Below are 48,176 nucleotides of genomic sequence, written 5' to 3' on the forward strand. Positions count from 1 at the left end.
TCGCTTTCCTTTACCCGTAGCTCTTCTGCATCCCGAATGATTGTGGTTCCTTGAGCAAAAACTGCCGCTACTGCTAAAATGGGAATTTCGTCAATCAACCTGGGTATGATATCTCCGGCAATAGTGCAACTTTGTATTTGACTGGAACGTACCCGGATATCAGCTACAGGTTCTCCAGCAACTTCGCGCTGATTTTCCAGTTCAATATCTGCCCCCATCATCTTGAGCGCTTCTAAAACACCAGTGCGGGTAGGATTAACCCCCACATTTTCCACCATCAACTCAGAATCTGGTACAATTGCCCCAGCCACTAGCCAAAAGGCGGCTGAACTGATATCCCCAGGTACGACTACCGATTGTCCAGTCAGTTGAGCAGGACCAGTAATTGTGACAGTATTAGTTTCTGGATCTGTATCCACTTGCGCCCCAAAAGCCCTGAGCATCCTTTCGCTATGATCGCGGGAAAGCGCAGGCTCAGTGACAATAGTTTTACCTTCAACTGATAAACCCGCAAGGAGAATGCAAGATTTAACTTGAGCAGAAGCAATCGGGGAATTATAATGAATTGGTTTGAGGGACTGTCCTTGAACTGCCAAGGGTGCAAGAGTTCCGTTATTGCGTCCCCAAATTTGTGCGCCCATTTGTTGTAAAGGTCTAACTACACGAGACATAGGACGCGATCGCAACGAACCATCACCTGTGATTGTAAAAAATCGCCCAGCATGAGATGATAGAAGACCTAGCATTAGTCGTATAGTGGTACCAGAGTTACCAGCATTTAAAACATCCATTGGTTCAACTAAATTCCCCAAACCAATACCTTTAACCCGCACAAATTCTGTATTCAAATCCGAAATTTCTGCTCCCATAGCTTGGAAACAGCTAGCTGTGCTGCGCGGATCTTCTCCCAAGAGTAGTCCTTGAATCTGGGTTTCACCTTGGGCTATGGCTCCCAACATCAAAGCTCTGTGGGAAATAGATTTATCCCCAGGAACCCGAATACGCCCTTGTAAAGATACGCCAGAAGCAGGTTTAGTAATGATTAAGTTGTTTGAAATGTTTTCTTTGGATTGTACGGTTATAACAGAAGCTGACATTAGGATAAACTGACGTGTAACTGCGCACTTGATCCTACCGCTTTCCTTGACCCAGTAGCTTTACTGATATTTGTTGATTTTATTCCATAGCTTCGCTCCCATGCTAACTCATCACCGCAAACCTGTTTCTCTCTCCCTGGTTTCCACCGATCTACCAATTTGGTCTGTACTCGAAACCGCCGCAACACTGTATCAAAAAGACAGTGACAGATTTCATTTACTACTGACTGCACCACCCGTTAAAAGTTCCGAAGCAACCAAACCAACTCCAAAAGATCATATACTTGCCAAACAGCCATTTTCTAGACTTCCAGGGCAACCCAAAATATCACAAGCCACTAGTCCGAGAATTTTATGGCTAGAAATTTCTCCTTACCGCGTAACAATGACTATGCAAGGTAATGCTCAGTTGAGTTACCGTCACTTCTGGGAACGTGGTATTTATGGCATTAGTCGCTATTGGTTGCCAACAGAATCAATGCCACCCAACGCACCGATTCGCTTACGTAATTTTACTCGTAGTTTGATCCTCACCGGACATCCCCTCCCAGAGCATTTGCAGGTGGAATACGAATTGTGGGCAGGAAAAGTCCAACTAGGGTGTTACATTCTTAACTTGGAAATTAAACACTAACAGTTTAGGCATGGGGCATCAATACTTCTGGGTTAGTAATACACCAAGCCGATGTGATCCCTTGCCCCCCGATCCTCGGGGGGTTGGGGGGATCAAGTCTTAACCGACAGGACGGTGGACCGCAGCCCATGATCCAAAATACTTAGGTTCGCCTAAATTACAGTTCATAGTGCAAAGTATTCACAATCACATTCTGTCTTAACATTAACCAATTCGTTCGGTAGAAGCGCTGGAAAACAGAATCATTTATTTTGCATGTAATGGAGTATTTTACTAAACATGTATTTTACCAATGGGTGAAGCTTGCAAAACCGTTCTATTAGTCGAAGACGACCCTAGTACAAGGTTTTTAATTCTAGATTCATTTGAGATGGCTAATTTAGCAGTCTCTTTTCAAGTCGCCAAAAATGGGCTAGAGGCTGTAGATTATTTGTCGGGTAAAGAACCTTACTCTAACAGAGAGAGTTATCCATTACCAGTAATGATATTGACAAACTTAAATATGCCTGGTATGTCTGGGTTTGAGTTACTTGCATGGGTGAAGCAGCATGTCAAAAAGAATTTACCAGTTTTGGTCATGAGCGCAACTGATGACCCAAACCATGTCATTCAAGCCGCCAACTTAGGTGCTCACTCGTACTTTATTAAAAAGTTATCATCTTTTGATGATTTAATAGACATTGTGGCGAAACAAGTATTGTGATCTCCCCTACCCCCTAGTTGTTGGCGATTCTTCCAGCAAGCTTTGCCACGACTACGACCAACTGCATTGGTTCGATTGGCTTAGGTACATGCATCTGGAAACCTGCTCTAAGCGCGAGTAGGCGATCTTCTTCCCTGGCATAAGCTGTTAGGGCAGCTGCTGGAATCTGTCCGCCTTGCTCTTTTGGCAAAGATCTGATTCGACGGATGAGAGCGTAACCATCCTCCACTGGCATTCCAATATCAGACAACAGCACATCTGGTTTTAAACGTTCGAGTAGCCCAAACGCTTCGCTTACTGACGCTGTTGCGGTGACTTGAGATCCGTACTGTTCCAGTGCTGTTACCAGGAATTCACGAGTATCTATCTCATCATCTACAATTAAGACTCGTAACCCATCAAGTCTGGGCTGATGTCCTGGGCTGATGTCTTGGGTAGAATTTTCTTCTTCCCTGCTCCCCTGCTCCCCTACAGCCCCTAACCCCAGAGGGAACCCCTTGCCCCCGCTCACTTCTAGGAGTGGCAGTTGTACGATAAACGTTGCTCCCTGCCCAACTCCAAGGCTTTCCACTTGAATCGTACCCCCATGCAGTTCTACTAGGTTGCGAACGATCGCCAAGCCCAGCCCTAGTCCACCGTGCGCTCTGGTGGTTGTACTCTCGGCTTGACGAAAGCGATCGAAGACATAAGGTAAAAAATCAGGGCTGATGCCAATACCAGTATCTTTCACCTTAATTTGAGCGTGGGAATTGACAATTGTTAGCCAAACCTCAACCCTTCCACCAAAAGGTGTAAATTTGATGGCGTTGGAGAGCAGATTCCAGACAATTTGCTTTAAACGCTCAGAATCGCCCCAAACCAGACCGACTTCGGGGTCAAGCTCTGACAAAACTTGAATTCTCTTAGTGTCAGCAGTGGGATGCACAGTATCAATGGCCGCTTCAATTACTTGTACAAGGTTAGTTGGACGGGCACACAGGCGAACTTGACCGCGAATAATCCGTGATATATCTAACAAATCTTCAATTATCTGGGTTTGAGCTAAGGCATTGCGCTCAATTGTTTCTAATGCCTTATTTGTCTTTGCCTCGTCAAATTTACGAGAGTTTAGTAGTCGCGCCCAACCAAGGATGGCATTCAAAGGTGAGCGCAACTCGTGGGAGACAATCGCTAGAAACTCATCTTTTGTACGATTAGCCGCTTCGGCAGAGGCGCGTGCAGCTTGCTCTGTAAGTAACTGAGCGCGATCTTCTTCTGCACGCTTGCGCTCACTGATGTCGCGCTGCACTGAAACCCAGTGAGTGTAACAGCCTGTTTCATCCATCAGCGGCACTAGGCTCAGTTCTAACCAATATTCAGAGCCGTTCTTGTGATAGTTGATGATCTCGACGACCACAGGCTCAAATTTCTCCAACGCCTCCCGCATTCTGTCTAGCACAGCGCGTTCTGTCTTCGCTCCCTGCATGAAGCGTGGGGTTTTGCCTAGCACTTCCTGTTCGCTGTAGCCACTCATGCGGGTAAAGGCTTCGTTAACATACACGATACGCGGTCCTGGCTCGTCTAGGGGCTCGGTTTCTGTAATGACAATCGCTTCGTTGATGTTGAGAACCACCGACTCTAGTAACCGCAACCTTTCCAGCACCTGTTTGCGTTCAGTGACATCGCGTAACAGCCAGCGCAAAGCGACCAATTCACCTTCCTGATTGCGGATGGCACTCACCGTCATAGAACCTTCAAGTGATCCCACGCGCCCCTTTGGGGCGCGTGGGATCAGGCGCACTTCCCAATCTTGCACCCAGTTCACCTGGTTCATCTGGTTTAATTTGCTACGAAAAGCTTGACGCTCACATGGGGCAACGAAGTTGACTAGCGGTTTGCCCACCAGTAACTTCTGCTTGATGTTGAGCATTTTGGCAGCGACGCTGTTGGCTTCAAGAATTTTCCCAACTGCATCAGTTACAAGGTAGCCGTCTGGAGCAAACTCGAATAAATCCTGGTAGCGCTGGCGCTCTGCTTCTACTGTCTCACGAGCGGTAGCCAGCGCCTCATTTTGCGCTCGCAGCTCCTCTTCCGCCACCTGTAATTCCTCAAAGGCGGTGTTAAGATCTTCAAGGGCTTTTGGCAGCCACAGTTCGTGCTCCAAAGGCACGGCGCTGGTATCCTTTTGTAAGGCGCTGACGCGCTCGTACAAAATCTTTAGCTGCTGGAAAAATTTATCCTCTTTCACGCCACATCTCTTCTGTTAGAAAACGCTAAATTGACAGGTAATGCAAATTGTGCAATTAGCCACTTGTAAACAGGTTAAAGCTAATTTGGATCTGATCCAATCTTACTAAGGGAACAGATGCAAACTGTGATGCTTTATTTGCACAACAGTTTATGTATATATCGCTGCCCAAGGTATCGCTGTTGAGCAGGACTAAAATATTCGGGGTTAACTACATAACCTATGCCAATACGCGCACATTAATGCACAAATTGAGCCAATGTTAGATCAACTAGAGTACTCTTTAAATCAATCCCAGTGGTTGTGTGGTGCTACTTACTCTCTAGCAGATGTAGTTTGGACGGCTGTACTGAATCGCTGGGAAGAATTAAAGTTTGCTCATCTCTGGGAAGGTGGCAAACGAAGAGCGCTCGCCACCTATTTTGAACACCTCAAAGCTCGCCCTAGCTTTCAAGAAATCCAAAAAGACACAATGCCTATAGCTATGACATTAGCAGGTTTACGGCGAATTTTTCTAGGGTTTTGAAATTGCCGAAAATAATGCAGTAATTAACCAAAATAACTAGGTTCGTTTCCTGATTTCCACTTAATATTGCAACCAATACTTGGCTTTTGCTCACCTTCCACTGATTTACCCGCCAGAACCGGAGCAATTGCAGCACGTAAATCTTCACCTGTTACAGGTTTGCCATTACTTGGGCGGCTATCATCCAACTGTCCGCGATAAACAAGTTTACGCTCAGTATCAAATAAAAAGAAATCTGGCGTACAAGCTGCTGTGTAGGCTTTTGCTGTTTCCTGAGTTTCATCGTAGCACAAGGGAAACTTAAAACCTAGTTCACCTGCCATTGCCTTCAAAGAATCTGGCGCATCGTCAGGGTAGTTTTTAGCATCATTGGCGCTAATGGCAACAATTTCCAAACGATTAAAGTAATCTTCTCCTAACTGCGCCAATTCTTTTTGTACATGCTTTACAAAAGGACAATGCCGACAAATAAACATTACCAATAATGGTTTTTCTTTGGCAAAACTTGTAAGCGTTATTGTTTTTCCAGAAACTACGTCTGGTAAATGAAAATCTGGCGCTTGATTACCTAGGGGTAACATGGTTGAAGCAGTTAAAGCCATAATTTTTAAGTTGATTAACGAAAATTACGGGATTTGGATTGAGATGAACTCTGATATTTAGTAGGATTAACTTGATCTTGCAACATCAGCAATGGCATACTGAGAATTCCAAATAGCATGACTGCACCAGTCATTACCCAAACTGTCCAGCGAGTTGGTTGATAGTCGCCACTTTCAATTTGCCAAAATACTTGGTTATATCGCCAAGCTGCTAAACCGATAGTAATCAGACCGAAGATTACTAAACCAATACCTAAGTATTGCGAGTTGAGAATGGGATTTACAGAGGGTTGATATTGAATTAGAGTAACACTAAGCTGGCGCAAGAATAGACCAAATCTGGCAATGGCAAAACCAAAGGCAATTAATGATACAGAAGTTCGCAACCAAGCTAAGAACGTGCGCTCGTTAGCTTGATGCTCCCTTTGACGATCTATTTTGGGCATTTTGCTCATGAATAACAGGATACCAATAAACGATCGCAAATAATTTCATCCGTAAGGGAGAAGACTGTATAAAACTACTCGCTAGGCTGTAGATGGTTAGAACACAACCTAGAAGTAGTCTGACGAAGCTATAGATAGTAATCAAAACAATGTACGCCAAAAATAACAGTTGCTTCTACCTGCAACAGAAAACCCAGGAAATTCGAGCAATAGTAGGCAAACGCTGGTTACAAAAGCTGTCTACTTGTATGCTGGTTATGTTTGTGAGTGTTACTTACGCATTATTCAGTGGATCAACTACTGCTAGCGCATTACCATCCCCATTGCTTGCACAAGTTGACTTGGAATCCAACTTTGTCACAGAAGCTGTAGATAAAACAGAGTCTGCCGTGGTTCAGGTGACTGTTTCCCGTACTATAGGAGGAGATGTACCTGATTTCATCAGACCCTTTTTTGGTGGTATTCAATCAGTACCGCCTACCGCACCAGTCGTACAGGGACTTGGTTCTGGTTTTGTGATTGACTCGGCTGGGCATATTCTTACCAATGCTCATGTTGTAGATGATGCAGATACAGTAGCCGTATCTTTTCAAGATGGTCGCATTTTACAAGGTCAAGTGTTAGGGAAAGACCCTGTTACAGATGTAGCTGTAATTCAGGTGCAAGCAGAAAATTTACCTACAGTGGCGCTCGGTGACTCTGATAAAGTTCGACAAGGACAATGGGCGATCGCCATTGGCAACCCGTTGGGTTTACAGGAAACAGTAACAGTTGGTGTAATTAGTGGCACAGAACGTTCCAGCGCCACTATCGGCATACCCGATAAGCGTGTAGGGTTTATTCAAACCGATGCGGCAATCAACCCAGGTAACTCCGGAGGACCACTTTTGAACGCCAAAGGTGAAGTAATCGGTATCAATACCGCAATCATTCGTGGTACACAGGGGCTGGGCTTTGCCATTCCCATCAATACTGCCAGAGCGATCGCTCAGCAGCTAATTAGTACAGGTAAAGTTGATCATCCCTACATTGGCGTGCAGATGCTTGCTCTCAACCCTCAAATTCAGCAGCAAATTAACAATACTCCTAACAGTGGCATTCGGGTAGAGGAAGATCAAGGAATTTTGGTTGTCCAAGTTGGAAAAAATTCCCCTGCGGCTAAAGCAGGATTAAGGACAGGCGATGTGATTCAAGCAATTAACAACCAGCCTGTAACCAAACCAAGTACAGTTCAACAGCTATTAGACAAAGCCGGAATCGGCGGCAAATTGGAGATGGAAGTCCTCCGCAAAGGGCGAACAGTGACATTGACACTTGAACCAGAGCAACTTCCTACTATTCAGACTCGCTAACTGCTTAAACATATTTTGTAGAGACGCGCTCATTTGAGCCAGCGCCCATGAGGCGTTTTCCCACTGTCACGGCGACTGGCGTCGCGTCTCTACAAGGTTGTGTTCACTAATGCGCACATTGGCATGACAAACCCATATATAGCCTGCCTTAATGGTTCTGAATACCATTAAAGTCTCAAATTATGTCGGCTAGAAACCGTTATCGGCAGTTGATTGTCAGCACTGTGCTATTACCCAGTTTGCTTGGTTTAGAAATAGCAGTCGGAGCAAATGTATCCATCAAAGATACAATACCAGAAACAGTAGAAAATTCTTTAATATCCCAAGCACAAGAAAACCCAAACGCTTTAGATCCTGAACAAGCTCATATTAGAGAACTGAAAAAACAGAAACGTCGCGAAAACATGCGTCGTTGGAACAACCGTAGTCGTATATTTTTCCGCAACCAAGGGCGTCGCCTAAGACGCTGGGGCGCTGGTGTCATCAATTGGAGTCGTCGTCGTTGGCAAAAACGTAACCGCAATCAGAATTCTAGCCCAATTCAACAAAGTCGATGAAAAGAATAAAATCGCGCATTTCTAGATCCCCAACTTCGTCAGCGCTATAACAAAACAAAATCCCTTTTAGATTTTTTCTAGCTAGAGGGATTTTTTTTTAAATCAACAAGAAGCAAATCTATTCCATTCATTATTATTGGAATTTTTTCTTCAGGAACACTTAATTCCTGAAAACATTTATGACTGTATTCTGTCTTTTCAAGAAATTGGTTAATCGCTCTAATTAGTGGTGAGCGCACTTCATAGCTTGCCTCAGCTTTAGAAAATGCACCCGTAGGGATATCATTATTCACCCGTAGAATTGCCAAGTCAATTAAATCCCTAGATTGGGTACTGGCATCATTCCAACGGTCGGCGTTAGCCATAAATTTTGATGTAAATCTGTCACTTATACTCAAGCATGGAATATTTGCCCACTGAGGATAAACAGGAGGATCTAAGTTAAAGTTTCCATTAGCTACAAGTTCTACTTTAATAGTTGTTCCATTAACGGTAACAGGAAATCTAATCCCGTACTGATTTGCGGTGCTGTCACCAACAAGAATGTTTGTGGTATTTATAAATAATGCAGCAATTCCGTTATCATAGATTAAATTTCTTAAATATTTATAATGTTCAGTTCCATAGGGAAAAAGAAAATCAATATCTTTACTTAGTCTATATTCGTCATATTCTAACGATAGTAATGTTCCACCAGCAAAAAGCGCGGAAGCATTTCGCAATACTTCAGGATTGAAAGCGTTAAGGATTTTAAGTATTTTATTATGATGATCGAGATTAAACATTTCTAAATCCGGTAGTATCCAAGATTTATATTTTTTTGCCAAATAATAAACAAATCTTTCTTCTTCATCTTCTAAATTCTTGAAAGTATATCTGTAATGCCAGTTGCGTTGATACAATTGAATCATTTCTTTCTCGTTTAATTGATATACATTTTTTAGCTGCCAACCAATAGACTCTAAGAAGGGTAGCTTTTGTAGATTGAGCATATTGGAAAACTCTAAGGTAAGATGACCCCGCCACACTGCCTCAGCAGGAGTTAATTTTGGTATTATACCGCAGTTGTTATCTGATGTTGCTTTGAAAGTGCTTCGTATCCTAACTTCTGTTGAAAACGGAGGAAAAATGTCAGCAGAGGCGATCGCCCAAATAATCGAAGAAGATGTATACGAAGTAGAGGAAATCGTGGAAAATTGGCTGGAGTTTTTACAGCATCATCGGTTAGGTAGAGAAACCCTTTACAGTTTCTATCATTCCAGCTTTCGGGTTTGGTTGGCACAACAAATCAGTAACTTGTAACAGAGGTTAGGTGAATATGTCAGTCACATAAGCGATCTTATTTTATGAAGCCGTGAAACGCAAGCTGGATATGCGTTTTACTGATTTATTTTCCTACCATTTAAACTAAGATCTCTACTCCAGTCACATAAGAAATCATGCCCAGAATGGCACGTATTGGCATGTTTTAGAGAGTGTCGAGAACACGGCTAATTGCTTGATAGATTGATTCGAGTTCGCTCTCAGTAATGCAGTAGGGAGGCATAATGTAGAGAGTGTTACCCAAGGGACGTAGAAGAAACCCTTCCTCTAGAAATCGCGATCGCAAGTCCAAACCAATAGAATTGAAATAGCCGCTTTGGCTTGCCGCGCCAGACGTTGCAGCGCTTGCAAAAATTGGGGACGACACATGCGCATTCCGGCAGATCCCTGTACCAGTGGTTCGATGACAATTCCGGCATAGTGATCGCCGATCTCAAGAAGTTGAGTTATCTTAGATAGAGTTAGTGCCTCACGTTCCTCAACATCTAGATCTTCGTCAAATGTAGCAGGAGGCACCACTTCTGTAGAGAACATCAAAGGTTGAAAAGGTTGTCCCCAGGGAGAACTGCTCCCTACTGACATAGCTCCCAAAGTATCGCCGTGATATCCTCCTTCAAAGGTAATGAAACTGGTGCGTTGTGATTGTCCCTGGTTGTACCAATATTGGTAAGCCATTTTCAGAGCAACTTCGACGGCAGTAGAGCCATTATCAGAAAAAAATACCCGCGTTAGAGAATTAGGCAAGTGAGTAAGGAGCTTACGCGCCAGTTGTTCTGCTGGTTCGTGAGTAAAGCTGGTAAATATAACGTGTTCCAACTGCTGGGCTTGCTGATAAAGAGTCTCAGCAAGGGCAGGATGACTATGCCCATGAATAGTTACCCAGCAACTGGAAAATACAGTCTAAAATTTGCCGTCCATCCTCCAACTCTAAAAATACCCCTTTCCCCTTGACTACCTTCATTGGGATGGGAGCTGTTTTCATTTGTGTGTAGGGACGCCAGATGGGAGAAGGATGAATATATTCACTAGTCATGAGAATGCCTCCGTATTTTAACCAGAACAAGGGGCGTATGAATTGTAAACTTGAGTAGATTCTTTGGGAATTTTGATTTTTTTATCTCACGCAAAGACGCTAAGAAGAACGCTGTAATATTGAAGTTTTCATAAAAATATGATGGAAGATAGCTCTCAGGTTTACGAATTTTACCAAAGACCAACATGGGATGAGTACTTTCTGATGTTAGCTAAATTAGCTGCTACTCGCTCTACTTGTCTGGCTTTTCCGGTGGGTGCTGTGATTGTGAAAAACAAACAAGTTTTAGCCACAGGTTATAATGGTTCGCCATCGGGTTCGGCTCATTGTACGGCTCAAGGTTACTGCTATCCTGGGTTGAGTAGCTGTGATGCTAGTAAAACTTTACCATCAAGGGCTGTACACGCCGAAGCAAATGCGATCGCCCAAGCGGCAAAACATGGCATCCCGACTGGGGGCGCAAGCATTTACGTCACCCTAGAACCCTGCCTCTCTTGCTTAAAATTAATTATCTCTGCGGGAATTAAAGAAGTTTTTTACGAAACTTCGTTCAACAGTGGAGATAAAGCCTTAGTGAGAGATTCCTTCGTTGAAGAAGGATTAGTCACCCTCACACAGATTCATTTATCTGAGATTACAGCACAAAAAGCTGCTCAATTCTTGCTTAATCCCACCTCTGTGGCTAGAGCAGTTGGGTGCATTAACGAACCATAAGGGGGATTGGGGATTGGGGTAGGGTGCGAGTAGTACCCAGTACCCCTTACGGTTGATGACTGCGACGGATATTTGTAATTTGATCTGCTAAATCCAGAATGGACTTAGGCATTTCTGGTCCTGTCAGAATAATATCCACATGTGGCGGACGTTGTGTCAGAAACACCAAAACTTCTGTTTCGGGAATTAAACCAAAGTTAATTGCCAAACTTAACTCATCTAACACCACGAGAGAATACTTATCCTCGAATACAACCTGTTGTGTATGCTGCCATAGCATTTGCAGTGATTGAGCTTCAGTATCGTCTAGATGTGGTGTATCGATGCAACGAGGTAAATCACAGCGAATCCAATCTAATTTTTGTCCAAGGCGGATCGGCTTTTCATGTCCTTGAGCAATACCACCTTTGAGAAACTGCACTACTAACACTGGTGTACCTTGACCTGCCATTCTCAGTACTTGAGCCATTACGTTAGTAAAAAAGTTACGGTGAGGACTAGTAAAAACTTGAATTAGTCCTACCACTGGGTATGGTAAACAAGTAGTCGAATTTACGCTGGGAGTTTCTAATTGGGCAATCATAAATAATGTTAAATAAATACAAAGTAATTAAGCGTTATTACTGATGTTTTTTTGGGAATCTACTTATAATATAAATTATTTTTTTACCTTGTGTGTTTAGCTTGCACTCTTAAGTCAAACATTACGTTTATGCTTAAGTCAAGAGCTATGGAAATTTAAATTTTAACTTAAGTTTTCCAAGTAGTCGTAAAAATGAAAACATACAATCACCTGTTGAAATCAATTAAAAACATTCTTGTGTAGGACTACTTTATGTCTATGTTAGATATGCTAGTTATTTGGGCAAAACAAAATTAAGTAGTAATAAATATAACATTATGAGGAGACGGTTGTTGTGAGATTAGTAATTGTGGGAGGTTCAGGAGCAGGAAAAAGCACTCAAGCGCAAAGGCTTTGCCGACACTTTGAACTTCCGCTAATTTCTACAAGTGAGATTGTACAGGAGGTGAGCAAAAGCCATAGTGACTTTAATTACAGCGCTCTGTCATTGTCAGTCACAAGAATCATCCCGGAGCAAATGATGATCGAATTCATTCATACTAAACTTTTAGAGTCAGTCGCTAACACTGGCTGGATTTTAGAGGGCTATCCCCATACTGTCTTCGGTGCTGAGCAATTGGATATTTTGTTGGAAAAACTGGGGCAAAAGTTAGATTGGGCAATCTATTTACAAGTACCGGAAGCAGTTATGGTTAGTCGTCGAGAGGGGCGTTTTCTTCCCGACGATCAACCAGAAATTGTGCAGCGTCGCGTGGAGTTGTTTTATGATCGCACCATTCCTATCTTAGAATACTATGACCGTCGCCGTCGTTTGTTAACTATAAATGGCGATCAGTCCCCAGAGCTAGTGCAGCAAAATATCATTAATTTACTTTCTACCGCTAATTAGGTGATGACGATCACAGACACAATCTAAAGATACTCATAAAAATATAATCAAAGTAAAACGAAAGGTTGTATTGTAGATCAAAATTGAGGCAACCATAATGGTTTGGCAACGCCCAGACGGTCGGCAACCTTACCAACTCCGTCCCATTAGCTTTCAGCAAAGTTTTACTCGCTTTGCTCCGGGTTCGGTTCTCACAAAATTTGGTGACACTCAAGTACTTTGTACTGTGAGCGTTACTCAAGGAGTTCCCAAGTTTTTGCTAGGTACTGGCAAAGGTTGGCTAACTTCAGAGTACAGAATGCTACCGACAGCAACTCAGCAGAGGCAAGAACGGGAATTTTTGAAATTGTCGGGAAGAACGCAGGAAATTCAGCGTTTGATTGGAAGAAGCCTACGGGCAGCATTGGATTTAGAGAAGCTAGGAGAAATCACCCTTACGGTAGATGCAGACGTATTACAAGCAGATGCAGGAACCAGAACAGCAGCAATCACAGGCGGATTTGTGGCGTTAGCTAACGCAATTTCTAAATTGTTGCAGCAGGGGGTTTTAGAGCGATCGCCCCTAAATGGACAGGTAGCAGCAATTTCTGTAGGCTTGTTGGAAGAAGACCCATATTTGGATCTAAACTACCTTGAAGACGTTGCTGCACAAGTAGACTTTAATGTGGTGATGAATCAACATCTTGGTATAATAGAAGTCCAGGGAACAGCTGAAGAAGGAAGCTTTAGCCGCAACCAGCTAAATCAAATGCTAGATTTTGCCGAAAAAGGAATTCAAGAACTGTTAATCGCCCAACAAACAGCGATCACTGATTGGAAGCAGCTTTATCAAGGAAATTAGGAGGCTAATAGTTAATTGCTAATGGTTGTCAGCAATTAACCATTAACTATTAGCCATTAGCTAGTTGAGATGTTAAAAGTTTCAAAAACTCAAAACAGATATAGTCAGAATTTCGCTATTGTATTGCTGGAAGTAGCCAATACAATAAATTGACAGATGAATAATAATGTTGAAGTTTTACCGGATCAGAAGGCTTTGATTGACAGGGCGCTACAATTGATCCTATCAAAGATCGACAAAGCGATTGAGCAGCAAGGACGATTTACCATTGTCCTATCTGGTGGAAGCACACCCAAACCTTTGTACGAAGCGATCGCCACTCAAAAACTGCCTTGGGAAAAAATTCATGTGTTTTGGGGGGATGAACGTTATGTTCCACCCGATCATCCAAATAGCAACCAACTGATGGCAAGGCGTGCGTGGCTCGATCAAGTAGATATTCCTGCAAACAACATCCACCCCATCCCAACTCAAGAAGGCGATCCAGCAGTGTCAGCGGCTAAGTATGAGCAGCATCTGCAAGAATTCTTTCACTCGTCTCCAGGAGAGTTCCCGGCAGTGGATGTGAATTTGCTTGGTATGGGCGATGATGGACATACCGCATCTCTATTTCCAAATACATCCGCATTAAAAGTAAGCGATCGCCTCATTACCGTGGGTAACAAAGACGGAGAGCCGCGCATCACCTTCACATACCCATTCATCAACGCTTCCAAATGCGTTATATTTGTAGTGGCTGGTGATAACAAAAAAACAGCTTTAAGTCAAGTCTTTGCACCAACAGCTTCAGAAACCACTTACCCCTCCCGCTTAATTCAACCCCAAGGAGAACTTTGGTGGCTACTAGATGCAGCGGCAGGAAGTGACATAAAATATTAGCTGCTCAACAACTTGTAATTGTTAAAATCGTCCATAGCCAGAGTTGCCTCTGGGCTTGCCAGCACTATTTTACGATCACTTCAACAAAGGCATAACTCCATGATCGTCTGCCCTAATTGCAATCACCCAAACCCAGACGGCGCTGTTCAGTGCGAAGCTTGCTATACCCCACTACCAGCTACTACGAAATGTCCCAGCTGTGGAGCAACCGTGCAAGCAGATGCAGCTTTCTGCGGTCAGTGTGGTTACCACCTGCGTACAGCCGCTCCTACTACTGTAGCGTCAGCAACCGTCACCAATGAAAGTCCAGTAGAAGTACCGTCTCTAGTTGCCCCCGAACCACTTGTAGAAGTACAACCTATGGCAAGTGGTGCTAGCAACTTACCCGATCCACCACCTTTACCGCCAACAGCGCTAACAACTCCCGATCCACAACCAGAACCAGATCCCGATCCCATCCCCACACCACCAATGGTGATGGCTCCACCGGAAACACAACCAGATCCTACACCAACGCTTCAACCACAAGCGCCAGCCACTGTTGCCAGAACTCAATTACAACAGGTAACAGCACGGCTAATCCACGTCCAAACAGATCGGCAGATTGAATTGCCGCAAAATCTCTCCGTGGTTCATATCGGTAAACCCAATGATCGCATTCCACCGGATGTGGATGTTTCGGGATTTCCCAATTCGGAAATCGTCTCGCGGGTACATGCAGATGTTCGGATTGAAGGAGATTCTTTCTATATAGAAGATATCGGTAGTTCTAATGGTACTTATGTGAACAATTTGCCCTTGTTGCCCGGTAATAGACACAAACTACGACCAGGCGATCGCATTAGTTTGGGCAAAGGAGACATGGTAACTTTCCTGTTTCAACTATCTTAATTATGGAGACGCGAAATATCGCCAAGACGCGATATTTCGTAGAGACGCGAAATATCGCGTCTCTACATAACTATTAGTTAGGATAGATGAAACTGCCCTCTGTGTAAGTGACCCATGAAAGAATCTGGAAACAATTTTGAATGGCTTAAAAATCAAGCCCCTTCTAATGTTGAGCGTATGGGGCAAACCTGGCTAATAGCAGCGGCGGTTGCTAGCATTTTACTGTGGCAAGTTCCGTCCGGAGATTATATCCTATATCCGTTCACCATTCTGGCAACTTGGTTTCATGAAATGGGTCACGGTTTAGCCGCCTTGCTATTAGGAGGACAGTTTCAGCAATTGCAAATTTTTTCTGATGGTTCCGGTGTCGCTTACCATAGCGGTGGGTTATTTCTGGGTCCCATTGGTCGTGCGATCGTCGCAGCAGCAGGACCAATGGGACCACCAATTGCTGGTGCTATTTTAATTTTGGCTTCTCGTAGTTTCAAAACCGCTTCCCTAAGTTTGAAAATCTTAGGGGGTTTCTTAATTCTTTCTACAGTAATTTGGGTACGTTCTTTATTTGGATTGGTGGCAATTCCCCTGCTAGGTTTAATTATTCTGGCTGTTGCCTTCAAATCCGCCCGTTGGGTACAGGGGTTTGCCATTCAATTTCTCGGCGTCCAAGCTTGTGTGAGTACCTTCCATCAACTTAACTATATATTTAGTGATTCTGCAGGTCCCGGTTTGCTTTCTGACTCAGCACAAATACAGCAACAATTATTTCTACCTTACTGGTTCTGGGGTGGGTTGATGGCAGCTGCATCCCTAGTCATTTTAGTCCAAAGTCTCCGCATCGCTTATCGTTCTGCGTAATGGCAGTTAACATCAAGATAGTCCGCCAATAGGTATAACTTTCTCAATAGTGATACCGAGCTTGGAGAAAATCAATCCTATCATCACTTACTATATAAACAATGCGATGTTCTTGAGTAAGTCGCCGTGACCATGCATCTGAGTCGAAGTATTTCATGGGTTCTGGCTTGCCAATTCCGATAAAAGGATCTCGCATAATTGCTTCAATCAAGTCAAAGGCTCGCAGCGCAGTTTTGCGGTTTATTTTTACCCAGTGAGCAAGGTCTTCTCTAAATTCTGGGTGAAAGACAGCATCTCTAACTTTGATTTTCTCAGGCTGCGGTTCATTCTTCTTCGCCAATACCCAACTCCTGACGTAGTTCGTGGATACTCTGAGGCTCCAAAGTTCTGGCTTTCGCTCTTTGCAACGCAGTCAAAAGACGGGCGGCATTTTTAGGTGAGCGGAGTAAATGGACGGTTTCTAACAAACCATCTAACTCATCAACTGCAATTAAGGCAACACTTTCGCCTTCTTGTCGGTTAATAATCACCACATCACGATTGGCCACTACTTGAGTACAGAGTTGGGCAAGGTTGGCACTAGCATCAGTCAAAGTTGTCTGGTTGGACATGGCGGAAGCCCCAATGCTACATAACTTTCCTCTACATGATAGCAATCACAGAGCGTGGATGCTGTTGGGTGACGTGATGTAGGTGCAAGTACTAGTACGATCGCTCTATGTTATGTTGTGGAAAATCCGTAATCGCCGCTGGGAACCTTGAAGTTTCTTATATAAGTCGTAAATAATATTATCCATTCTTAGATCAAGATTATGCTCGGTGCTGCTGAATTCACTACCAATAAACCAACTTTACAATTTGGGGCATTTGGTCAAGTTGTCAAACAGATGCAAAAAGCTCTAAACAAACGCCTTGCCCAATTAGACACTGTATCAGTATATCCACTTTCAGTACCTACAACAGGTTACTTCGACAAACAAACCCAAGATGCTGTAAAATATGTACAGTGTCTCGGCTTTTTAACCGTGGATGGAATTGTCGGACCAAAGACTTGGGCTTATTTTGAAGAAGGTTCCGCAAGTTTGCCAACATTGCGCTTAGGCAGTCGTGGAAATACTGTCAAAGCTGTTCAAGAAGTACTCAAGGCTAGCAACTACTACTTTGGTGCAGTCGATGGGATATTTGGCGACAAAACCGAAGAAGCTGTCCAAGTTTTTCAAGCAGAGCATCTCCTCCCAGTTGATGGTGCGATCGCTACTTTAACTTGGAATGCATTAAGTAAGTTAGATTTTCATGCCTCTACTTGTAGTATGGAGTCATTTGGTAGATAGGGCGAGCGCTAATTCAATCTGCTTTCATTGTTAATTTCTAAAAGTTCGCGATTATCAAAATTAATATTGTGAATCAATCAAATCCCCGACTTCTGGAAAGAAGTCGGGGATCTCTAATTTCTCGACTTGACTTTTTGTATTATACATACTACATTATATATAATACCTGAAAAGTACACCCCTCCCAACCCTCCCCTTGGCAAGGGGAGGGTGCGCGATAGCGCGGGTGGGGTATTTCCATATATTTGCATTCATCCTTTCAAAAAGAGGTGAGTTATGAGCATATTCAAAGTTGAAGTCGTCAGAATCAACAACATTAACCATCACCCAGGCGCGGATAGGCTAGACATTGCCAGTATTGAAGGGATGGCATATCAGGTAATCACTGCTAAAGGTAACTTTAAACCAGGAGACTTAGCCTTCTACTTCCCAATTGATAGTGTGATTCCTGACAAATTTGTGGATGAATTTGGGATTCGTTCTTATTATTCTAAGAAACTGCGTGCTGCGAAATTGCGAGGAATATTTTCTGAAGGTTTACTCATTCCTGTAGGGGAGAACTTTACAGTCCATGTCGGTGATGACTACACCGAACATTTTGGTGTCACAAAGTATGAATACCCAATTCCTCAAGCGATGAGAGGGGAAATAGAAAATAGAATTGGACATTATAAATTCCCTAGCCCGGAAAACCTCAAGCGGTATTTACACGTTCTCACTGAAGGTGAGGAAGTTGTAGTTACAGAGAAGCTACACGGAACAAACTTTACCGTCTTGGTAGATACTGATGGTACAACACACATCGGTAGTCACAACTACTTTTGGCAGAATAATGAAGCTAATAAAAATTTAGTTTACGTTCGCGCTTACCATGAAAATGTAGCTTTGCAAAAATTACCGCCAGGAACCCAAGTATTTGGGGAAATCTATGGCGTACAAGATCTTAAGTATGGGTTGTCTGGTGGTAACATTGGTGTTGCTTTATTTGCTGTACGCTGTGGTAGCCAGTTCCTCAATTACCGCGATTTTGTTGCTTTTTGTGAAGAGTATTCCTTGCCGAGAGTACCTGTACTTTATATTGGTGCTTATAGTTGGGAGACTGTGTATCAATTTAACAACGCTGATAGTGTACTCTACCCGGATTGCATGATGGAAGGTGTTGTTGTACAACCGATGGTTGAGAGAACACATCCGGAAATAGGTAGGATAGTACTGAAGTTAATTAGCGATCGCTATTTACTACGTAATGAAGGAACCGACCTACATTGACTCTTGACCTATATAGTATATTTGTATTACTATAAATTGGCTGGGTTTCGCACACGGTAAAACCAACATACAATTCTGTACAGACGTTCCGCCGGAACGTCTCTACGAAAAATTAAACTTTTGTACAGACGTTCCGCCGGAACGTCTCTACGAAAAATTAAACTGGCAACTTGCAGTCATTTGGTTTATATTACTGTAAACCCTTTTAAAAATGCTTACCCATAGGAATTATAAAATCCTCATACATAATTAATAATTCCTGAACACAAAATATGGAATTCGACTACTATAGAAACAACGAAGGTACTCCTGTGAACACCAATCGTCAAAGCTTGCTAGCTAACGGTTGGCGACCATTTCATCGCGAGATGGATTTGGGATTTTTATGGCAACTGATGTGTAAAGACACACAGGAGCTAGCTCAAAAAACTTTCAATTTAACGAGTAACATCGCCGATACTTTGGGACGCAGTAATTATGCTTGGTGGGCAAATTTATTAAATGTATTATCAGATAATACACGCTACGAAATCGAAAAATATTGGAACTACATCACACCAGACCCACTTAGCCCAGATTATCGTTATAAAGAAGTTCTGTCCACCGAAACACCGATTGTCCAATATGTTAATCGCAACAGTATACCTATTGATTATGTCCTGCATCGACTGCAAGAAATTACAGTGTTGCGAGTTCTAGATTTATTAGGTCGTCCTGACGTGATTACCCAGTATTATTTGGAGCGAGATTTTTATTTTCCTGTAGAAAAATTTGTGAACTGGGAGCGGCTCGACGTTATTAATACAGTGTATGCCTACTGGGGTAAGCACGACGTTTGGCTACAAATTAGCCCTTATGATCGCGGACGACGTCAGTACAGTCTGATGGCAAAAAATCTCGCATCTCTAATCAACAAAGCCACTTACGACTTGGCGGTGATGCTGAGTGGGTATCAAAGTCGCGTGGGTAAGGTTCACAGTCAATTTTCGCTCAGCAGTTTTCCCAGTCTGATTCAAAACTTTACTGATTCAGTACAGCAAGCAATTCTCAATCAAAATCAGCTAGCAGTTTTGGTACATGGAGAACCAGGTACAGGGAAAACAGCTTGGACTCAAGCAGTAGCAAAAGAAATTATTGCGCCGCTGGGGTATGTGATTTTTATTCTGGATCATGATGCGATCGCCAACTTTGTCCCACCGACTTACTTAGAGCGAATTTGTATCATAATTAATGAAGCAGATAACCTAGCCCAAAATCGTGCCTACGAAGTAGCCCAGTATAGTAATAAAACGGAACATATTTTAGGTTTGCTAGATGGGACTCTGTATCAGAGTGTAATTGATGAGTGTGGCATTCAGGCGCAGCAGCGATTGGTTGTACTGATGACTTGTAATACTACGGAAAGATTAGATCCAGCGATGTTACGTAAAGGTAGGGTGGATTTAATATGTGAATTTACGCAGCGTTTTGTGTAAATTTAACATTTCACCTAGAACTTCAGTTCTAGGCTGATAGCTGAAGTCGGTTAAAACCGACGCTTATTGTTGAGTTTCAGTCCGTTTTAACGGAATAAATGCTGTTAGCCATGTACTTGAGTACATGGCTAGCGTGCATAAAATGAAATAGCCCTTGACACCAGTGACAACCGTTCACCCCTAAAAAGAATTTTGAATTTCTTTTTGGAATTTCTCTATAAGGTTTTGTAGTTAGTATTTAACCGTAGTTTTTCTGACTATAAACTGGCTCTGTGAAACAACAACTGATTTTAGAAGCTCTTAATCTGCCGCAAAACGCTATTTCCTACTATGTGAGTCAGGAGTTAGCGGCATTATATCCAAAAAAAGCATTGCTGGAGAGTAGCGATCCTACATTCAATTTTGAGTGGTATGCCAAGGCAAATCTGTGTACGATTGAGTATGACAACTCTATGTATAACCAGATTCTTGCTAGCTGGAATGGTATGGATAATAAAATTTATAACTATACCGAAAATGCTAGCTTGAAGGTAAAATGGCTTGAACATGAACTTGATGTTCTGCTGATCAGTTGGAATGATGGTTGTGGTAAAGCTCCACATTATTGGATTTTGGCAGACAGCAAAGAGATTGCGGAAAACTTTTTTACGGCAGTTTGCGACTGGAATTCGGAGATTAGAGGCGAGATTTTAGTATTTGAAGATGGATTTTGGTTAAAAAATGCTGAGTTGTTTGATTCAATAAAAAATGCGAGTTTTGATAACTTAATTCTACAAGGTAATCTCAAACAAGATATTCAAGAAGACTTAGCACATTTTTTTGTTTCAAGAGCAACTTACGAAACTTACGGAGTACCTTGGAAGCGGGGGATTTTGTTTATTGGCTCTCCTGGTAATGGTAAAACACACACGGTGAAAGCTCTCATTAATCAGATGCAGCAGCCGTGTTTATACGTGAAAAGCTTAAAGTCACACTACAACCCTCACCACAATATTCGGGAAGTATTTGTGAAAGCAAGACAGACTGCACCGTGTATTCTGGTTTTAGAAGATCTTGATTCTTTGGTGGAAGGAGATAATCGCTCGTTATTTTTAAATGAAATTGACGGTTTTGCCGCTAATACGGGAATAGTGATTTTAGCTACAACTAATCATCCAGAGCGTATAGATCCAGCAATTTTGGATCGTCCCAGTCGGTTTGATCGCAAATACTATTTTGAGTTACCAGCTTTGACAGAACGCTTAGCATACATTAACTTATGGAATGATAAATTAAAATCTGCCTTGCGTCTAGAGGATACCGCTGTCACTCAAATTGCCGAGATGACTGAGGGTTTCTCTTTTGCTTACCTGAAAGAACTATTTCTTTCATCTATGATGCATTGGATGGGAGCTATGTCAGCTGGTGCAATGGAAAAAAGTATGATTGCACAAGTTGCTGTTTTGCGACAGCAAATGAATAGTAGATCTGTTGAGTCAGCCGATGCCGAATAATGTTACCATCACTGATGTGCAAGCAGCAGCCCAGCGTCTTGCAGGTGTTGCTCACCGCACTCCGGTACTTACCTCGCGAACTGTGAATCAACGCACAGATAGTCAGGTGTTTTTTAAGTGCGAGAATTTTCAACGCACTGGTTCTTTTAAGTTTAGAGGTGCATACAATGCTTTGGCACAGCTATCTGATGCACAAAAGCAAAAAGGTGTGCTGACATATTCTTCTGGGAATCACGCCCAGGCGATCGCACTTGCGGGACAATTGCTTAATATTCCTACTACTATTGTTATGCCTGACGATGCCCCAGCAGTTAAACAAGCTGCTACTCGTGGGTATGGGGCTGAGGTAATTTTGTATAATCGACAGGATTCAACTAGGGAAGAATTAGCCCAATCTTTGGCAATTGAGCGAGGTCTTTCGATTATACCGCCATACGATCATCCTCATATAGTAGCAGGACAAGGTACAGCAGCTTATGAACTAATTGAAGAAGTTGGTGTGGATTTGCTGTTGGTATGTTGTGGTGGAGGTGGATTACTTTCTGGTAGTGCGATCGCGACTAAATCAATCTTACCTAATTGTCGCGTGATTGGAGTAGAACCAGAACGTGCTGATGATGCTACACGCTCATTTCATACCAAAACCCTGCATACTGTAACTAATCCAGATACCATTGCTGATGGCGCTCGTACTCCCTGCCTTGGTAAGGTTACTTTTCCACTGGTGCTGAATTATGTAGATGATATGGTAACAGTTTCCGAAGAAGCAATTGTGCGTACCATGTTCTTTCTGTGGGAACGTCTTAAAATTGTCGTTGAACCTACTGGAGTGCTAGCCGCAGCAGCGCTCCTTGAAGGTGTGGTAAAGGCACCGCAAGCTAGGATAGGTGTCATTATCAGTGGTGGAAATGTTGATTTGAAACAAGCAGGTAAATTATTTTCCTCAGGAGATTCCAAATAAGTAAGTAAGCGTAAATAAATGAAAGTTTGTAGTAAGGGCTTTAGCCCTTAAAAGCATCCTGCCTGCAAAATTATGGGCGGGCAAGGATGCTCCGCAGTCGCCGTGACAGTGGGAAACCCGGATGCAGCGCTGCTCTCCACCCCACAATTGTTCAGTTAAAAGTGACTAGGATCATTATCAAGTGCAAGCAAGAAATTAATCAAATCTGTTTGTTGCTGTGTACTAAAGCCAGCCTGTTTATCCACATAGAAATCATGACCTGTACCATCAAGATTACTACGTACTAAACTAGGGTTAGCTTGGTTAGCTTTCACAACTAAGGCACGTAAATCGCGATCCACCAAAGCACGCAAGCTGCTAGTAGAATCAGCAGGCAAACCTTGACTGAGAGTTCCAGTAAGTCCTAACCCATTGGGTTCAACAACCTTAATGCCATCACGATCAACATTTAAACTTCCTGCTCGCACAGCCACACCACCATCATGCAAATATGGTGCGCTTAAATATAAGCCACGTAAAGTGGTAGTTTTGTAACCACCATTCGGTAGTATACCTTTGGGTAAAGTCGTGGGACTATCGGAAATACCGTTTGTTGGCACATCCAATTCTTCCGCATTAGCAGGTATGGGAACAGGAGTGTTAAAAGTGTATAGCTTGGGAGGAACTAACAAGTTATTTAGTGGTAGGCGAGACTTGGCACGTTCTGGATTAGTACCAATTTCATTAATTGGATGAATTTGGTTGTCGGTAAAGAAGGGGGGAATATGACAAGTTGCACAATTAGCTTGCTCAAATACTCGCGCCCCCCGGTGCACTGAACCTGTATTCAATGCCTGCCTGTTTTCACTTGTGCGGTTGGGTGGTGGTACTAAACTATTTTGGAAAGCAGACATGGCATTGTTAGCAAATAGGAATGTGCCGCTGGCAATATCATTAGAGTTGTCGCTATTGGGGCTAAAAATTAAACCATTGTATGTGAACAAACTAGGTCGCAAATTCGGGTAATCGCCAGCACCAGGAGCAGGAATTTGGTCTTCTAATTCTGCCGGTCCAGTACCTAATTGTTGCTGCTTTTGCCGCAACCATTCTGAGGGTTTTACAGGCTCTCCATCCGGTAAACGTAAGTTTGGATCTGTAGCATTCTGGACAAATGTACCAATATAAACTTCTGGGTCAATATCTAGTATTTCAGCACTAAGTTGGGCAGCTGCTAACAGATTTATCTCCGAAGAGTGAACACCGTTGTTGACAGCACTGAGTCCGGCAAACGGACCTACAGCAAACTGTCCGTCAAAGAAATAAGGATGATTTTTAAAAGTGAAAACACTGGGAATCTGAGTAGTGTTGTTGATACCATCCGCTGAACTCTCGAAATTACCAAAAGGTACATCCAAAACAGCATCATCGAAGGCTTTTTCAAACTTTGCCGGGTCTGGTAATTTTACTAATTGACCTTTGCTGTCAAGAATTGTTTTACCATTACCTTGGTATTCTGGATCTAAAGGGTTAAATTTCAACCGCGCAAATCCGGCAGTTGTATTTGGTGATAATGCAACCAACAAAGGAAGGGCAAGTTCACCGTTAGGAACTCCCGCAAGTCTTTTACCTTCATTTGAGAGGGTAGCATGACAAAGAGCACAGCTAACTCCAATGCCATTTTTGGTAGGTACAAGCCCGATAGGAAAACTCCCTCCCTTTTCCATTTTTAACCCTGTATTAATAACAGTTCCTTTAGAAAATATCTGACTACCTAAAGAGATATCTTTCTGAAGGGTAATTTGTAAGTTTGTTGTTGGCTGACCACCCAATTGCTGAATTGCTGTTTGTAATTCTGGTAAAATAGTATTAATACCAGAGCTAAAACCGAAAACTGCTTGCAAACCAAAGTCATCTCCAATCTTGCGATTGAAGAATATATCTTCTCCTTTGTTAATTAATTCCTGAGTGATTTTAACTGCTCCCACTCGTTGATAGGAAGTAGGATCATTAGGGTCTAGTCCTTGCTTTTTGACTAGTTTTGCTGCTGCTGTAGGTCTAAGCTGATTGCCAAAATAGTCATAATAGCCTACTGATTGAGTTGGAGCAGTTTGGAGAAACTCATTTCTGGCAATAGCTTTTGGCATCAAGCTATTTGATAACAAAGTACCAGCAAAAACAGCAACAAACAAGCAAATAAATAAGAATATTCTGGCTTTTTTCACAGAAAGTCTTCTAAAGAAGCTTGTTTTAGGAATAATTTTCTTGCTCATATCTGATTACCTAAGTAAAGAAGTATTACAAAGACGATTGAGGCTCAGATCCCCGACTTCGTAAAAGTTGTCGGGGATCTTGTTGTTTACGAATGATTTAGGATTGCTATACATCGCTTTCATCCCATCCTGATAATGAATAGGCTTTCCCGTCGCTTTTTGCAAAAATTGATGAAGGAAAGATGAAAGACTTATTTGGTATTTAAAAAATCAAAATGTTATGGTAGATACAAATTGCCCAGATAATACCAATTTTTATTGTGATTACAATCAGTACAGTGAAGAGATATAGTTGTAATTGCTAAATTTAGCGTAATATTTTACTTATCAAATCTTAATTATCTATTTTTTAATCTGGCAGAGGTATTTAAAAAAGTAAAGTGTCTCAAAATATAGTTATAACTAGTTTTTATTTTTCTGGGTAAATTTAATTTGAACAAAATATTTTTGCTATAATTTATATAAAGATTTATTAATTTATGTATGTAAGTAAAAATATCTTGATATAGGATTTTATTAGTTACATATTTTACCTAGCAATAAATTATCTTTAAAAAAATTAATACTAGAACGCCTTGACAAAGGTAAGGGCTAACAGCTCAAGTCCGTTTTAACGGACTGAAAGAGTTACGTAGTCAGCTAATCGTATACTTAAGATATTAGCCAAAGCATTGGGCTGCTGTCATCACATATCAAGAAGACAAGTTACGAGTTATCTGTGTAAGGCGATCGCGGAAAGAGGAAGTGAAAATATATGAAAGCTGAAGAATTTGATGAAAAATTTGACAACGGCGAGGACATCACTCCATACCTTAATCTGGACACTATTCGCCGTCCGGGACATGAGCAGCGGCGAGTGAACGTCGATTTTCCGATATGGATGATCGAAGCACTTGATCGGGAGGCGATGTGACTCTGTGTAACCCGTCAGTCCATCGTAAAGGTATGAATTGCCGAGCGGCTTGAGCGGCATTCCTAAACACTTACCTTAAATTCAAGTAGGAGGAGAGAAAAATGTTAGAATCACGAATTGAAGTTAAGTTTACTGTTGACCTTACTGAAATACTTGAAGAACATAGGCTGATAGCTGAACGTAAGGCGCGTGAAGCTTTTGTGATGGAATTACTACGCCAAGGTGATATTAGCGCAGGTAGAGCAGCGAACCTTTTAAATATCAACCGTTCTGAACTATCTAAGTTGATGTATGAGTACAACATCTCGCCCTTTGATGACACAATGACCCTTGAAGATTTACAACGGGAGGTATCAGACTTTATTCAAATTTTGGAGAAGAAGCGTCAACAGTAATTGTTGTTTTTGAGATTACGTCAGAGTGGCTTGATGAATAATTCTCGCCTCGTTAAAATTAGCAAATATCTCAGCAGACATTTACGCCACCAACCCGATCGCATCGGCATTACACTCGCTCCTGGTGGCTGGGTTGCTGTCGATGAACTATTAGCAGCTTGTAAAAAACATCAGCTTCCTATCAGTCGTGATGAACTAGACGAAGTAGTCGCCAATAATGACAAACAACGCTTTTCCTTTGACTCTACAGGCACTCTCATTCGTGCTAACCAAGGACACAGCGTAGAAGTAGATTTACAATTGGAACCCGCTACTCCTCCCAGTGTACTTTATCACGGTACGGGACACAAAGCCGTTGAGTCAATTTTGCAAACCGGACTGTGCAAAATGTCGCGGCATCATGTTCATCTATCATCAGATATTGCTACAGCAAAAATTGTTGGTGCAAGACATGGCAAACCAGTGGTTTTTACTGTGGATGCAGCAGCGATGCATGAGAGCGGTTATACTTTTTATTGTTCTGACAACGGCGTGTGGTTGGTGGATAGTGTACCACCAGATTATCTGGCGATCGCTAATTAAGGCAATACCTCATGAAAGACTTGTCCGAACAAATTAAAACCTCTTATTCCAAAGACTTAGAAACAAGAAAAACTTGGTATTCGCCTGTGGCAGAAGCCTACAATAAGGCAAGACCACGCTATCCTAAAGAAATCATTGCTAAGGCTGTGGAGTTAGCTCAACTTCCTGAGAATGCAACTATCCTAGAGGTAGGATGTGGTCCTGGGAATGCAACGGTAGGATTTGCTCAATTAGGCTTCCCAATGGTTTGTCTTGAACCAAACCAAGATTTTTCTAGGCTAGCACAAAAGAATTGCGCTCAGTATCCTTTGGTTGAGATTCGCAACACCTCGTTTGAAGAGTGGGAGTTAGAGCCTGAGAGATTCAACGCCGTTTTAGCAGCTAATTCTTTTCATTGGATTCCACCTGAGGTAGGGTATCCAAAAGCTGCCGATGCATTACAAAGCAGTGGTTCTTTGATTTTACTGTGGAACATGTCACCTCAACTTGATTATGAAATATACCAAACATTGAATGAAGCTTATCAGATTTATGCTCCATCTTTGGCACGATACGAAGATAGGAAAACTCAGGAAGAGATACTCAAAAAGATTGGACAAATTGTCATTAAATCAGGTCGATTTAAAAATTTAGTGTCTGAACATTTGCCATGTGAAGTCACATATAGCATCGATGATTATTTCACTCTTTTAAATACTTTATCGCCGTATTTACAGTTAGAAAAAGAGAAGAAAGATTCTTTATTTGCTCTTTTAAGGGAGAAGCTAGAGACGTCAGGTGAAGGAAGAATTCAGCTTTCATACCTCTCGGCTTGTCAAGTTGCTCAGAAACTATAGCTAAACGACACCAGCCAAGCGCGATCGCACCGACTCCACTACAATCAAAGAACTTTGGTAAGAAGCTTTATGAGAGCATGAGGAAATTCTAGAATGAATTAATGAATTGGAGGTAAGGGCGATGCAAAGTATCAAAATACGCTCTCATGTGGGGAAAGATGGCATTTTACATCTTGATATCCCCGTGGGTATGGCAGACAAAGAAATAGAAGTTATGCTGATTTATCAGCCACTAGAACCATCAGCACAGCCCAAAACACCTGAAGAATTGGGTTGGCCCCCTGGTTTTTTTGAGCAGACGGCTGGTTGTCTGCAAGATGATCCTTTGGTGAGATACCCCCAAGGTGAATATGAATAACGGTAGTTTAGGCGATCACATCAGGATCTAAACCCAATGCGCGTAATTGTTCGCGCAAACGAGCGGCTTCAAGTTCTACGGCTTCAGCACGTTGACGTTCGGCTTCGGCTTCAAGTTGTGCGGCTTTAGCACGTTGACGTTCGGCTTCAGCACGTTGACGTTCAGCTTCGGCTTCAAGTTGTGCGGCTTCAGCACGTTGACGTTCGGCTTCAGCACGTTGACGTTCGGCTTCGGCTTCAAGCTCTGCGGCTTCGGCACGTTCATTTCCTGTAAGCAATAGATTACCGAGTGAATCCCACCATCGCAGCCAAGGTAGCTCTTCTTTTGTAATAAAATTATCTTGCCAAATACCTAATTCCACGCCCATTGGCTCAATGGGATAATGTCCTCTGCTATTGGGACTCATTTTTTCGTAACGTCTACCAACTAAATGGTAAACTTCTACTGAAGCTTTTTTGACTTCATAAATTCCGTAGTATGTCGCATGAATCACATTTTCATAAATCCAAAACTTACCTTCATAGGGAGTAGTATCCCTTTCTTCTTCTCCATCACCACTAACGAATTCCAGTACAATTAGTGGTGCAATCAGTTCTTTCCACAGAACATAAGAGCGACGGAGTTCTCCATTAAGCGTGGGTGCTACATTTGGCACATAAAACCAGTCTGGTGCCTCGGCTCCACGTTCTGGTGGATCTGTTAATCGCCAGTAAATACCGCAGTCTTGTCCAATGCAGTACTGTCCATCTGGGTGAATTTCTTTTAACCGTGGCAGGATCGAGTCTGTAAGTAAAATACTCTGGGGATGTTCTTGAAAATTTTTCACAAATGTGCCATCGGACTCTGGTAACTGTGTATGATCTGGCAGTGATAGGCTTTTGGCTTCAATAACCATTGCATTACCTCACAATAGTATTTTTATACTATCCTAATTGCGCCATCAAACACTCAGCAATACGTCGCGCTGCACCTGGTTTACCCATCCGGCGTACACCATTTTCGGCAATTACTTGTAATCTATCGGGATTGGCTAAGAGCGATCGCACCGCCTCTACCACTTCCTGCGCTTCCTCAACTAAAATTACCGATTGTCCCAAATGACGGCTTTGCGCTTCGGCAAAACCAGGTGTAAACTGGGGACCAGATCCGGGAATGGTAATTGCAGGTTTGCCCAAACCCACAAATTGTTCTGTCGCTGTACCTGCCATTGCGATCGCCATATCCCCTAAATGTAAGCAGTCATTATATGCATTTTGTGTTAAAATTAGATATGCATTTTTTTGTTTAAATGTCAAGGCATTGGCATCAGAAATTTGGATAGGAGAAGGGGAGTGAGTTCGCCAACCTTGAGATTGGAGAATTTGGCGCATACTGTCAAAATGTAAGCTGGGTGCGATCGCAGCTAAAAACACCATTGTTCTAGAACTGTAAAAAGAAAAATCTCGCTGTTGAAATGCCATCAACGCAGACACAGCAATCATGATTTGCTTCCAATTAGCGTAGGCTTCAGGGGGACGGGAACCAGGTAGAAGCGTGATAATCAAAGGTCGAGCTAACTCTTGTTTTTCGATATTAGGATTATAAAATTCCTGACGCCCAACTGTTGACTCTAAACCATCCATCATCGGGTTACCCAAATCAAAAGCGGGAACAGAAAACTTCTGCAATATCTCCGTAGTCAGCGCATCTCTAGGAAACACCGCTTTGCAATGAGGATTGCTCATCAACAACCGTTCCCACGGATGATATATTGAACCAGAAAAATTTTCCCACCGAGCAGACATAGGTGATTTACGTTTCAACAACCCAACTTCATCGCGCACATAATATTCTGATTTTGCCGTACCCACAAAAGCATAGTTTGCACCACTCAACCACGCAAATAATAGTGGGACAATATCCCCCACTGCCAAAATAGCTCTTTTATGATGTGAAGAAGTTACCCAGCTACGTACAGCTTGAATCTGGCTGAGAGTAAGTTGCACTAAACCACCACGCATATCTCGCACAAGCTGAAGTCCATCTTGGTAAATGAAACCGCCAGAAGGCATGGTACGTACTGAACCAATGAGGGGAATATTCAACTTTTGATAAGCGTGTCCTTCTCCCACCAAAGGTAAGGCAAAAATTTCTGGTGGATTTGGTTGTTGCTGGAGTTCCTGCAAAATTCGCACAGCAATAAAATCCTCTCCGTGTCCATTGCTAAGTGCAAGTAAACAAAGGCGAGTAGAAGCAGTTTGCTCTTGATTAGTTAAAGATAAACGCGATACATCACTCATAGGAAACAAAAACTTAAAATTTAATGTCTGATTAAAACAAGAAGGATCAATGGGGGTATAAATCGGCAAGAAGCTGGAAGTTAGTAATCCCCATTTAACCTCTGTACAAACTAACTCCCAGTTAATCAGGCTATTATTATGCGAGTTTCGTCTGCTGCAATTTGTACTTTAGCTACTTTAGCTGTTGGCAATTTTTACAACAAAGTATTGGCTGCACCCACAACGTCAACCACTCCCGCTGAAACTGGTGTGGTAGTTCCGGTAACTGAAGAAACGCCTGCACAAGTAAAGGCAATTTCATCACCGGAAGCTGTAGTTATCCCACAATTCTCCGAGAAGAGAGCACAGGAGCAGGGAAGCACAGGAGCAGGGGGGCAGGGGGGCAAAGGAGCAAAGGAGAATGTGTATTCTTCTCCCCCACTCCCCAACTCCCCCACTCCCTCTCTCCCCAACTCAGCTACTACCAACGATTTAGTAGTCACTGCCACGGATGTGCAAATAGTCGGAGCAAATGAGGAATTGCAGCAGATTATTCGCAGTGTCATCAAAACCCAAACGGGTGGAGAAACAAGTCAAAGCCAGCTACAAAAAGATGTAGCAGCAATCTTAGATACTAACTTATTTGCCAACGCCCGCGTCAATAGCAGCAGTACCTCTGCTGGCTTGAAGGTAGTGTATCAAGTAGAACCAATAGTTGTGCGTTCCCTACAACTTTCTGGAGCAAAGGCACTTACCTACCAAGTAGCTTTAGAGCGGTTCAAATCTTTAGAAGGAAGTCCTATTAGTCCAAATGCTCTCAAGCAGGTTGTGCAACAAGTTAATAAGTGGTACACCGACAATGGCTACAGTTTGGCACGGGTAGTATCAATCACACCTAGCACAGAGGGAATTCTGACGATGAATGTGGCAGAAGGCTTAGTGGGTGATATTAAGTTTCGCTTTGTTAATGAAGAAGGCAATACAGTTGATAGTAAAGGTAAGCCAGTATCTGGGCGCTCTAAACCCGATTTCTTGCGACAGCAGCTTAAACTTAAGCCGGGTCAAATATTACAAGATAATGTAGTACGTCAAGATGTACAGCAGTTATATCGGTTGGGCTTATTTGAAAATGTCAATGTCACCCTAGAGGGGGATGCGAATAAAGTAGATTTGGTGTATGAACTTAAGGAAACTGGAGCGCGATCGGTTAACCTGGGAGGTAATTACAGTGCTGATCAAGGCATATTAGGTAGTTTGACTTATCGCGACCAAAATGTTGGCGGCATTAACGATTCTTTAGGTGTGAATGTCCAAGTTGGTCAACGTGACTTCATGTTTGATACTAGTTTTACTAGTCCATATCGTGCTAGCGAACCAAATCGCTTGGGCTATCGTGTGAATGCTTTCCGTAACCGGGGACTTTCAGATACTTTCTCTGATGAAATCAAGCTGCCCAATGGTGATAAGGTACGCCAAGGTAAGATTGGTGCAAGTTTCAGTCTTCAACGCCCGATTGATGGTTGGGATACTTCTTTGGGATTCAATTACAACCGTATTAGTTTACGCGACAAGGAAGGTAATATTAATTCCACAGATTCTCAGGGCAACCCCTTGTCTTTGAGTGGTACTGGCGTTGACGATTTAACTACGGTATCTTTTACAGCCAGTAAAGATCAGAGAAATAATCCTTTAAATCCTACTCAAGGTTCTATCCTCACTTTAAGTACAGAACAATCTATACCTTTGGGACAAGGTAATATTTCCATGAACCGTTTACGGGCAAATTATAGTCAGTATGTGCCAGTAAAGTTATTTAACAGTAAAGACACACAAGTGTTTGCTCTGAATCTCCAAGCTGGTACTGTGTTAGGTGATTTGCCACCTTATGAAGCTTTTAACTTGGGAGGACCCAATTCAGTACGCGGTTATGATACTAATAATGTTGGTACTGGTCGTAGTTATGTTTTAGCTTCGGCAGAATACCGTTTCCCGATCTTAAGTGCGTTGGGAGGCGTATTTTTCGCTGACTATGCTTCAGATTTAGGTTCTGGTGATACTGTTTTGGGAAATCCGGGGGGTGTACGTGGTAAACCTGGTACTGGTTTTGGTTATGGAGCCGGTGTACGCTTTAACTCTCCTTTAGGGGTGCTTCGGGCTGACTACGGTTTTAACGATCAAGGAGAAAGTCGTGTACATTTCGGTTTTGGTCAACGATTCTAAATTAGAGATTGTAAACTAAAGGTGAACCAAAAAAAACATCCATTATCTGCGGTGGCAATTTTAAATTTTAGATTTTAGATAAATTCATTACCCTCATCTAAAATCTAAACATGAACAGCCCATACCCATACACAAAATCACTATGCTAACCGGTACAACTTTGCAGGGTGGCAAATATACTTTAAATCAAGAAATAGGGCGGGGTGGCTTTGGCATTACGTTCAAAGCTACCCATCACTATTTAAATCAGATAGTAGTCATCAAAACTTTAAATGAAAAGCTACGACAACATCCTGATTTTGCCAAGTTTGAGCGCCAATTCCAAGATGAAGCAAGGCGCTTGGCTACTTGTATCCATCCCAATATTGTCCGAGTCAGCGACTTTTTTGTTGAAGATGGGCTGCCTTACATGGTGATGGAATATATTCCTGGCGAAACGTTGGGAGAAGCATTTATTCTACCTGCGATCGCCATGCCTGAAGCAACAGCAATTCATTACATCCGTCAAATTGGCGCAGCGTTGCAGGTGGTACATCAAAATGGTTTATTACACCGAGATGTAAAGCCAGACAATATCATACTTAGGAGAGGAAGTCAAGAGGTAGTGCTGATTGACTTTGGCATTGCCAGAGAATTCAACAGTGGAGTAAGACAAACTCACACGGGTATGGTTTCTGACGGCTATTCACCCATAGAACAGTATTTGTCTCAAGCACCGCGTACTCCAGCAACAGATGTTTATGGTTTGGCGGCAACTCTTTATGCGCTGCTGACGGCTCAATCTCCCATGTCGGCTCTGTTACGCGATCGCGAACAAATGCCTTCTCCCCGCGAGTTGCAACCCCACCTTAGTGCTGCTGTTAACCAAGCGGTAATGCGTGGTATGGCGGTAGAGGCACGTTTTCGTCCCGCAACTGTGTCTGAATGGTTGAAGCTTCTACCGAGTAATGGAATGAATGGTGGACTTCAACCAGTGGCAACTCACACAGTTTCAACTGTGGATTTATCTGCTCAGGAAAACCCGATACCTGATACTGTGGTGACTAATGAAGGTGCGACACCTTGGCGGAAGATGCGCGGATGGGGTTTGAAGGTGCGATACGGCTTTAGCCGTGGGCGCAAAGCGCCATCGCCAAAAGCTTTCATCGGTATGGGTGTAGCTATTGTTGCTGCTACAGCAGGTTTTGGCGTTACCAATATGATGACTAATACTCGTCCACAGCAGTCCCCAAAGGTCTTTGAGGAAAAATCTATCAACGGAACTACTGAGCAAATACGTACAATAAATGCAACTCCATCTCCTACTGTACGCAAGACTAATACGGTAAAATCAACAAACACTTCAACGCAAGCTGAGTCAGCACCCGTCTCCACGCCACCCCGTCGCAGACGTATTCGTCGTGTTTATCGTGAAGAATATTCTAGACGCGAACGAAATAATGTTAACTACAATAATAATGATAACAATACAGAATCGACTCAACGCTACTCAGGACAATACCGTCGTCGCAGAAGGAGTGTAGTAACGCAAGATTCTCCTTCTCCTACAACTTCTCCTACACCGTCGTTAAGAGAAAGGTTAAGAGAGATACGCAAATATCGCAGTGTTTCTCCATCGCCTTCGTCGGAGAATAACCCCCGTTCTTCTGGGGCAGACGTTGTTGTACCTGCACAACCAATCACGCCTCCTGCTGTAGTAGTACCTACAGTGGAGAATAGGCAAGGAGCATCATCGGAGCAAATTGAACAACGATCGCAAAAAGAAGATAAACCACAATTTGAGAATAATTAAGCAAACAAGAAACAAGATACCCGACTTCTTAAAGAAGTCGGGTATCTTAGTCTGTCAAAAAATCCCTCACATTTTGTACAAATGCAGAAGTATTTTCAAAATGAACATTATGACTTGAATTACTAATAACCTTTAGCTGAAAAAACTCACTCATTTGAGCTATTTTTGTATTGATATCTACAAACTTTGTATCATTTTCACCTACTATTAAGAGTACAGGAATTTTATTCTCGGTAATCTTTGACCACAAAGAAGGTTGACATCCAGTACCCATCAATCTTAGTGATTTAGCCAATTCAATAGGATTACTTTGTAACCGATTTTCTAGTATTTTTTGAAACAATGAATGATTTTTAATAGAACCAAAAATTGGCTGATTGTACCAATTTAATAAAAAATTGGCAAAATCACTCTTATCAACACTTCTCTCTAATTTCCTCGCTATTTGCTCATCACGTTTAACTCGCTCTAACCGTTCTGTTTCTGTTTGCAAACCAGGAGAAGCTGATTCTAAAATAACTTTAGTAAAACGTTGAGGGAAATATAAAGTCAGGTATAAAGCTAATCTTCCCCCCATAGAATAGCCAATTAAAAAGCTTTTAGATATTTTTAATTCATCGAGTAACTTGATTAAAGCCAGAGCAGTGTTTGCCATTGTATAACAATGATCATCACCCAAAACTTGAGTTTTGCCATGTCCAGGAAGATCAACTGTTAAACAATAAAATTCTTCTGACAGTAACTGTATAGCCTCATCAAATTCATGGCTATTACCCATGAAGCCATGTAAAAAAAGAATTAATGGTTTGTCTGAACTACCCGTAAAAGAATAGTGCAATTGATAATTTTTCAACGAATACATAGAATTTCTTTATTGTGGCGTCAACCACTTGTACTGTTAGCCATGCGGGAGGGTAGAAAGCCTGGGTAGCATTCCAAACGGCGTTTATTGCGTTGTTCGATTTGTTGTTCTACTACTTCTAAACGCTCCTGCAAGCCGATGAGAACATCAATGGCTCGTGGATCTTGAAAACTATTCACACCGAAATCTGTAAATGCCTTCGGATCTTGCTTGGTGCCAATTGATGCTATAAGGTTGACTTGAGCGAAGGTTGGTTCGACGCCAGGTAAGAAACTAGTGAGGCTATTGGAGTCGTTGAGTGTCCCTTTGACTGTAGGAATATTTCGATAAATTGCTCCGGGCAGATTAGGAATAAAAGACATATACTGGTATTGAATCCAGGCAATGGCTGAATGTTGTGGACCTGCAGTGAAAATAATTTGTGTTAGCAGATCAATCAGCTGATCGCGGTTAGTCAAGCGGGGTGGTAAGGAAACTATCCCAAATCCTCCATCACTAACAGGTGTCCGTAAAGCTTGTAGCCAATTTTGCAACTCGAAGTCCTCACGGACATCTCGATTTGATCTATAGTAAATTCCGACGTAACGACTAACATAGTCTTCTAAAGCATCCCAAACTAGCAACCCGTCATCCCGATAAGGAAAATCTTGCCGGAAAGAGCGATCGTCAACACCGCGCAGGCGTAAGTTGTTCGGGAGAGCAAAGTTGCTGAAGTTGTTGAAAAGCTCAGAGACACCAAGAGCTGCAAGCTTGAGTGAGCTTTCTAGAGTGCCTCCGAGAATGACATCTACATATCCCCCTGGATTGATCAGAACCTGATCGCCAAGGGCATTGATTGCCATTGTGAACTCAAAATGGGGTTTTAATAGCACATTGACAGGATGGCGAGCAGCTAGTTCGCGTATAGTTGCTAATGCGATTGGTTCTAAAGAAAGATGGGTTTGACCTAAGTGACGTACTATCTCATGAACATAAAAATCAGCCATCTGAGCAATCAGTTTTGCTAAAGTCCAATCTACGCCATCTAGAGGTGTACAAAGTAGACTTTCTCCAGGCACTTGTCCTAGTTGGATGGCAATCGGAATTAAGCGCCAACCATTCCGACTGCGCTCAGTAAAATAGAGTGCGATTGGAGCAGTGAGAAATCGGTTCTGTTTCGGAGTAACGGTGTTCGTATCGAGTACTGCATAGTCGGTGACGAACAGACTGCCATCCTGAGTGGCACTGTTGAGGGTTTCCTTAATCCGTCCCCCTTTACGTGCAGCTTTGAGTACAGTTTGAAAAATCTCATCCGTTATGCCGAGTTTTTCTTGGAGGTTGTAATTGAGTGCTAGAACATTAGTTAGTTCCATAGGATTGGGACCAGAAAGCCGTTGTAACGTAAATGTAGCGTCGTTTATGTAGGTTTTGGCTATATCTGGTAGGGGCAGAACTCGAAAGACTGTAGCGTAGTCTTCTAAGGTGAGAAAGGGCTGAGGGCTTTGTAGAAACGCTAGTTGATTTGCTCTCACTTTCTGGTTTAAGATGTCGCGATTATTGTTATACCCCTGATCAAAAATCTCTTGGGTAGGTAAAGTTGCCACGCGAACAGAGTTCGATAGCCGAGAAGTTAATTGATATTCTTGGCGTGCTGCCAACAGCTGTTGTTGACGCTCTTGTTGGATCGTCGATGAATTTTTTTGAGGTAAAGTCGGGATGTGTGGATTGGCTGGTGGTGTGGGTTTTGAGGGTTGTGTGTCGCTGACTAGTAAGTTTTCTAAGCCGGGGGCACAAACAAAACCGATTAGCGCCAGCATAGTACGGCGCGATAGAACGTATCTCTCGATTAATTGTTGGCGTATTTGTTTTCGAGTTGGCGATCGCATTACGTGTTTTCCCCCAAAAATTTAGACTTTATGCTAACTGTAATCATAGGGGAACACTCTGAGCTACCGCATCTAAATTTTACAAAAATATATTGGTATACATTATAAACGCCAAAATACGCCTAGAAACCAATGTCCTTATTTACATAAATACATTCCACCAACCTACTACAACTGTAAATTTATTAAATAAACTTCTGAGTAAATGCCTTTTATTTTCTAAAGATATATTAATTAAAGTTATATTGTGAACTTTTTTATCTATGGTAGTCAATTAAAATTTTCAGCATGTTAGTATTATGCACAAAAGACAACTTTCCCATTAAGAATTAAATCCAAAATTTTCAGTTTTCAATTAATTCTAGAGAATTGAATTGACAATTCAATTTTTCTAAACAGACATTGACAATAACTTGAAGGAATTCAAGTTATTGTCAGAGGCTGAAGCATAACAAAAATTTCTTTTTCGTTTACTTTCGCTCAAAAACCTCTATAAATCCGGGAGGTTTAAATTGCCTTCAACTATATCTAGAAAAATACTTCTAGATATTGAGATTCGTGGCATTTAATGCATAAGTTGAGCAAGAATTTACTACAAAAATATAATAATGATATTTGATTTGTAGTATTCTCTCCTTTGGATTGTCAGCAAGAGGAATTTTAAATTCCAAATTTTCCTATAAAATCGACGATTTTGATCAATTTCAAGTCATCAAGAGGAATGATATTGGAGGAATTTGTATGAAGTTAAAAACACCTTTCCAATACGGCAGTTGCGCCTTAATATTCTCACTGTCTTTGATGGGGCTAAGTAAACTAGTTGCTCCTCTGAGTTCGGTAGCTGCCCCTAAACCTGTTGCAGTAACCGATGCGATGAAGCTTGCTCATGTTAGTAAAATCAACAACCTCTTGCCATTGAATTTTGAGGCTAATCAAGGACAGACAGACAAGCAGGTGAAATTTCTGTCGCGTGGCAACGGTTACAGTATGTTTCTCACCCCCAAACAAGTAGTACTGACTTTGATGCCTACTAAGACAACAAAACAGCAGGCAGTTAAGTCACACAAGCAGGTTGACGGTACAATTTTACAGATGGAATGGGTGGGTGCAAATCAGACATCGCAAGTCTTGGGTCTAAATACCCTATCTGGAAAAAGCAATTATTTTATCGGTAAAAACCCGAAAAACTGGCATACAAACATCCCAACCTATGCCAAGGTACAATATCGCTCAGTCTATCCCGGCATTGACTTAGTGTTCTACGGTAATCAACGGCAGTTAGAGTACGACTGGGTTGTGGCTGCTGGTGCCGATCCTCGACTAATCAGGTTAAAGATTACAGGAGCAGACCGACTGTCGGTAGACAAGCGTGGTGATTTGGTGCTGCACATCAAGAGTGGAGAAGTGCGGCAGCATCGACCCCGCATATACCAGCAAATAAACGGTCAGCAAAAGGCTGTGGCAGGTAAGTATGTGCTGTTAGGCAAGCAAGAAGTTGGGTTTGCAGTAGCAAACTATGACCAGAGTAAAGCGCTGGTAATTGACCCAGTACTCAGTTATTCCACTTACTTAGGAGGTAGCAGTGGCAACGGTAATGATGCAGGTTTTGATATAGCAGTAGACTTGCAAGGCAATGCTTACGTGACAGGACAAACTGGCTCACTTGATTTCCCAACCAAGAATGCTTTTGATAGTTCGGGCAAAAACAATTTTGTGACGTTTGTGACGAAGATAAACCCAGCCGCATCTGGCGACGCCTCCTTAGTTTACTCCACTTACTTAGGGGGTAACAACAACCCACAAGGCAATGCGGAAGTCGGCTATGGAATTGCTGTAGACTTTCAAGGTAATGTCTATGTTACAGGGATAAGCTATTCTAGTGATTTCCCAACTACTGAGAATGCTCTTTCTCGTACTTTAGGTGGCTTATCTGATGCCTTTGTAACTAAGTTGAATGCAAGCGGCTCGCGCCTACTTTACTCTACTTATCTAGGCGGTAGCACTGCTAGTAGCAGCGGAAGTTCGGCTGATTTTGGTAGGGGAATTGCAGTGGACTTGCGAGGTAATATCTATGTAACAGGAGAAGCTTACTCATCGGACTTCCCAACCAAAAATGCCTTCACCAGTGAGTTGAACGGTGGTATCAATGATATTTTTGTGACGAAGTTAAACCCGAATGCATCAGGGGAAGCCTCCCTCCTCTATTCTTCCTACCTTGGGGGTAATGGCTTTGATACGGGTTTTGGTATTGCTGTGGATTTGCAAGGCAATGCTTATGTGACAGGGTTAACTAACTCAACTAACTTTCCCACTAAGAACGCTTTAGATACCTATATCGGTGTTAATGATTCCGAGGCTTTTGTGACAAAGGTAAACCCAAATGCATCAGGGGAAGCTTCCCTCCTCTACTCCACATACCTTGGGGGCAGCAGTGAGGAGTTTGGCAGGGACATTGCCGTAGATTTGCGTGGCAATGCTTATGTGACAGGAAGAACCCAGTCTACTGACTTCCCGACAAAGAATGCCTTCGACAGTACGTTGGGAGGTTCTCAAGATGCTTTCGTCACTAAAGTGAACCCATCTTTATCTGGTTCTAACTCTTTGGTTTACTCTACCTACCTTGGTGGCAGCGTTTCTAACTACACTAATACTGATGAGGGATCTGGAATTGCAGTAGACTTACTCGGCAATGCTTATATAACTGGCTCTACTAGCTCAACTGATTTCCCCATCCAGAATGCCTTCAATAGTACTATAAGTGGTCTCAACGATGCTTTCGTAACTACGCTCAATGCCAGAGGCTCGCGCTTACTTTTCTCTTCCTACTTAGGAGGCAGCAACTTTGATAATGGCTATGGAATTGCTGTAGATTTTTTCAGGAACATTTATGTAACTGGCAATACTACGTCTACTGACTTTCCTACCAATAATGCCTTTGATAACACGTTGGGTGGCTTCTCCGATGCCTTTGTGACAAAGATTAATTGGAGAGATTACGCCAGTGGACAAGAGGACGAAGAATGAGAAGCGATCGCACGCTATGAATGCATTTTGTGTTAGCCTGCTTCAGACTAGCTATCCATTTCTTGTGGAATGGGCAACATGAGCGTCCCTTTAATTTTGGGGGCGCTCAGGATGCTCCGCTGTCGCCCTCGACAGTGGAGCCAGTGCTGTTCGTTACTGTCTTTTGCCGAGCGCGAGCGCTGATTTAAAATTGCTCATCCCTGCTCCAAGTCTATTAATCTTCGTCGTCTTCGTCGCTTTCCTCTTCTCGCCATGTAATTTTTAATACTTCAAGAGCCACTTTTAAACGTGCTTGATCCAAATCGGTGTCTTTTGACATTAATGCTGCCTCTATGAAATTAGCAGATACCTTTGCCGCTTTGTATAAAGCGTCCAAAGCTTCATCATAAAATTTTGAATCAGACACAGATACCTCCACCATTTAAATCAAGAATTTATTTAATAAGTAGTTAGACAAAATTAAATTTATTCCTCAAGACAGGAGACAGGAAAACAATTTGTGTAATTAATTCTGTCGAAGTAACAATTTCTCCAAAATTATATTAGTTCAACTTATTCATAGCACACTTATAGAGTTGATTTATACCAAACCCTACACAGCGCCGAGTGCAGATAACTATCGATTACACTGGTTTGGGTCAAGCAATCACTCTTTTTGCCAATCGCACAGAAAAAGGTGGAAATCTGGGTAGCGATCGACCGAACGACCCTGATGGTATAGAGATCATTATTGGTGACCCAAGTTTTGTCAATGTTGTCGATCTTTCTGGTACAGATTTAGCGTCTCTAATTGACCTGAGAGCAGAAAAATTTAATATTTTTGATTTTTCTGGGGGTATTACCATCAAAAACTTTGTCAATGTTATTGGTAGCAATCAAAATGACACGATTATTGGCAACCAATTCGATAATATACTTATCGGTGGCGGTGGTGATGACTTAATTAATGGTTTCGGCGGTCGAGACACTTTATTCGGAGGTGCTGGTCAAGATACATTTGTTTTGGGAGAAAACGGTAATGTTCTCTATCGCAATTCTGGTTTTGAGGACGTAGCTATTATCGAAGATTTCGTCTCCGGTGTAGACAAAATCCAACTAACTGGCAACAGAAGCGACTATTCCTTCTTTAACCAAGGTTCGACTAACTTTATTGCTCTAGACAATGGTAATGGTCAATTTGACTTTGGTGTTGATGAAGTAATTGCATCTCTCAACAGCAGTTTTAACGTTGCCAATGACTTGATCTTTGTCTAAGAAAAAGCGCTTTATTTGCAACGCTAAGACAGTAGGGTGATAAAATCATCAATAAATGCATCATGAGTTGGAAAACAGCACTTTCATTCATAGCTTTTGTCACCCTACTAATCTTACTAACGGGTTGGCTCACAATCAATCGAATATTACCAGTCGAAACTTCTTTAAATTACAGCACTGATGAATCCAATTTTATACAATTTTGGCTCAAGCTGGCTGTTTTGATTGGAATAGTGCTTCCTGGAGTAGCATTATTGATATTTTGGCGTAATTGTGATCCGCGAAAAATTTTGGGTTTTTACTTATTAGTTCTAGTTATTCAAATAGTAACAGAAGCAGTTTTTAGTCGTGTACTTTTTCCCAGTATTGTGGTAACTATTGGAACTTTCTACACGGCTTTTCGGATTTGGCAATTATGGCAGGGACAACAAATTATGGCAACAACTGCCGAACTTGGGACAGGTAGTCGCACGCTACTGAGAGCGTTGTTAGGTTTGATGTTGATTTTTTGGTCAAGTAACTTAATAATGCTATTCACACTACCTTGGCAAAAAATCTTGTCAGGAAATTTGTAACTAACTCGCTCCTTCCATCACATTGACAAGAATTGCAGCGGTTACTCTTAGCCAGCTCTTTCAACTTTAAGTGGAAGCGATCGCACCTTACCAAGAGCGTAAAGTAACCATTAAGACACAAAGGGCGATACTTCCTGGGAAAGACGCACTTCTCCTGCTGCCTCCCTAATATTGTAAGGGTTATTGTCCACAGTCCACGCAAAATGTCACAGAATCGACAGACAAGCAAGCTATAGCTTCCTAGCGTGGAGTAATTATATAGGAGTTTGTCCGGTTATGAATAGTTCTTTAACCAAACCATTAGCTGTAGTAACAGGTGCCTCTAACGGCATCGGCTACGAACTCGCCAAACAGTTCGCCCAAAACGGCTTTGATCTCCTCGTCACAGCTACCGGAGCAAGTATCAACGAAGCTGCTCAAGCCTTTGAGGAACTAGGTGCTAAGGTGGAAACGGTACAGGCGGATCTTGCCACTTATGATGGGGTGGAGACGCTCTACAACAAGATTAAGGCAACTAACCGACCTGTAGATGCGATCGCAATCAACGCAGGTGTTGGTGTTGGTGGTGAGTTCGCCCGCGAAACTGACCTAAAGGACGAGCTTAATCTCATCAATTTGAATGTGGTATCGACCGTACATCTTGCCAAACGGGTGGTGAAGGACATGGTTGAGCGCGGCAAGGGTCGAATCCTCTTCACTTCTTCCATCGCCGCCATAATGCCAGGACCGTTTGAGGCAGTCTACGCAGCTTCCAAGGCGTTTGTACAATCTTTCTCGGAGGCATTACGCAATGAGTTTAAGGATAAGGGCGTCACCGTCACCGCACTCATGCCCGGACCGACCGATACCAACTTCTTCCACCGTGCGGGTATGGATGATACTAAGGTGGGTGCAGGTCAAAAGGACGACCCGGCTCAGGTTGCCAAGCAGGGTTTTGAGGCTCTGATGGCAGGTTCGGATCACCTGATTGCAGGCTCTCTCAAGACGAAGATTCAGGGTACTGTGAGTAAGGTCTTACCTGATACAGTCAATGCCGAACAGCACCGCAAACTTACTGAGCCAGGAGCGGCTAACAAGTAATCTGCTGGTATCACGGGTGCGATCGCTCTGGATGTGCGATCGCACGGAGTTCTCAACAACTACGCTACTAAACCCAAAGTTTACTATGCTGAATATCCAGCAATTTGGGAACAACGCAAATATGTTTTACAAGGCGTTTTAGCTACATTATTAGTCACTGCCCTAGTTGTAGCCGCTTTTGCTGCTAGCTAACATCATTATTCGGCATTTCCCATCATCATTTGACATAGCTGATATGACTTTAGGTACAATCAATCACTTATCTTTGACGGTTAGCGATCGCTCATTATCCGAGCCATTTTACGATCAAATTCTACAATTTATGGGATACCACCAAGTAGAAAGGCATGAAGAATTTACAATGTGGTGGCAGGAAAATGCAGGAGCGTTCTTGATTTACGCTCAAACGTCCGGATTCTCCCAACAAAACTCATCATCGCTACTCACCTGGACTTCATCACCTTGCTTTCAATGCCCAAAGTCGAGAACAAGTTGATCGACTGTACCAACTAGTTCTGGATATAGGTGGTACTGTACTTGATCCACCTGCTGAGTACAATCACTATGCACCAGGATATTATGCATTGTATTTTGCCGACCCAGATGGTATAAAACTAGAATTCGTTCATATGCCAAAACAACAAAATTTGGGGACGTGTGAGACTGAGGTTTGAACCTCAGTTTGAAAATTCGGTAATTAAGCCAAGTCAAAAACGTCGTTATTGACGATAACTATAGGTTCTAAGTCAAAGGTAATAATTCCCGACAAAGCTTTCCAAGTCAAAGCACCAACAACTCCATCAGCTTTCAATTTTTCTGCTTGTTGAAACTTGATTACAGCAGCTTTTGTATTTGCGCCAAAAATACCATCGGTGCGAATTCCAAAACCTCCGGGTACATTCCACACTACTCCGTGATCTTTGTTGATTTCATCGGCTTGCTGCAATAATGTCTGTAGCTTTTCGACATCATTGCCTTTGGAACCTTCTTGTATAGTTTGTCTCTGCGATACCCACAGCGCACGTTGTATGGCGGCTTCTGTCTCATATCCCACAATTCCGTCATCTTTGACGGCATTCTTTTTCTGAAAATTGATGACAGATGCTTTGGTTTGAGGACCAAAATTACCGTCTATTGCACCAGCGTAATATTTGAGTGTTTTCAAGCGTTGTTGAAGTTTGGTAACTTCTGCTCCTTTAGAACCTTCTTTTAAAGTGACAAAAGTATCGGGCATGTATTTCTCCGGTTGTTTAGCTCGTGAAGCTACACTTGTTTGGTGTAATTTGCTTCAGTAGTTTTCGTGTATATTTACAACCTCAAATTTTAGATTCCGGAAATATTCTCAAAATTGACCGTATTTATCCAAAATTGGTCATACGCTTTGTCGGTTGGCGAGCGCCTTATATTATTTCATGCGCATATTTTAATACAACTACTTAGGTAAAGGCGAACAGCCCACTCCTACTCAATTCAATCCTACGAACGTCAGGGTGTATTTTATGTTTAATTTCACCTACTTATTTGTTAGGTTTTGAGATGATAATTTGTTTAGCTATCGCCACTACTCCTTGACTAAAAGGATGATTGGGGTAGCGTAAACAGAAAATATCGCTACTAGCTAATTGAACCATTTCTTCAGCAAGAGGAAGAATACCAGCAACTTTCGTGTTGTAAGCCATCTCCACCTGTCGCCGTAAAGCATCTAAATCAAAATCTGGTAGCACCTTATTAACTACCAGTAGCATCTGGGGTATCTCTAACTGACGAGCCACATCTACAGTTACAGCAGTACCTTGGAAATCTTGACGATCTGGACGCAAAACTACAATTAAACTATCAGAAATCGTGATTGAGAGTAAAGTTTCCTCATTAAGCCCAGGATGGGTATCGATAAATAGATATTCTAGATTTAGCTTTTCAATTAGCTCTTGAAACCCTTCGTTAAGTAAGCCAACGTCATATCCTTCACGTAAGACTCTGGTAATCTCCTCAGTTTTGAGAGCAGAAGGGATGAGGTAAATAGCTGTATCTTTCCTCACAGCATTCTTCAAAGCAAAACTGACATCATAAGCAGTGTCTTCAATTTTACAGCGACCCCATAAATAATCATTAAGGGAACGCTCCATCACCTGCTCGTCAAAACCAAACAGAACGTGAATCCCTGGTGATTGGATGTCTGTGTCAACAATACCAACGCGATGTCCGAAGCCAGCAACACAAGCAGCTAGATTAGCAGTCATATTTGATTTCCCAGTTCCTCCCCGGAATGAGTGAACAGAGATAATTTTGGACATAACTAACCTCGTTTACACCATATTTAGCATAGAACAGATGTTGTTGGCGATCGCTCTCTACGCCCCAATCTCACCTTTTCAGACTTTTACCGACTTATTTAGATAACTTTACAAAAATATTACTAGAAAAGTCCTTACTCCTTATGACGTTTTCATGCTGCTCCTAAAGAATTTGTAACTTAAATTAGATTCAAGTAACAAACATCAACGCAATTAATCAAAACGAGGACGTAAATTATCTTATGCTACAAGAACTTATTTCTAACTCGAATGGTTCTCTCAACACAAATAGTACCACTAACAAACGCACTAACTTCTACAAAGATTTAGTAGCAGATTATTCTCGACCTGGACTTGTAACTACATCTGTAGCAAAAAAACTGATTGAGGAAGGTGAAAAGTTTGTCGCAATGAAAGAAAAGACATTGCCACAAATCGATTTTGACTATACTCTTGAAAAAATTGAACAAGAAAACAAGGAATGGTGGCCTACTCATTGTGAAGCTCTGCGGCAAGGAAGAGGTGACATATTAACTGGTGAATACCGTGATGATTTGGTTTATTTGTGCCAGGATGGTCCGTATCACGGTTTAGAACAACAAAAAGAACGAGAACAACATTGGTGGGCATTAATTGCACAACCAGGTGTGACTATGTGCTGGCCTATTGTCATGTTTCACGGTGAAGTTACTTACTTTGAATGGAAGTGTGTAGATGATGAAACCAATGAGACAATTGCCAAGGGAAATGTTACTTGGGTACGCCGTGGTCATCGCGGTGGATGCTATCTTAAAACTGAGCAACTGACTTTCTATCGTGATGTTTTTGCCCCAAGTGGATTAATAAATTTAATCACCACAATCTAATCATAAAACACTTTTTTTACTTCTCAAGAATACGCGGAGCTAATCATGAAAGTAAGCACAACGAATCAACCAAAGTTAGACATAATTCCTCTAATTAAGAATAAACAACCTATTAAATCTGGATTAGGTCATTACCTCCAAGGAATTCAACACATCGGGATCACTGTTTATGACCTGGATAAATCCCTAGAATTTTATACAGAGGTATTAGGAGGAAAGTTAGTTATTGCAGAAGATGGTTTGATGGGTGAAGGGATGCAAAATACTCTCTTTCAAAAAGAGGAACTGGATGCAATTACCAAAGGAATTGACCCAAAAACTCTTGATATCCCCACTCTTAAAGATTCTCAAAACGCTCTAGATATTAAGTTTATTTCCTTTGGCAACACTTGTCTTGAATTGATTTATTTCCGAGATGCAGAGAATTCTATCTCTCATTCTTCTGTTGGTAGCATTCCTTCCCACATTGCTCATGTAAATGCCATGCACCTGTCTTTTCATGTTAAAGATGATGTGGATTTGAATGTTTTTGCCAATCTCTTAGAAGAAGAATGTGAAAAGCGAGGAATAGCAAATGTTATTTGCAATCGCATAATTCAAGTTAAATCTGAAGCAGAACGAAGAAAAGTTGCTCTCAAGTACAATTCCACCAAATTTTGGCATGAACCATATATAACAGAGGATGAACCAGAAGATTTTGGTGAATTTGAAGGCTGGGCGCTATTTTACTGTAAAGGACCAAGTGGAGAACAGTTGGAATTTAACCAAGTAACTCGTAAAGTTAAAGGACATTTTGCTCAAGCACAGCAGGAATATAAAATTGCTAACAAAACATGGAAGGAATAATATGGTATATACATCTGTAATTAACGGTAGAATTGGCTCCCCAATCAAGGGTAAAATTGGTGTTTTAATTGAGGAGCATTTCGATCAAACTGAATTTCGCAAATTTAATGAGTACTTTCCCAAGCGAGGCTATCAAGTAGATTACATTTCTCATCTTTGGGGTAATTCAGAGTTAACTTTTGGTGGAAATCCTGATAATGGTGTGGTTGAAGACTATGTGACAGTGACAATGGAAGTTAATGACATTGACCCTTCTGATTACAAAGGTATTATTTGTATTGGTGCTTATGCTATGGATCGTCTGAGGTATCAGGTTTCTGTGCGAAAAGGTCAGAAAAATCAAGCTCCGGCGGTAGTTTTTTTGCGGAAGGCTATGGAGACTAATGGTTTGAAGTTAGGGGCGATATGTCATTCTTTGTGGCTTTTCTGTGCTGATTCAGATTTAATTAAAGGTCGTCAAGTTACTTGCGCTCACAATATTATTTGTGATGTGGAAAATGCGGGTGGTGAGGTTGTTTATGAGGGTGATGCTACTGCTGAGATTGTTGTTGATGGGAATTTGATTACGGGGAAGCATCCTGGTTTTGTTGATCGGTTTATGGAGGTGTTTGTGGAGGAGATTGAAATGAACCGCATAGCCCCAGGTTTAAACCTGGGGGAAGCAGAGTACGCAGACAGAGAAGAGGATTTTTGTCTGGTGCGTTAACCCTAAAAAAACAATGTAGAGACGTTCCATGAAACGTCTCTACTTAACGCAACAGACGCAGATTTATCTTATTTAGGAGAGAATGTTATGGAGCACATGAGTTTTTCTTTTGCTGATGCGATCGCAGGTTATGTCACTTACTTTAACCGCAGCGAGAGATGCTTTGGAGTTAGGACTTCTCATGGACGTGAGTACCAAGCGTATCTGACTCCAAGTGCTTATGGTCGGATTACACAGAATTTGGAGGAGCCGTATAATGATTGTACTGCTCGGTTTGGGGAGATGCTATCGCCTGGGCAACATGTGTTTGCTTATGGTATTTTCTATCCGCAGGGGCAGGAGTACAAGTTTGAGGTTAAGTCTGTTGTTTTTCCTGGTGATGCACCTGGTAAGTATCGGCATGAGGAATCGGATTGGTGGGTTAAGCAAATTCGTTCTATTGCTCAATACCGTTGCCAATTTACGAGGGTTCAACGCCCGTAGAAACAGGATGAATACGTCCTAAAGAAGTAAGCTTGGC

General features: G+C 42.1%; 52 protein-coding genes and 2 pseudogenes (1 of these 54 running past the window's edge). 35 read left to right on the top strand and 19 right to left on the bottom strand.

Annotated features, from left to right (window positions below):
• Window positions 1-1,097, bottom strand: partial view of a 3-phosphoshikimate 1-carboxyvinyltransferase gene (aroA, locus tag ICL16_RS24445; protein WP_190833129.1) — the 5' portion only. 253 nt of this gene lie to the left of the window's left edge; 1,097 of the gene's 1,350 nt are visible here — the first part of the coding sequence; its start codon is at window positions 1,095-1,097; its stop codon lies off the left edge, out of view.
• 100 nt (window positions 1,098-1,197) lie between these two features.
• On the opposite strand from aroA, the gene ICL16_RS24450 reads away from it, so the two are divergent.
• Together ICL16_RS24450 and ICL16_RS24455 are read left to right on the top strand one after the other, a co-directional pair.
• Window positions 1,198-1,731 (top strand): hypothetical protein, encoded by a 534-nt coding sequence (locus ICL16_RS24450; protein ID WP_190833130.1) that lies wholly within the window; start codon window positions 1,198-1,200, stop codon window positions 1,729-1,731.
• Window positions 1,732-2,023: 292 nt separating this feature from the next.
• Window positions 2,024-2,434, top strand: a complete 411-nt coding sequence (locus ICL16_RS24455) for a response regulator (RefSeq protein ID WP_190833131.1) — start codon at window positions 2,024-2,026, stop codon at window positions 2,432-2,434.
• 13 nt (window positions 2,435-2,447) lie between these two features.
• Here the strand turns inward: ICL16_RS24455 and ICL16_RS24460 are convergent, their stop codons facing one another.
• A complete protein-coding gene (locus ICL16_RS24460) occupies window positions 2,448-4,661 on the bottom strand; it encodes a PAS domain S-box protein (RefSeq protein ID WP_190833132.1) in 2,214 nt (737 codons plus the stop codon).
• A 238-nt stretch (window positions 4,662-4,899) separates the two neighbouring features.
• On the opposite strand from ICL16_RS24460, the gene ICL16_RS24465 reads away from it, so the two are divergent.
• Entirely contained in the window at window positions 4,900-5,187 is a 288-nt protein-coding gene (locus ICL16_RS24465; protein ID WP_337907115.1) for a glutathione binding-like protein, read from the top strand.
• 23 nt (window positions 5,188-5,210) lie between these two features.
• On the opposite strand, the gene ICL16_RS24470 is transcribed toward ICL16_RS24465, so the two are convergent.
• A complete protein-coding gene (locus ICL16_RS24470) occupies window positions 5,211-5,789 on the bottom strand; it encodes a thioredoxin family protein (protein ID WP_190833134.1) in 579 nt (192 codons plus the stop codon).
• Between the two features lie 14 nt (window positions 5,790-5,803).
• Window positions 5,804-6,244: a YidH family protein gene (locus tag ICL16_RS24475; protein ID WP_190833205.1), complete on the bottom strand. Its 441-nt coding sequence runs from the start codon at window positions 6,242-6,244 to the stop codon at window positions 5,804-5,806.
• Between the two features lie 140 nt (window positions 6,245-6,384).
• Between ICL16_RS24475 and ICL16_RS24480 the strand changes: the two genes are divergently transcribed.
• Complete coding sequence (locus tag ICL16_RS24480) at window positions 6,385-7,587, top strand: HhoA/HhoB/HtrA family serine endopeptidase (RefSeq protein WP_190833135.1); 1,203 nt, start codon at window positions 6,385-6,387, stop codon at window positions 7,585-7,587.
• 182 nt (window positions 7,588-7,769) lie between these two features.
• Window positions 7,770-8,144, top strand: a complete 375-nt coding sequence (locus ICL16_RS24485; RefSeq protein ID WP_190833136.1) for a hypothetical protein — start codon at window positions 7,770-7,772, stop codon at window positions 8,142-8,144.
• A 77-nt stretch (window positions 8,145-8,221) separates the two neighbouring features.
• On the opposite strand, the gene ICL16_RS24490 is transcribed toward ICL16_RS24485, so the two are convergent.
• Window positions 8,222-9,136 (bottom strand): nucleotidyl transferase AbiEii/AbiGii toxin family protein, encoded by a 915-nt coding sequence (locus ICL16_RS24490; RefSeq protein WP_190833137.1) that lies wholly within the window; start codon window positions 9,134-9,136, stop codon window positions 8,222-8,224.
• Window positions 9,137-9,208, bottom strand: a pseudogene (gene dcd / locus ICL16_RS45940) (dCTP deaminase); the annotation flags it as partial.
• A 25-nt stretch (window positions 9,209-9,233) separates the two neighbouring features.
• Here dcd and ICL16_RS24495 point away from each other — a divergent pair.
• Window positions 9,234-9,446 carry a hypothetical protein gene (locus ICL16_RS24495; protein ID WP_190833138.1) on the top strand — a complete coding sequence of 71 codons (213 nt, stop codon included), beginning with the start codon at window positions 9,234-9,236 and terminating at the stop codon, window positions 9,444-9,446.
• Window positions 9,447-9,734: 288 nt separating this feature from the next.
• On the opposite strand, the gene ICL16_RS24500 is transcribed toward ICL16_RS24495, so the two are convergent.
• The gene (locus ICL16_RS24500) at window positions 9,735-10,340 is read right to left on the bottom strand and encodes an aminotransferase class III-fold pyridoxal phosphate-dependent enzyme (protein ID WP_337907116.1); all 606 of its coding nucleotides are present in this window, start codon (window positions 10,338-10,340) and stop codon (window positions 9,735-9,737) included.
• The gene (locus ICL16_RS44920; RefSeq protein WP_202895704.1) at window positions 10,327-10,500 is read right to left on the bottom strand and encodes a hypothetical protein; all 174 of its coding nucleotides are present in this window, start codon (window positions 10,498-10,500) and stop codon (window positions 10,327-10,329) included. The genes ICL16_RS24500 and ICL16_RS44920 overlap by 14 nt, the downstream gene beginning before the upstream one ends.
• Before the next feature lie 138 nt (window positions 10,501-10,638).
• On the opposite strand from ICL16_RS44920, the gene ICL16_RS24505 reads away from it, so the two are divergent.
• On the top strand, window positions 10,639-11,214 hold the full coding sequence (locus ICL16_RS24505; RefSeq protein WP_238360934.1) for a deoxycytidylate deaminase: 576 nt from the start codon (window positions 10,639-10,641) through the stop codon (window positions 11,212-11,214).
• A 46-nt stretch (window positions 11,215-11,260) separates the two neighbouring features.
• Here the strand turns inward: ICL16_RS24505 and ICL16_RS24510 are convergent, their stop codons facing one another.
• Window positions 11,261-11,797 carry a P-loop NTPase family protein gene (locus ICL16_RS24510; protein WP_190833140.1) on the bottom strand — a complete coding sequence of 179 codons (537 nt, stop codon included), beginning with the start codon at window positions 11,795-11,797 and terminating at the stop codon, window positions 11,261-11,263.
• Between the two features lie 349 nt (window positions 11,798-12,146).
• Here ICL16_RS24510 and ICL16_RS24515 point away from each other — a divergent pair, with 349 nt between their 5' ends.
• The 5 genes from ICL16_RS24515 to ICL16_RS24535 all read left to right on the top strand — a co-directional run bounded on the left by ICL16_RS24515 (window position 12,147) and on the right by ICL16_RS24535 (window position 16,152).
• Window positions 12,147-12,686, top strand: a complete 540-nt coding sequence (locus tag ICL16_RS24515; RefSeq protein ID WP_420485298.1) for a nucleoside monophosphate kinase — start codon at window positions 12,147-12,149, stop codon at window positions 12,684-12,686.
• Between the two features lie 97 nt (window positions 12,687-12,783).
• A complete protein-coding gene (gene rph, locus ICL16_RS24520) occupies window positions 12,784-13,527 on the top strand; it encodes a ribonuclease PH (protein WP_190833144.1) in 744 nt (247 codons plus the stop codon).
• Between the two features lie 156 nt (window positions 13,528-13,683).
• The gene (pgl, locus tag ICL16_RS24525) at window positions 13,684-14,406 is read left to right on the top strand and encodes a 6-phosphogluconolactonase (protein WP_190833154.1); all 723 of its coding nucleotides are present in this window, start codon (window positions 13,684-13,686) and stop codon (window positions 14,404-14,406) included.
• Window positions 14,407-14,505: 99 nt separating this feature from the next.
• On the top strand, window positions 14,506-15,297 hold the full coding sequence (locus ICL16_RS24530) for an FHA domain-containing protein (protein WP_190833162.1): 792 nt from the start codon (window positions 14,506-14,508) through the stop codon (window positions 15,295-15,297).
• Window positions 15,298-15,411: 114 nt separating this feature from the next.
• Entirely contained in the window at window positions 15,412-16,152 is a 741-nt protein-coding gene (locus ICL16_RS24535; protein WP_190833163.1) for a M50 family metallopeptidase, read from the top strand.
• A gap of 43 nt (window positions 16,153-16,195) precedes the next feature.
• Here the strand turns inward: ICL16_RS24535 and ICL16_RS24540 are convergent, their stop codons facing one another.
• Window positions 16,196-16,492, bottom strand: a complete 297-nt coding sequence (locus ICL16_RS24540) for a Txe/YoeB family addiction module toxin (protein WP_190833164.1) — start codon at window positions 16,490-16,492, stop codon at window positions 16,196-16,198.
• Complete coding sequence (locus tag ICL16_RS24545; protein WP_190833165.1) at window positions 16,476-16,763, bottom strand: type II toxin-antitoxin system Phd/YefM family antitoxin; 288 nt, start codon at window positions 16,761-16,763, stop codon at window positions 16,476-16,478. Before ICL16_RS24545 ends, ICL16_RS24540 begins: the two co-directional genes overlap by 17 nt.
• Before the next feature lie 201 nt (window positions 16,764-16,964).
• On the opposite strand from ICL16_RS24545, the gene ICL16_RS24550 reads away from it, so the two are divergent.
• The 5 genes from ICL16_RS24550 (at window position 16,965) to ICL16_RS24570 (ending at window position 22,681) form a co-directional block, all read left to right on the top strand.
• Window positions 16,965-17,483, top strand: a complete 519-nt coding sequence (locus tag ICL16_RS24550) for a peptidoglycan-binding domain-containing protein (RefSeq protein ID WP_190833166.1) — start codon at window positions 16,965-16,967, stop codon at window positions 17,481-17,483.
• Between the two features lie 276 nt (window positions 17,484-17,759).
• The gene (locus tag ICL16_RS24555; protein ID WP_190833167.1) at window positions 17,760-18,752 is read left to right on the top strand and encodes an RNA ligase (ATP); all 993 of its coding nucleotides are present in this window, start codon (window positions 17,760-17,762) and stop codon (window positions 18,750-18,752) included.
• 272 nt (window positions 18,753-19,024) lie between these two features.
• Window positions 19,025-20,227, top strand: coding sequence for an AAA family ATPase (locus tag ICL16_RS24560; RefSeq protein WP_190833169.1), 1,203 nt, complete (start codon window positions 19,025-19,027; stop codon window positions 20,225-20,227).
• A gap of 272 nt (window positions 20,228-20,499) precedes the next feature.
• Window positions 20,500-21,720: an AAA family ATPase gene (locus tag ICL16_RS24565; RefSeq protein WP_190833170.1), complete on the top strand. Its 1,221-nt coding sequence runs from the start codon at window positions 20,500-20,502 to the stop codon at window positions 21,718-21,720.
• Window positions 21,710-22,681 (top strand): threo-3-hydroxy-L-aspartate ammonia-lyase, encoded by a 972-nt coding sequence (locus ICL16_RS24570; protein ID WP_190833171.1) that lies wholly within the window; start codon window positions 21,710-21,712, stop codon window positions 22,679-22,681. Before ICL16_RS24565 ends, ICL16_RS24570 begins: the two co-directional genes overlap by 11 nt.
• A 155-nt stretch (window positions 22,682-22,836) precedes the next feature.
• On the opposite strand, the gene ICL16_RS24575 is transcribed toward ICL16_RS24570, so the two are convergent.
• Window positions 22,837-24,930, bottom strand: a complete 2,094-nt coding sequence (locus ICL16_RS24575) for a di-heme oxidoredictase family protein (protein WP_190833172.1) — start codon at window positions 24,928-24,930, stop codon at window positions 22,837-22,839.
• A 754-nt stretch (window positions 24,931-25,684) separates the two neighbouring features.
• On the opposite strand from ICL16_RS24575, the gene brnA reads away from it, so the two are divergent.
• The 5 genes from brnA to ICL16_RS24600 all read left to right on the top strand — a co-directional run bounded on the left by brnA (window position 25,685) and on the right by ICL16_RS24600 (window position 28,014).
• Entirely contained in the window at window positions 25,685-25,843 is a 159-nt protein-coding gene (brnA, locus tag ICL16_RS24580; protein ID WP_238360935.1) for a type II toxin-antitoxin system BrnA family antitoxin, read from the top strand.
• Between the two features lie 101 nt (window positions 25,844-25,944).
• Entirely contained in the window at window positions 25,945-26,238 is a 294-nt protein-coding gene (locus ICL16_RS24585; protein WP_190833173.1) for a UPF0175 family protein, read from the top strand.
• Window positions 26,239-26,271: 33 nt separating this feature from the next.
• The gene (locus ICL16_RS24590; protein ID WP_190833174.1) at window positions 26,272-26,820 is read left to right on the top strand and encodes an RNA 2'-phosphotransferase; all 549 of its coding nucleotides are present in this window, start codon (window positions 26,272-26,274) and stop codon (window positions 26,818-26,820) included.
• Between the two features lie 11 nt (window positions 26,821-26,831).
• Entirely contained in the window at window positions 26,832-27,656 is an 825-nt protein-coding gene (locus ICL16_RS24595) for a class I SAM-dependent methyltransferase (protein ID WP_190833175.1), read from the top strand.
• Between the two features lie 121 nt (window positions 27,657-27,777).
• Window positions 27,778-28,014, top strand: coding sequence for a hypothetical protein (locus tag ICL16_RS24600; protein ID WP_190833176.1), 237 nt, complete (start codon window positions 27,778-27,780; stop codon window positions 28,012-28,014).
• A 7-nt stretch (window positions 28,015-28,021) separates the two neighbouring features.
• Here the strand turns inward: ICL16_RS24600 and ICL16_RS24605 are convergent, their stop codons facing one another.
• Both ICL16_RS24605 and ICL16_RS24610 read right to left on the bottom strand, forming a co-directional pair.
• The gene (locus ICL16_RS24605; RefSeq protein ID WP_190833177.1) at window positions 28,022-28,909 is read right to left on the bottom strand and encodes a Uma2 family endonuclease; all 888 of its coding nucleotides are present in this window, start codon (window positions 28,907-28,909) and stop codon (window positions 28,022-28,024) included.
• A 28-nt stretch (window positions 28,910-28,937) separates the two neighbouring features.
• Window positions 28,938-30,293 carry a lipid-A-disaccharide synthase-related protein gene (locus tag ICL16_RS24610; RefSeq protein ID WP_190833178.1) on the bottom strand — a complete coding sequence of 452 codons (1,356 nt, stop codon included), beginning with the start codon at window positions 30,291-30,293 and terminating at the stop codon, window positions 28,938-28,940.
• 138 nt (window positions 30,294-30,431) lie between these two features.
• Between ICL16_RS24610 and ICL16_RS24615 the strand changes: the two genes are divergently transcribed.
• Together ICL16_RS24615 and ICL16_RS24620 are read left to right on the top strand one after the other, a co-directional pair.
• Window positions 30,432-32,492 (top strand): BamA/TamA family outer membrane protein, encoded by a 2,061-nt coding sequence (locus ICL16_RS24615; protein ID WP_190833179.1) that lies wholly within the window; start codon window positions 30,432-30,434, stop codon window positions 32,490-32,492.
• 142 nt (window positions 32,493-32,634) lie between these two features.
• Complete coding sequence (locus ICL16_RS24620) at window positions 32,635-34,284, top strand: serine/threonine-protein kinase (RefSeq protein ID WP_190833180.1); 1,650 nt, start codon at window positions 32,635-32,637, stop codon at window positions 34,282-34,284.
• Window positions 34,285-34,330: 46 nt separating this feature from the next.
• On the opposite strand, the gene menH is transcribed toward ICL16_RS24620, so the two are convergent.
• Both menH and ICL16_RS24630 read right to left on the bottom strand, forming a co-directional pair.
• A complete protein-coding gene (gene menH, locus ICL16_RS24625) occupies window positions 34,331-35,146 on the bottom strand; it encodes a 2-succinyl-6-hydroxy-2,4-cyclohexadiene-1-carboxylate synthase (protein WP_190833181.1) in 816 nt (271 codons plus the stop codon).
• 20 nt (window positions 35,147-35,166) lie between these two features.
• Entirely contained in the window at window positions 35,167-37,011 is a 1,845-nt protein-coding gene (locus ICL16_RS24630; RefSeq protein WP_190833182.1) for a lipoxygenase family protein, read from the bottom strand.
• A 741-nt stretch (window positions 37,012-37,752) separates the two neighbouring features.
• Between ICL16_RS24630 and ICL16_RS24635 the strand changes: the two genes are divergently transcribed.
• Window positions 37,753-40,035 (top strand): DUF7948 domain-containing protein, encoded by a 2,283-nt coding sequence (locus ICL16_RS24635; protein WP_190833183.1) that lies wholly within the window; start codon window positions 37,753-37,755, stop codon window positions 40,033-40,035.
• Between the two features lie 214 nt (window positions 40,036-40,249).
• Here the strand turns inward: ICL16_RS24635 and ICL16_RS24640 are convergent, their stop codons facing one another.
• Window positions 40,250-40,441, bottom strand: a complete 192-nt coding sequence (locus ICL16_RS24640) for a hypothetical protein (RefSeq protein WP_190833184.1) — start codon at window positions 40,439-40,441, stop codon at window positions 40,250-40,252.
• A 200-nt stretch (window positions 40,442-40,641) separates the two neighbouring features.
• Between ICL16_RS24640 and ICL16_RS24645 the strand changes: the two genes are divergently transcribed.
• The 6 genes and pseudogenes from ICL16_RS24645 to ICL16_RS45950 all read left to right on the top strand — a co-directional run.
• Window positions 40,642-41,289: a hypothetical protein gene (locus ICL16_RS24645; protein ID WP_190833185.1), complete on the top strand. Its 648-nt coding sequence runs from the start codon at window positions 40,642-40,644 to the stop codon at window positions 41,287-41,289.
• 62 nt (window positions 41,290-41,351) lie between these two features.
• Complete coding sequence (locus ICL16_RS24650; protein ID WP_202895705.1) at window positions 41,352-41,864, top strand: hypothetical protein; 513 nt, start codon at window positions 41,352-41,354, stop codon at window positions 41,862-41,864.
• 276 nt (window positions 41,865-42,140) lie between these two features.
• A complete protein-coding gene (locus tag ICL16_RS24655) occupies window positions 42,141-42,944 on the top strand; it encodes an SDR family NAD(P)-dependent oxidoreductase (protein ID WP_190833186.1) in 804 nt (267 codons plus the stop codon).
• 33 nt (window positions 42,945-42,977) lie between these two features.
• Window positions 42,978-43,136: a photosystem II assembly protein Psb34 gene (psb34, locus tag ICL16_RS24660; RefSeq protein ID WP_337907114.1), complete on the top strand. Its 159-nt coding sequence runs from the start codon at window positions 42,978-42,980 to the stop codon at window positions 43,134-43,136.
• Between the two features lie 43 nt (window positions 43,137-43,179).
• Window positions 43,180-43,440, top strand: a complete 261-nt coding sequence (locus ICL16_RS45945; RefSeq protein WP_238360936.1) for a VOC family protein — start codon at window positions 43,180-43,182, stop codon at window positions 43,438-43,440.
• Window positions 43,421-43,618 (top strand): annotated as a pseudogene (locus tag ICL16_RS45950) (VOC family protein); the annotation flags it as partial. The gene ICL16_RS45945 and the pseudogene ICL16_RS45950, both read left to right, overlap by 20 nt.
• 23 nt (window positions 43,619-43,641) lie before the next feature.
• Here the strand turns inward: ICL16_RS45950 and ICL16_RS24670 are convergent.
• Window positions 43,642-44,178, bottom strand: coding sequence for a peptidoglycan-binding domain-containing protein (locus ICL16_RS24670; RefSeq protein ID WP_190833187.1), 537 nt, complete (start codon window positions 44,176-44,178; stop codon window positions 43,642-43,644).
• A gap of 283 nt (window positions 44,179-44,461) precedes the next feature.
• Window positions 44,462-45,238 (bottom strand): MinD/ParA family ATP-binding protein, encoded by a 777-nt coding sequence (locus tag ICL16_RS24675; RefSeq protein WP_190833188.1) that lies wholly within the window; start codon window positions 45,236-45,238, stop codon window positions 44,462-44,464.
• A 242-nt stretch (window positions 45,239-45,480) separates the two neighbouring features.
• Between ICL16_RS24675 and ICL16_RS24680 the strand changes: the two genes are divergently transcribed.
• The 4 genes from ICL16_RS24680 to ICL16_RS24695 all read left to right on the top strand — a co-directional run bounded on the left by ICL16_RS24680 (window position 45,481) and on the right by ICL16_RS24695 (window position 48,139).
• Complete coding sequence (locus ICL16_RS24680; RefSeq protein WP_190833189.1) at window positions 45,481-46,104, top strand: hypothetical protein; 624 nt, start codon at window positions 45,481-45,483, stop codon at window positions 46,102-46,104.
• A gap of 45 nt (window positions 46,105-46,149) precedes the next feature.
• Entirely contained in the window at window positions 46,150-46,950 is an 801-nt protein-coding gene (locus ICL16_RS24685) for a VOC family protein (protein ID WP_190833195.1), read from the top strand.
• A 1-nt stretch (window position 46,951) separates the two neighbouring features.
• Window positions 46,952-47,656: a DJ-1/PfpI family protein gene (locus tag ICL16_RS24690; protein ID WP_190833197.1), complete on the top strand. Its 705-nt coding sequence runs from the start codon at window positions 46,952-46,954 to the stop codon at window positions 47,654-47,656.
• Between the two features lie 87 nt (window positions 47,657-47,743).
• The gene (locus ICL16_RS24695; RefSeq protein ID WP_202895706.1) at window positions 47,744-48,139 is read left to right on the top strand and encodes a hypothetical protein; all 396 of its coding nucleotides are present in this window, start codon (window positions 47,744-47,746) and stop codon (window positions 48,137-48,139) included.
• The last annotated feature ends 37 nt before the right edge of the window (window positions 48,140-48,176 follow it).

The sequence above is a fragment of the Iningainema tapete BLCC-T55 genome, assembly GCF_014698965.1.
Taxonomy (GTDB): domain Bacteria; phylum Cyanobacteriota; class Cyanobacteriia; order Cyanobacteriales; family Nostocaceae; genus Iningainema; species Iningainema tapete.

What these genes read in the sequence shown, in the direction of transcription:
- ICL16_RS24450 (WP_190833130.1), top strand. Translation starts at nt 1,198, where the DNA reads ATGCTAACTCATCACCGCAAACCTGTTTCTCTCTCCCTGGTTTCCACC.
- ICL16_RS24455 (WP_190833131.1), top strand. Translation starts at nt 2,024, where the DNA reads ATGGGTGAAGCTTGCAAAACCGTTCTATTAGTCGAAGACGACCCTAGT.
- ICL16_RS24470 (WP_190833134.1), bottom strand. Translation starts at nt 5,789, where the DNA reads ATGGCTTTAACTGCTTCAACCATGTTACCCCTAGGTAATCAAGCGCCA.
- ICL16_RS24475 (WP_190833205.1), bottom strand. Translation starts at nt 6,244, where the DNA reads ATGAGCAAAATGCCCAAAATAGATCGTCAAAGGGAGCATCAAGCTAAC.
- ICL16_RS24480 (WP_190833135.1), top strand. Translation starts at nt 6,385, where the DNA reads ATGTACGCCAAAAATAACAGTTGCTTCTACCTGCAACAGAAAACCCAG.
- ICL16_RS24485 (WP_190833136.1), top strand. Translation starts at nt 7,770, where the DNA reads ATGTCGGCTAGAAACCGTTATCGGCAGTTGATTGTCAGCACTGTGCTA.
- ICL16_RS24490 (WP_190833137.1), bottom strand. Translation starts at nt 9,136, where the DNA reads ATGCTCAATCTACAAAAGCTACCCTTCTTAGAGTCTATTGGTTGGCAG.
- ICL16_RS44920 (WP_202895704.1), bottom strand. Translation starts at nt 10,500, where the DNA reads ATGACTAGTGAATATATTCATCCTTCTCCCATCTGGCGTCCCTACACA.
- ICL16_RS24505 (WP_238360934.1), top strand. Translation starts at nt 10,639, where the DNA reads ATGATGGAAGATAGCTCTCAGGTTTACGAATTTTACCAAAGACCAACA.
- ICL16_RS24510 (WP_190833140.1), bottom strand. Translation starts at nt 11,797, where the DNA reads ATGATTGCCCAATTAGAAACTCCCAGCGTAAATTCGACTACTTGTTTA.
- rph (WP_190833144.1), top strand. Translation starts at nt 12,784, where the DNA reads ATGGTTTGGCAACGCCCAGACGGTCGGCAACCTTACCAACTCCGTCCC.
- pgl (WP_190833154.1), top strand. Translation starts at nt 13,684, where the DNA reads ATGAATAATAATGTTGAAGTTTTACCGGATCAGAAGGCTTTGATTGAC.
- ICL16_RS24530 (WP_190833162.1), top strand. Translation starts at nt 14,506, where the DNA reads ATGATCGTCTGCCCTAATTGCAATCACCCAAACCCAGACGGCGCTGTT.
- ICL16_RS24535 (WP_190833163.1), top strand. Translation starts at nt 15,412, where the DNA reads ATGAAAGAATCTGGAAACAATTTTGAATGGCTTAAAAATCAAGCCCCT.
- ICL16_RS24545 (WP_190833165.1), bottom strand. Translation starts at nt 16,763, where the DNA reads ATGTCCAACCAGACAACTTTGACTGATGCTAGTGCCAACCTTGCCCAA.
- ICL16_RS24550 (WP_190833166.1), top strand. Translation starts at nt 16,965, where the DNA reads ATGCTCGGTGCTGCTGAATTCACTACCAATAAACCAACTTTACAATTT.
- ICL16_RS24555 (WP_190833167.1), top strand. Translation starts at nt 17,760, where the DNA reads ATGAGCATATTCAAAGTTGAAGTCGTCAGAATCAACAACATTAACCAT.
- ICL16_RS24560 (WP_190833169.1), top strand. Translation starts at nt 19,025, where the DNA reads ATGGAATTCGACTACTATAGAAACAACGAAGGTACTCCTGTGAACACC.
- ICL16_RS24570 (WP_190833171.1), top strand. Translation starts at nt 21,710, where the DNA reads ATGCCGAATAATGTTACCATCACTGATGTGCAAGCAGCAGCCCAGCGT.
- ICL16_RS24575 (WP_190833172.1), bottom strand. Translation starts at nt 24,930, where the DNA reads ATGAGCAAGAAAATTATTCCTAAAACAAGCTTCTTTAGAAGACTTTCT.
- brnA (WP_238360935.1), top strand. Translation starts at nt 25,685, where the DNA reads ATGAAAGCTGAAGAATTTGATGAAAAATTTGACAACGGCGAGGACATC.
- ICL16_RS24585 (WP_190833173.1), top strand. Translation starts at nt 25,945, where the DNA reads ATGTTAGAATCACGAATTGAAGTTAAGTTTACTGTTGACCTTACTGAA.
- ICL16_RS24590 (WP_190833174.1), top strand. Translation starts at nt 26,272, where the DNA reads ATGAATAATTCTCGCCTCGTTAAAATTAGCAAATATCTCAGCAGACAT.
- ICL16_RS24595 (WP_190833175.1), top strand. Translation starts at nt 26,832, where the DNA reads ATGAAAGACTTGTCCGAACAAATTAAAACCTCTTATTCCAAAGACTTA.
- ICL16_RS24600 (WP_190833176.1), top strand. Translation starts at nt 27,778, where the DNA reads ATGCAAAGTATCAAAATACGCTCTCATGTGGGGAAAGATGGCATTTTA.
- ICL16_RS24605 (WP_190833177.1), bottom strand. Translation starts at nt 28,909, where the DNA reads ATGGTTATTGAAGCCAAAAGCCTATCACTGCCAGATCATACACAGTTA.
- ICL16_RS24610 (WP_190833178.1), bottom strand. Translation starts at nt 30,293, where the DNA reads ATGAGTGATGTATCGCGTTTATCTTTAACTAATCAAGAGCAAACTGCT.
- ICL16_RS24615 (WP_190833179.1), top strand. Translation starts at nt 30,432, where the DNA reads ATGCGAGTTTCGTCTGCTGCAATTTGTACTTTAGCTACTTTAGCTGTT.
- ICL16_RS24620 (WP_190833180.1), top strand. Translation starts at nt 32,635, where the DNA reads ATGCTAACCGGTACAACTTTGCAGGGTGGCAAATATACTTTAAATCAA.
- menH (WP_190833181.1), bottom strand. Translation starts at nt 35,146, where the DNA reads ATGTATTCGTTGAAAAATTATCAATTGCACTATTCTTTTACGGGTAGT.
- ICL16_RS24630 (WP_190833182.1), bottom strand. Translation starts at nt 37,011, where the DNA reads ATGCGATCGCCAACTCGAAAACAAATACGCCAACAATTAATCGAGAGA.
- ICL16_RS24635 (WP_190833183.1), top strand. Translation starts at nt 37,753, where the DNA reads ATGAAGTTAAAAACACCTTTCCAATACGGCAGTTGCGCCTTAATATTC.
- ICL16_RS24650 (WP_202895705.1), top strand. Translation starts at nt 41,352, where the DNA reads ATGAGTTGGAAAACAGCACTTTCATTCATAGCTTTTGTCACCCTACTA.
- ICL16_RS24655 (WP_190833186.1), top strand. Translation starts at nt 42,141, where the DNA reads ATGAATAGTTCTTTAACCAAACCATTAGCTGTAGTAACAGGTGCCTCT.
- ICL16_RS45945 (WP_238360936.1), top strand. Translation starts at nt 43,180, where the DNA reads ATGACTTTAGGTACAATCAATCACTTATCTTTGACGGTTAGCGATCGC.
- ICL16_RS24670 (WP_190833187.1), bottom strand. Translation starts at nt 44,178, where the DNA reads ATGCCCGATACTTTTGTCACTTTAAAAGAAGGTTCTAAAGGAGCAGAA.
- ICL16_RS24675 (WP_190833188.1), bottom strand. Translation starts at nt 45,238, where the DNA reads ATGTCCAAAATTATCTCTGTTCACTCATTCCGGGGAGGAACTGGGAAA.
- ICL16_RS24680 (WP_190833189.1), top strand. Translation starts at nt 45,481, where the DNA reads ATGCTACAAGAACTTATTTCTAACTCGAATGGTTCTCTCAACACAAAT.
- ICL16_RS24685 (WP_190833195.1), top strand. Translation starts at nt 46,150, where the DNA reads ATGAAAGTAAGCACAACGAATCAACCAAAGTTAGACATAATTCCTCTA.
- ICL16_RS24690 (WP_190833197.1), top strand. Translation starts at nt 46,952, where the DNA reads ATGGTATATACATCTGTAATTAACGGTAGAATTGGCTCCCCAATCAAG.
- ICL16_RS24695 (WP_202895706.1), top strand. Translation starts at nt 47,744, where the DNA reads ATGGAGCACATGAGTTTTTCTTTTGCTGATGCGATCGCAGGTTATGTC.